Origin of the sequence: Pseudomonas sp. B6002, from assembly GCF_013385985.1 — a bacterium.
Lineage (GTDB): Bacteria > Pseudomonadota > Gammaproteobacteria > Pseudomonadales > Pseudomonadaceae > Aquipseudomonas.
Window position 1 is genome coordinate 166,227 of record NZ_JACAOY010000006.1, and the last position, 55,220, is coordinate 221,446.

The 55,220-nt window shown below is 61.2% G+C and carries 60 protein-coding genes and 1 pseudogene (2 of these 61 cut by a window edge); 42 read left to right on the forward strand and 19 right to left on the reverse strand.

Features of this window, described 5'->3' with window-relative positions; genetic code table 11:
- The 11 genes from HX792_RS30320 to HX792_RS08065 form a co-directional block, all read left to right on the forward strand.
- On the forward strand, positions 1–1,013 hold the 3' end of the coding sequence (locus tag HX792_RS30320) for a phage tail protein (protein ID WP_256349820.1). 1,033 nt of this gene lie to the left of the window's left edge; the window shows 1,013 of its 2,046 coding nt (coding positions 1,034–2,046); its start codon lies beyond the left edge, outside the window; it ends in the stop codon at positions 1,011–1,013.
- The gene (locus tag HX792_RS08020; RefSeq protein WP_176995560.1) at positions 1,010–1,372 is read left to right on the forward strand and encodes a phage tail assembly chaperone; all 363 of its coding nucleotides are present in this window, start codon (positions 1,010–1,012) and stop codon (positions 1,370–1,372) included. The genes HX792_RS30320 and HX792_RS08020 overlap by 4 nt, the downstream gene beginning before the upstream one ends.
- Before the next feature lie 100 nt (positions 1,373–1,472).
- Entirely contained in the window at positions 1,473–2,636 is a 1,164-nt protein-coding gene (locus HX792_RS08025) for a phage tail sheath family protein (protein ID WP_176995561.1), read from the forward strand.
- A gap of 18 nt (positions 2,637–2,654) precedes the next feature.
- A complete protein-coding gene (locus HX792_RS08030) occupies positions 2,655–3,158 on the forward strand; it encodes a phage major tail tube protein (protein WP_176996162.1) in 504 nt (167 codons plus the stop codon).
- A 12-nt stretch (positions 3,159–3,170) separates the two neighbouring features.
- A complete protein-coding gene (locus HX792_RS08035; RefSeq protein ID WP_176995562.1) occupies positions 3,171–3,476 on the forward strand; it encodes a phage tail assembly protein in 306 nt (101 codons plus the stop codon).
- A 139-nt stretch (positions 3,477–3,615) separates the two neighbouring features.
- A complete protein-coding gene (locus tag HX792_RS08040) occupies positions 3,616–6,072 on the forward strand; it encodes a phage tail tape measure protein (RefSeq protein ID WP_176995563.1) in 2,457 nt (818 codons plus the stop codon).
- A 12-nt stretch (positions 6,073–6,084) separates the two neighbouring features.
- The gene (locus HX792_RS08045; RefSeq protein WP_176995564.1) at positions 6,085–6,930 is read left to right on the forward strand and encodes a phage tail protein; all 846 of its coding nucleotides are present in this window, start codon (positions 6,085–6,087) and stop codon (positions 6,928–6,930) included.
- The gene (locus tag HX792_RS08050; RefSeq protein WP_176995565.1) at positions 6,905–7,111 is read left to right on the forward strand and encodes a tail protein X; all 207 of its coding nucleotides are present in this window, start codon (positions 6,905–6,907) and stop codon (positions 7,109–7,111) included. Before HX792_RS08045 ends, HX792_RS08050 begins: the two co-directional genes overlap by 26 nt.
- Before the next feature lie 80 nt (positions 7,112–7,191).
- On the forward strand, positions 7,192–8,241 hold the full coding sequence (locus tag HX792_RS08055; RefSeq protein WP_176995566.1) for a phage late control D family protein: 1,050 nt from the start codon (positions 7,192–7,194) through the stop codon (positions 8,239–8,241).
- Positions 8,242–8,313: 72 nt separating this feature from the next.
- On the forward strand, positions 8,314–8,961 hold the full coding sequence (locus HX792_RS08060) for a glycoside hydrolase family 19 protein (protein ID WP_176995567.1): 648 nt from the start codon (positions 8,314–8,316) through the stop codon (positions 8,959–8,961).
- Complete coding sequence (locus HX792_RS08065) at positions 8,958–9,467, forward strand: lysis system i-spanin subunit Rz (protein WP_176995568.1); 510 nt, start codon at positions 8,958–8,960, stop codon at positions 9,465–9,467. The genes HX792_RS08060 and HX792_RS08065 overlap by 4 nt, the downstream gene beginning before the upstream one ends.
- Positions 9,468–9,474: 7 nt before the next feature.
- Here the strand turns inward: HX792_RS08065 and HX792_RS08070 are convergent, their stop codons facing one another.
- From HX792_RS08070 to HX792_RS30570, 5 genes are all read right to left on the reverse strand, one after another.
- Positions 9,475–10,044, reverse strand: coding sequence for a hypothetical protein (locus HX792_RS08070; RefSeq protein WP_176995569.1), 570 nt, complete (start codon positions 10,042–10,044; stop codon positions 9,475–9,477).
- Between the two features lie 57 nt (positions 10,045–10,101).
- Positions 10,102–10,782 (reverse strand): SOS response-associated peptidase family protein, encoded by a 681-nt coding sequence (locus HX792_RS08075; protein ID WP_176995570.1) that lies wholly within the window; start codon positions 10,780–10,782, stop codon positions 10,102–10,104.
- A 28-nt stretch (positions 10,783–10,810) separates the two neighbouring features.
- Positions 10,811–11,173, reverse strand: a complete 363-nt coding sequence (locus HX792_RS08080) for a hypothetical protein (RefSeq protein WP_176995571.1) — start codon at positions 11,171–11,173, stop codon at positions 10,811–10,813.
- Positions 11,174–11,264: 91 nt separating this feature from the next.
- A complete protein-coding gene (locus HX792_RS08085) occupies positions 11,265–11,474 on the reverse strand; it encodes a hypothetical protein (RefSeq protein WP_176995572.1) in 210 nt (69 codons plus the stop codon).
- 337 nt (positions 11,475–11,811) lie between these two features.
- A complete protein-coding gene (locus HX792_RS30570) occupies positions 11,812–12,213 on the reverse strand; it encodes a hypothetical protein (RefSeq protein WP_176995573.1) in 402 nt (133 codons plus the stop codon).
- A 134-nt stretch (positions 12,214–12,347) separates the two neighbouring features.
- Between HX792_RS30570 and HX792_RS08095 the strand changes: the two are divergent.
- A pseudogene (locus HX792_RS08095) lies at positions 12,348–12,515 on the forward strand (LysE family translocator); the annotation flags it as partial.
- Positions 12,516–13,071: 556 nt separating this feature from the next.
- Here HX792_RS08095 and HX792_RS08100 read toward each other — a convergent pair.
- Positions 13,072–13,764, reverse strand: coding sequence for a YoaK family protein (locus HX792_RS08100; protein ID WP_176995574.1), 693 nt, complete (start codon positions 13,762–13,764; stop codon positions 13,072–13,074).
- Between the two features lie 177 nt (positions 13,765–13,941).
- On the opposite strand from HX792_RS08100, the gene HX792_RS30330 reads away from it, so the two are divergent.
- Complete coding sequence (locus tag HX792_RS30330; RefSeq protein WP_256349821.1) at positions 13,942–14,508, forward strand: hypothetical protein; 567 nt, start codon at positions 13,942–13,944, stop codon at positions 14,506–14,508.
- 176 nt (positions 14,509–14,684) lie between these two features.
- On the opposite strand, the gene HX792_RS30335 is transcribed toward HX792_RS30330, so the two are convergent.
- On the reverse strand, positions 14,685–15,659 hold the full coding sequence (locus tag HX792_RS30335) for a fimbrial protein (RefSeq protein WP_256349822.1): 975 nt from the start codon (positions 15,657–15,659) through the stop codon (positions 14,685–14,687).
- A gap of 118 nt (positions 15,660–15,777) precedes the next feature.
- On the opposite strand from HX792_RS30335, the gene HX792_RS08115 reads away from it, so the two are divergent.
- From HX792_RS08115 to HX792_RS30340, 4 genes are all read left to right on the forward strand, one after another.
- Complete coding sequence (locus HX792_RS08115; protein WP_176995575.1) at positions 15,778–16,077, forward strand: hypothetical protein; 300 nt, start codon at positions 15,778–15,780, stop codon at positions 16,075–16,077.
- A 171-nt stretch (positions 16,078–16,248) separates the two neighbouring features.
- The gene (locus HX792_RS08120; RefSeq protein ID WP_176995576.1) at positions 16,249–16,998 is read left to right on the forward strand and encodes a hypothetical protein; all 750 of its coding nucleotides are present in this window, start codon (positions 16,249–16,251) and stop codon (positions 16,996–16,998) included.
- A 157-nt stretch (positions 16,999–17,155) separates the two neighbouring features.
- Positions 17,156–17,410 (forward strand): hypothetical protein, encoded by a 255-nt coding sequence (locus HX792_RS08125; RefSeq protein ID WP_176995577.1) that lies wholly within the window; start codon positions 17,156–17,158, stop codon positions 17,408–17,410.
- A 291-nt stretch (positions 17,411–17,701) separates the two neighbouring features.
- Positions 17,702–18,229 carry a hypothetical protein gene (locus HX792_RS30340; protein WP_256349823.1) on the forward strand — a complete coding sequence of 176 codons (528 nt, stop codon included), beginning with the start codon at positions 17,702–17,704 and terminating at the stop codon, positions 18,227–18,229.
- Positions 18,230–18,285: 56 nt separating this feature from the next.
- Here HX792_RS30340 and HX792_RS08135 read toward each other — a convergent pair whose 3' ends face one another.
- The gene (locus tag HX792_RS08135) at positions 18,286–18,912 is read right to left on the reverse strand and encodes a helix-turn-helix domain-containing protein (RefSeq protein ID WP_176995578.1); all 627 of its coding nucleotides are present in this window, start codon (positions 18,910–18,912) and stop codon (positions 18,286–18,288) included.
- A gap of 5 nt (positions 18,913–18,917) precedes the next feature.
- Positions 18,918–19,076: a hypothetical protein gene (locus HX792_RS08140; protein WP_176995579.1), complete on the reverse strand. Its 159-nt coding sequence runs from the start codon at positions 19,074–19,076 to the stop codon at positions 18,918–18,920.
- A 223-nt stretch (positions 19,077–19,299) separates the two neighbouring features.
- Between HX792_RS08140 and HX792_RS08145 the strand changes: the two genes are divergently transcribed.
- The 3 genes from HX792_RS08145 to HX792_RS08155 all read left to right on the forward strand — a co-directional run bounded on the left by HX792_RS08145 (position 19,300) and on the right by HX792_RS08155 (position 23,086).
- Positions 19,300–21,417, forward strand: a complete 2,118-nt coding sequence (locus HX792_RS08145; RefSeq protein ID WP_176995580.1) for a TonB-dependent receptor domain-containing protein — start codon at positions 19,300–19,302, stop codon at positions 21,415–21,417.
- Between the two features lie 197 nt (positions 21,418–21,614).
- Positions 21,615–22,157: a sigma-70 family RNA polymerase sigma factor gene (locus tag HX792_RS08150; protein WP_176995581.1), complete on the forward strand. Its 543-nt coding sequence runs from the start codon at positions 21,615–21,617 to the stop codon at positions 22,155–22,157.
- The gene (locus HX792_RS08155) at positions 22,154–23,086 is read left to right on the forward strand and encodes a FecR family protein (RefSeq protein ID WP_176995582.1); all 933 of its coding nucleotides are present in this window, start codon (positions 22,154–22,156) and stop codon (positions 23,084–23,086) included. Before HX792_RS08150 ends, HX792_RS08155 begins: the two co-directional genes overlap by 4 nt.
- Here HX792_RS08155 and HX792_RS08160 read toward each other — a convergent pair.
- Positions 23,083–24,909: a sigma-54-dependent Fis family transcriptional regulator gene (locus HX792_RS08160; protein WP_176995583.1), complete on the reverse strand. Its 1,827-nt coding sequence runs from the start codon at positions 24,907–24,909 to the stop codon at positions 23,083–23,085. The genes HX792_RS08155 and HX792_RS08160 overlap by 4 nt on opposite strands.
- 351 nt (positions 24,910–25,260) lie before the next feature.
- Here HX792_RS08160 and HX792_RS08165 point away from each other — a divergent pair, with 351 nt between their 5' ends.
- The 6 genes from HX792_RS08165 (at position 25,261) to HX792_RS08190 (ending at position 31,290) form a co-directional block, all read left to right on the forward strand.
- Positions 25,261–26,355, forward strand: a complete 1,095-nt coding sequence (locus HX792_RS08165; protein WP_176995584.1) for an ABC transporter ATP-binding protein — start codon at positions 25,261–25,263, stop codon at positions 26,353–26,355.
- Positions 26,355–27,452 carry an ABC transporter ATP-binding protein gene (locus tag HX792_RS08170; RefSeq protein WP_176995585.1) on the forward strand — a complete coding sequence of 366 codons (1,098 nt, stop codon included), beginning with the start codon at positions 26,355–26,357 and terminating at the stop codon, positions 27,450–27,452. The genes HX792_RS08165 and HX792_RS08170 overlap by 1 nt, the downstream gene beginning before the upstream one ends.
- The gene (locus HX792_RS08175) at positions 27,449–28,315 is read left to right on the forward strand and encodes a carbohydrate ABC transporter permease (protein ID WP_176995586.1); all 867 of its coding nucleotides are present in this window, start codon (positions 27,449–27,451) and stop codon (positions 28,313–28,315) included. Before HX792_RS08170 ends, HX792_RS08175 begins: the two co-directional genes overlap by 4 nt.
- 10 nt (positions 28,316–28,325) lie before the next feature.
- Entirely contained in the window at positions 28,326–29,126 is an 801-nt protein-coding gene (locus HX792_RS08180) for a carbohydrate ABC transporter permease (RefSeq protein WP_003174634.1), read from the forward strand.
- Positions 29,127–29,136: 10 nt separating this feature from the next.
- Complete coding sequence (locus HX792_RS08185) at positions 29,137–29,409, forward strand: DUF2160 domain-containing protein (RefSeq protein WP_176995587.1); 273 nt, start codon at positions 29,137–29,139, stop codon at positions 29,407–29,409.
- A 138-nt stretch (positions 29,410–29,547) separates the two neighbouring features.
- Positions 29,548–31,290 (forward strand): ABC transporter substrate-binding protein, encoded by a 1,743-nt coding sequence (locus HX792_RS08190; protein WP_176995588.1) that lies wholly within the window; start codon positions 29,548–29,550, stop codon positions 31,288–31,290.
- Between the two features lie 124 nt (positions 31,291–31,414).
- Here HX792_RS08190 and HX792_RS08195 read toward each other — a convergent pair whose 3' ends face one another.
- Positions 31,415–32,302 carry an AraC family transcriptional regulator gene (locus tag HX792_RS08195; RefSeq protein ID WP_176995589.1) on the reverse strand — a complete coding sequence of 296 codons (888 nt, stop codon included), beginning with the start codon at positions 32,300–32,302 and terminating at the stop codon, positions 31,415–31,417.
- Between the two features lie 138 nt (positions 32,303–32,440).
- Here HX792_RS08195 and HX792_RS08200 point away from each other — a divergent pair, with 138 nt between their 5' ends.
- The 4 genes from HX792_RS08200 to HX792_RS08215 are packed head-to-tail and all read left to right on the forward strand — an operon-like array spanning position 32,441 to position 35,042.
- A complete protein-coding gene (locus tag HX792_RS08200) occupies positions 32,441–33,184 on the forward strand; it encodes an SDR family NAD(P)-dependent oxidoreductase (protein WP_176995590.1) in 744 nt (247 codons plus the stop codon).
- 16 nt (positions 33,185–33,200) lie between these two features.
- Positions 33,201–33,602 (forward strand): VOC family protein, encoded by a 402-nt coding sequence (locus tag HX792_RS08205; protein ID WP_176995591.1) that lies wholly within the window; start codon positions 33,201–33,203, stop codon positions 33,600–33,602.
- Entirely contained in the window at positions 33,599–34,558 is a 960-nt protein-coding gene (locus tag HX792_RS08210; protein ID WP_176995592.1) for a trans-acting enoyl reductase family protein, read from the forward strand. Before HX792_RS08205 ends, HX792_RS08210 begins: the two co-directional genes overlap by 4 nt.
- Positions 34,559–34,577: 19 nt before the next feature.
- Complete coding sequence (locus HX792_RS08215) at positions 34,578–35,042, forward strand: nuclear transport factor 2 family protein (protein WP_176995593.1); 465 nt, start codon at positions 34,578–34,580, stop codon at positions 35,040–35,042.
- A gap of 108 nt (positions 35,043–35,150) precedes the next feature.
- Here HX792_RS08215 and HX792_RS08220 read toward each other — a convergent pair whose 3' ends face one another.
- On the reverse strand, positions 35,151–35,579 hold the full coding sequence (locus tag HX792_RS08220) for a hypothetical protein (RefSeq protein WP_176995594.1): 429 nt from the start codon (positions 35,577–35,579) through the stop codon (positions 35,151–35,153).
- A 166-nt stretch (positions 35,580–35,745) separates the two neighbouring features.
- Here HX792_RS08220 and HX792_RS08225 point away from each other — a divergent pair, with 166 nt between their 5' ends.
- Positions 35,746–36,759: an ABC transporter substrate-binding protein gene (locus HX792_RS08225; protein ID WP_176995595.1), complete on the forward strand. Its 1,014-nt coding sequence runs from the start codon at positions 35,746–35,748 to the stop codon at positions 36,757–36,759.
- 256 nt (positions 36,760–37,015) lie between these two features.
- On the opposite strand, the gene HX792_RS08230 is transcribed toward HX792_RS08225, so the two are convergent.
- Positions 37,016–37,912, reverse strand: a complete 897-nt coding sequence (locus HX792_RS08230; RefSeq protein WP_176995596.1) for a LysR substrate-binding domain-containing protein — start codon at positions 37,910–37,912, stop codon at positions 37,016–37,018.
- Positions 37,913–38,084: 172 nt separating this feature from the next.
- Between HX792_RS08230 and HX792_RS08235 the strand changes: the two genes are divergently transcribed.
- The 11 genes from HX792_RS08235 (at position 38,085) to HX792_RS08285 (ending at position 48,862) form a co-directional block, all read left to right on the forward strand.
- On the forward strand, positions 38,085–39,032 hold the full coding sequence (locus HX792_RS08235; RefSeq protein WP_176996165.1) for a branched-chain amino acid ABC transporter permease: 948 nt from the start codon (positions 38,085–38,087) through the stop codon (positions 39,030–39,032).
- The gene (locus HX792_RS08240) at positions 39,029–40,114 is read left to right on the forward strand and encodes a branched-chain amino acid ABC transporter permease (RefSeq protein ID WP_176995597.1); all 1,086 of its coding nucleotides are present in this window, start codon (positions 39,029–39,031) and stop codon (positions 40,112–40,114) included. The genes HX792_RS08235 and HX792_RS08240 overlap by 4 nt, the downstream gene beginning before the upstream one ends.
- Positions 40,111–40,884 (forward strand): ABC transporter ATP-binding protein, encoded by a 774-nt coding sequence (locus HX792_RS08245; RefSeq protein ID WP_176995598.1) that lies wholly within the window; start codon positions 40,111–40,113, stop codon positions 40,882–40,884. Before HX792_RS08240 ends, HX792_RS08245 begins: the two co-directional genes overlap by 4 nt.
- Positions 40,877–41,593, forward strand: coding sequence for an ABC transporter ATP-binding protein (locus HX792_RS08250; RefSeq protein WP_176995599.1), 717 nt, complete (start codon positions 40,877–40,879; stop codon positions 41,591–41,593). The genes HX792_RS08245 and HX792_RS08250 overlap by 8 nt, the downstream gene beginning before the upstream one ends.
- A gap of 66 nt (positions 41,594–41,659) precedes the next feature.
- Entirely contained in the window at positions 41,660–42,799 is a 1,140-nt protein-coding gene (locus HX792_RS08255) for a branched-chain amino acid ABC transporter substrate-binding protein (protein WP_176995600.1), read from the forward strand.
- 120 nt (positions 42,800–42,919) lie between these two features.
- Positions 42,920–43,402: an L-2-amino-thiazoline-4-carboxylic acid hydrolase gene (locus HX792_RS08260; protein ID WP_176995601.1), complete on the forward strand. Its 483-nt coding sequence runs from the start codon at positions 42,920–42,922 to the stop codon at positions 43,400–43,402.
- Positions 43,395–44,630, forward strand: a complete 1,236-nt coding sequence (locus tag HX792_RS08265) for a Zn-dependent hydrolase (protein WP_176995602.1) — start codon at positions 43,395–43,397, stop codon at positions 44,628–44,630. Before HX792_RS08260 ends, HX792_RS08265 begins: the two co-directional genes overlap by 8 nt.
- Positions 44,631–44,727: 97 nt before the next feature.
- Positions 44,728–45,318, forward strand: coding sequence for an antibiotic biosynthesis monooxygenase (locus tag HX792_RS08270; protein ID WP_176995603.1), 591 nt, complete (start codon positions 44,728–44,730; stop codon positions 45,316–45,318).
- Positions 45,315–47,153, forward strand: a complete 1,839-nt coding sequence (locus HX792_RS08275) for an amidohydrolase (protein WP_176995604.1) — start codon at positions 45,315–45,317, stop codon at positions 47,151–47,153. Before HX792_RS08270 ends, HX792_RS08275 begins: the two co-directional genes overlap by 4 nt.
- Before the next feature lie 29 nt (positions 47,154–47,182).
- Positions 47,183–47,797 (forward strand): isochorismate family cysteine hydrolase YcaC, encoded by a 615-nt coding sequence (gene ycaC / locus HX792_RS08280; protein WP_176995605.1) that lies wholly within the window; start codon positions 47,183–47,185, stop codon positions 47,795–47,797.
- Between the two features lie 183 nt (positions 47,798–47,980).
- Positions 47,981–48,862, forward strand: a complete 882-nt coding sequence (locus HX792_RS08285) for a LysR family transcriptional regulator (protein ID WP_176995606.1) — start codon at positions 47,981–47,983, stop codon at positions 48,860–48,862.
- A 10-nt stretch (positions 48,863–48,872) separates the two neighbouring features.
- Here HX792_RS08285 and HX792_RS08290 read toward each other — a convergent pair whose 3' ends face one another.
- The 6 genes from HX792_RS08290 to HX792_RS08315 all read right to left on the reverse strand — a co-directional run.
- Positions 48,873–49,820: a D-isomer specific 2-hydroxyacid dehydrogenase family protein gene (locus HX792_RS08290; protein WP_176995607.1), complete on the reverse strand. Its 948-nt coding sequence runs from the start codon at positions 49,818–49,820 to the stop codon at positions 48,873–48,875.
- Positions 49,817–50,986, reverse strand: a complete 1,170-nt coding sequence (locus HX792_RS08295) for an acyl-CoA dehydrogenase family protein (protein WP_176995608.1) — start codon at positions 50,984–50,986, stop codon at positions 49,817–49,819. Before HX792_RS08295 ends, HX792_RS08290 begins: the two co-directional genes overlap by 4 nt.
- 123 nt (positions 50,987–51,109) lie before the next feature.
- Entirely contained in the window at positions 51,110–51,793 is a 684-nt protein-coding gene (locus HX792_RS08300; protein ID WP_176995609.1) for a peroxiredoxin-like family protein, read from the reverse strand.
- The gene (locus tag HX792_RS08305) at positions 51,790–53,139 is read right to left on the reverse strand and encodes an LLM class flavin-dependent oxidoreductase (protein ID WP_176995610.1); all 1,350 of its coding nucleotides are present in this window, start codon (positions 53,137–53,139) and stop codon (positions 51,790–51,792) included. The genes HX792_RS08300 and HX792_RS08305 overlap by 4 nt, the downstream gene beginning before the upstream one ends.
- Positions 53,140–53,154: 15 nt before the next feature.
- On the reverse strand, positions 53,155–54,129 hold the full coding sequence (locus tag HX792_RS08310; protein ID WP_176995611.1) for an ABC transporter substrate-binding protein: 975 nt from the start codon (positions 54,127–54,129) through the stop codon (positions 53,155–53,157).
- A 284-nt stretch (positions 54,130–54,413) separates the two neighbouring features.
- A protein-coding gene (locus HX792_RS08315; RefSeq protein WP_176995612.1) for a rhodanese-related sulfurtransferase crosses the window boundary here: on the reverse strand, positions 54,414–55,220 show its 3' portion. It continues 777 nt past the right edge of the window; the window shows 807 of its 1,584 coding nt (coding positions 778–1,584); its start codon lies beyond the right edge, outside the window; its stop codon occupies positions 54,414–54,416.

Genomic DNA, 55,220 nt, shown 5'->3' on the forward strand with positions numbered 1-55,220 from the left:
ACTTGGCGGTGATGTGGTGCATCAAGGCCTGGAACGCACCGATCAATCAGGGGAATATTGATGTTGCCGCGCTTGAGGCTGAGGTGCGCGCGCTGAGGAAAATGACGCTCTCGGGTTACAAGGGGCTCTCTGTTTCGGCCGCGGGTACAAACGCGCTGATTGCAATCAGGGCGCGTAGCTTGACCATAGGTGAAGGTGTATCAGCGCGAGTGGTCGAGTTTTTGGATCTGAGCGTCAACCTCGCAACCGTGGGGCTTGGAGGGTTGGACGCTGGAGTCCTTGCAGCGTCGAGCTGGTACAGCACTTGGGTGGCGACAAATGGTGATGTGACAGCGGGAATTGCGGCGCTTATCCCTGTAGTTACAGGCAGCACCACTGCGGGTTCTGCGGTAATTTCAGGCATTGCCAGTACAGCTAAAATGTATCCCGGTGTGCAGTTTTCCGGGGCGAGCTTCCCGCCTGGTGTGTTTATCAAGTCGGTCGACTCACCAACCCAAATCACTGCAAGCGCCCCGGCAACCACCACGGGCGCCGCTGCGCCGCTGCGCTTTGTATATGCGCCGGTATTGCCTGCTGGTTACATTGCTAAGCGTGTGAACGCATTCCCTACCGACGCCACAGCGAACAAGTACCCCCTGTGTTTCGATCAGACTGATGGCAGGGTCACCATGAGCCCAAGGGTAGGGACAAACGTAGCCGGTAACCTTGTCATGGCCCAGGGAGTCCAGGGGACGATTAGCGGCACTGGTGTAAGTGTTTCAATCGACCCCTTTGTTCCTCCAACGGCGTCGGCTATTGAAATTTTCATCAGTACGCAGTCGTCCCCAGGTGGCACGGTGCAGGTAGGGCGAGCCGGAACCCTTCTTGTGGGTATCGTCTTGAGTATCACTAACGAAGCCAACCAATTCGATAGCGCTGTTATCACCCTGGACAGTGTTGGCAGGAGCTTGAACTTCGCTAGCAGCATTAACGCCGGCGTACTTGGTTGCAGGGGCTACGAGGACAGCTTATGAGCTATGCAATTTGTGTTGATCGGCCGGCATTTCGTGCAGTGGGTAGCCCTGATGATGTCGGGCCTGGCGAATACTGGAGCCAATCCCCGCCCGAGATTGTTCCGTCGCTGCCAGGGAGTGAGGCGCTCGCAGTGCGAGAGCGCGCATGGCGTGACGGGGAGCTGGCCAGCCTCATGTGGTTGCGCGAGCGTCATCGGGATCAGTTGGAAATCTCGGTAGAAACATCCCTGACCGGTGAGCAGTTCACGGAGCTTTTGCTCTACATGCAGGCGCTGCGCGACTGGCCGCAGTCGCCTGAATTCCCGGATAGCGAGCATCGCCCGGTCGCGCTGGGCTGGATTGCCGATCAAACCCAATAGACGCCCCGCACTGTCGGGGCCTTTTCTTTTCCGTTACGCGTAACACGAACAACCCACGGCCTCGCTTATGCGGGGCTTTTTCGTTTCTGGAGATTGCCCTATGAGTTTCTTTCACGGTGTGACCGTCACCAACGTGGACACCGGCGCGCGCATTATCTCGCTGCCGTCGTCCTCGATTATCGGTCTGTGCGACACCTTCACCCCGGGGCCGAAGGCAACGGCCAAGCCTAACCAGGTGCTGCTGATCACACGCGAAAGCGAAGCGGTGGCGGCCTGGGGCGAAGACGCGGCGATCACCAAATCCATCAAGGCGATCTACATGCGCGCCAAGGCGGTGATCGTGGCGTGCGGCGTCGAGAAGCTGGCCACGCCGGCTTTGCAGACCTCGGCCATCATCGGCGGCGAACTGGCCGACGGCCAGCGTACCGGCCTACAGGCGCTGCTCGATGGTAAGAGCCGCTTCAATGCCCAGCCCCGTTTGCTGATTGCCCCAGGGCATAGCGCAACGCAGGCGGTCGCCACCTCGATGGATGCACTCGCCGGCAAGCTGCGCGGCCTGGCCATCGTCGACGGCCCAAACACTACCGACGAGGCGGTCATTGCCTACGCCAAGAGCTTTGGCAGCAAGCGTGTGTTTCTGGTTGATCCGGGCGTGCAGACCTGGGACACGGCTCTGAGCGAGACCGTCGACGCGCCGGCCTCGGCCTGGGTGGCTGGCCTGTTCGCCTGGACCGATAACGAATACGGCTTCTGGGCCTCGCCGTCGAACAAGGAGTTTGTCGGCATCACCGGCACCACGCGGCCTATCGAGTTTTTGGACGGCGATGCGACGTGCCGGGCCAACGTACTCAACAACGCGAACATCACCACGATCATTCGCGACGATGGCTACCGCCTGTGGGGCAACCGGACCTGTTCCAGCGATCCCAAGTGGGCGTTTGTTACGCGTGTGCGCACTCAAGATATCGTCATGGACGCGATCCTATACGGGCACAAGTGGGCGGTCGACCGCTCGATCACCAAGACCTACGTCAGCGACGTCACCGAGGGCCTGGAGAACTTCATGCGCGACCTGAAGAAACAGGGCGCGGTGATCAACTTCGAAGTGTTCCCCGACGATGAGCTGAACACGGCCAGTCAGTTGGAGCAGGGCAAGGTCACTTGGCGCATTCGTTTCACCGACGTGCCACCGGCTGAAAACCCTACGTTCCTCGTTGAAGTCACCAATCAGTGGCTCACCGAAGTTATTGATTCCAAGGCCTAAGGAGGCTTCGCGATGTCCATGATTCCCCAAACGTTGTTCATGATGAACATGTTTATCGACGGCATGAGCTTTGCCGGCGACGTGCCGACCTTGAGCTTGCCCAAGATGAAAATCAAAACCGGCGAGTACCAGGGCGGCGGTATGGATGCCCCCATTGATATGGATCAGGGCATGGAAAAGCTGGAGGCGTCTTTCAGCACCAAGGGCGTCCGTGCGGCAGCGATGAAGTTCTTTGGCCTGGCCGATCAGACCGCGTTCAACGGTGTGTTCCGGGGCTCGTTCAAGGGTCAGAAGGGCGCTACCACGGCGGTGGTCGCCACCATTCGCGGCATGCTCTCTGAGCTGGACCCGGGCGAGTGGAAGCCGGGCGGCGACGCTGAATTCAAGTACTCCGTCAGCGTCAGCTACTACAAGCTGGAAGTCGGTGGCGTGCGCATGTTTGAAATCGATCCTGTTAACGCGGTTCGCGTCATCAATGGCGTTGACCAACTCGCTGGCGTTCGCCGCGACCTCGGCCTGTAAGGAAAGCAACCCATGGCTCAAAACATCGAAAAAACCCCTGAATGGCTGACCGTTAGCGCGGACTCGGCAATTATCAAACTGTCCAAAATCGTCAAGGTCAATCAGGTCGACACTGATCAGTTGACCATGCGTTCCCCGACTATTCGCGAGGTTCGCAACGCGACCAAGGCCGCGCCTGGTGACGAGGAGCAAATCGAACTGGTCCTGTTCGCCAGCCTGACGGATGCAGGCCCAAATGATCTGGTGGAACTGAGCGTGCGTGACTACAAACGCCTTCAGGTTGGTTATTTTCGCCTGGTGCGCGAGGACCGGGTTTAACGAGGAAATACAGAGAAAGTTGGCTCAGCGGCTGGCCCGGGAAATGTCTTTCTCGGCCAGCGAAATCGAGAGCATGTCTTTCTCAACGATGATCTGGTGGCTCAAGGAGTGAGCCGCCTGGACCTTTTCGGAGTGACCCATGGCGAACAATCTAGCGCTGGGCGTAGTCATCGGTGGCGCGATCAGTTCAACCGTCGGTGCTGCCTTCAAGGACGTCGAAGGGCGAATCAAAAAACTCAGTGATCAGGGGTCGAAAGCCCGGGTACTGCAAAGCACCATTGGCGACACCATCCGCTTACGGGATGAGTGGAAAAAAGCCCATGACAGCGGATCCGCTTCAGCAGATGGCCTGCTAAAAAAATTGGAGTCCAACCTCAAGACCCTGAAAGAGCAGGGCGTCGAGGTCGGCAAATTGCGTAATGAGTACCAAAAGCTTGGCCAGGTGGCCCGTGGGGCTGAGCTGAAGGCGCTTGGCCACACCCAAATCAAGCAGGGCAAAGACGGGCTAAAGGGCTCGTTTGGGCATGCAACAAAGCTGACAGCGGCAGTCGCCATTCCCACCAAGATATCCGGCGACTACCAGGCGCAAGTGCGTCAGATGTCGCTATGGGCGCACACGGCCGGCACTGAAGACGAAGGCAAGATGGCGCAGATGGTTTCGACCATCGCGGACGACAAGGGCATGAGTCGCCAGTTGCTCGCCAAGGCGGTCGGTGGCCTGATCGAAAAGGGTGTTGAGTGGAAGGAGGCCAGCGAATACGCCGGTCAAATTGCCGACTTGATCGACGGCCAGGGCATGGAAGCCGAAACCATCGCAACCTTGATCAACTCGTTCAAGGAGGCCGGGGTCAAGAAAGAGGACATGGCCGGCATGCTGGGCCAGGTGGCGGCGGCGGGCGATATCGGCGCCTTTGGCCCCAAGGACATGGCGCGGTATCTGCCGTCCATGCTCGGCAACATCAAGCGCCTGGGTATGGAAGGCCCGGAGGCGGTGCGCTTTCTGGGGGCCAGTTTGCAGTCGCAGTACTCCCAAACGCAGGACTCTGCGGCCGCCGCAACAAACATGAACAACCTGTTGAACGCGGTGATCAGCAACACCAGCCAGGAGCGCTTTGCCAAGGAAGGCTATGACCTGGCCGGCTCTATTCTGGCTGCGACGAAAAGCGGCAAGGCGGCCAACCCGGTCGATGCCTTCATCATGCTCAGCCAGGAAATGATCAAGCGTCAGGATCCTGCGAAGGCCAAGAAGATCGATGCCCTCAAGGCCAAGATCAAGGCGGCGGCGGATGGCAGCGCCGAGGAACAGCAGGCCATGGTGGCCCTGACTGAGGCGGCTGGCCTGGCCAACATCGTCAGCGATCAGAGCGCCAGTGCGGGTTTGCTCGCGCAAATCAAATACGGCGACAAGATCAAGGCCGATATGGTCACGATCAAGGACACCGACGGCAAGACCAAGATCGAGGCCGACGCGGCCAAGGCCCGGGAGACCTCCAATCGCAAATGGTCGGCAGCCACTGCAGGCATGGAAGCGTCGATGATCAGCCTGGGTGATGGCCTGCGGCCGTTGACCGACAAGGTGGCGGATGGCTTGGGCAAGGTCGGTTATGCATTGGCTGACCTGGCCAACAAGTATCAGCCCGTAACGGCGGTGATTGCCGGTGTCGCGGCCGGCGCTGTCACGCTGGGCGCGGCCTTGAGTGCGCTGAAGATTGGCCGAGGGCTGTTGAACATCGGCCGTGGATCGCTGATGGGCAACCCGAACATCCCTCAGAAGGTAATCGTGACCAACCTTCCTGCAGGCGGTTTGGGTGGGCTGGATGGCGGTGTGGACGGCGGCGGTAAGGGCGGCAAAGAGGGTAAAGGCGGGAAGGGTGGCAAGGTCGGCATGGCGGTGAAGGGGATCGCCGCGTTGGCGGTCGTTGAGGCTGGTTTCAAGATCAAGGACACCTACGATAACGCCACGACGCGGGATGAAAAGGCCGAAGGCTACGGCGAAGCGGCAGGCGGTTTGGCGGGTACGCTCGCCGGCGCTGCGGCCGGTGCGGCGATTGGCTCGGCGGTGCCGATCATCGGCACGGTCGTTGGCGGGTTGCTGGGCGCTTACCTGGGCAGCATGGGCGGCGATGCCCTGGGCGGATACCTGGGCAAGTCATTCTTCGGTGGTGATGAGGGGCTGAAGAAAATGCCGGACGCCGGGCCGCTGATGATGGCCAATGCCGGCAAGGACATCCCGCCTGTTATGGGCGGGATCGCGGCGTCCTTTGGGGCCAATGGCGCTGGCACTGGCCCGCTGTTGATGCCAGGGGCGGTAAAAACGCCGGGCCCGGTAGGTGGCGACGTGGTGCGCTCACTGGCCTCACAACCGACATCGAGCGCGCCCGGGGCGGTTTCGCTGATGGCCGTGCCGACTAAGCCGCCGGCGCCGAAGATCGAGCAGAAGGTTGATATCAGCGCGCCTATTCAGGTGACGGTGCAGGGCGATGTGAAGGATCCGGCACAGCTTGCCCGTGAGCTTCAGCCATACATCGCACAGCAGCAGCGCGAAATCACTCAGCAGCTGGAGAGCCGCAAGCTCTACGACGACTCGCACCTTTGACCTGGGGGATTTATGGGCTACATGGAACAGTTGCAATCAAGCGTGAAGTACCTGGCTGTGGCGGGCGAAACCGGCCGCCGTAGCCTCGACGGGGTGATTGGGCCAGTGGACGGCGCAATCAGCGAGCTGAGCGGCGCCGCGTCTGAACTTGAGGGCGTGCCCTTTGTGGGCCCGGCCGTGGGTGAAAAGCTACAGCGTGTTATGCGTGGCGTTACGGCCGCCCAGGCGAAGGTAGGTCAGGTGGTGTCGGTGTACAGCGCGGCGACCCGGGCGGCGTCTCAGATTGACGAGCGCCTGGGCGCACTGAAGGAGCAGGCCGGCCGGGCGGCAACAGTGATCAACAGCCTTGCCGGCAAGGCCAGCCCCTCCCTGGCGGGCATTGTTCCGACCGGGGCCTTTGCGGTTGATGCCACGCCTGCGCCTGAAGCGGTAAAGCCCTTTCCGCATCTGATGATCATGCAGCCGCGCGATCCGAAGCAGCCGCCGTACTTCTTCAACCTCGACACGGCGGCCTTTGATGAGCTGCGGCGTTCGTCAGCCTTTCGCTGGGCCTCCCAGGAGCGCCTCACGCGTCGGCCGGCGCAGCAGGCCATCGGTATGGGGGAAGAGAAGCTGACGCTTAAAGGCGCCATTTTTCCGAGCTTCAAGGGCGGTCTCAAGCAGCTTGAGACCCTGCGCAGCCTAGGGGCTAAGTTGCAGCCCCTGACGCTGACCACCGGCTATGGCGATGTGCTGGGTACGTGGTGCATGACCAGTATTGACGAAGAACAAAGCGCGCTGCTGGCTGGCGGCATCCCGCGTAAGCAAGGTTTCACCCTGGAGTTTGTGCGCTATGGCGACGACATGCAGAACGTCTGATGGGGATCTGCTGGATACCATCTGCAACAACTACTACGGGCACCTTGTCGGCACCGTAGAGGCCGTGCTCGATGCCAATCAGGGCCTGGCCGATGAGGCCCAGCCGTACCGGGCCGGCGTGCTGATTGTCCTGCCGGACATGCCAGCACCGACTGAAGAAGTTGTGATGCTTTGGGATTAGCCAGGCCTGGATGTCCCTTTTCCCGTTACGCGTAACGGCCGCCAACATTCCCCCGCGTTGGCGGGGTAACAGGGTGAACCATGACCCCTCGCTTTCGTGTCGTTGCAGACGGTAAAGACATTACCGCGCTGATCAATGACCGCCTGTTGCTGCTGAAAACCACTGACAAACCCGGCATGGAGTCGGACGACTTTGAGCTGCGCATTGACGACCGTGACAGCGCCGTGGCGCTGCCAAAGCGCGGTGCCGGCATTGAGATATTCATGGGCTACGCCGAGACGTCCATGGTGCGCCTGGGGCGTTACATGGTGGATGAGGTCGAGATATCCGGCCCGCCTGACACCATCGTCGTGCGCGGCAAGGCCGGTGACATGCGCGGTACCGGCAAGACCGTGCGTAGCGGCAGCTGGGAAAACGTGCCGCTGTCCAAGATCGTGGCCGACGTGGCCGCCCGCAACGGCTGGACACCAGTGTGCAACGTCTCAACGAACGTGCCCCGGGCTGATCAGCTCAGCGAGTCCGACTTCAACTTCATCACGCGCATTGCCAAGCAGCACGACTGCACGGCCAAGGTGGCGGATGGGAAGCTGATTGTCATGACTCGCGACGGCGGCACCAGCGCGAGCGGCAAAGCCTTCGGCGCCGTCACCATCACGCGCCGGGACGTTAGCCGGTGGCAATTCCGCCTGGGCGACCGTAACGCGCACAAGGCGGTGGCCACCAAGCACCAAGACAAGAAAACCGGCGAGCTGAAGCTCATCAGCCTGGATAACGCCGATGTGCCCGATGGGCTGCCATCGGTCCACACCGACCGGCATATCTATCCCAACAAGACCGCAGCAGAGCAGGCGGCTAAGGCCCGGCTGACGGCGTTCAACCGGTCGGCGGCGGGCGTTCGTCTGGAAATGCCTGGGCGCACTGATCTGTTTGCCGAGCGATCCGTTAACGCCAAGGGCTTCAAGGCCGGCATTGATGGTGAGTACCTGGTCGACTCGGTAGAACAGGTGTTCACCCAGGCGGGCTGGTCTACCACCGTCGAGTGCAACGGCGGCAAGAAGGGCAAGGCCAAAGCCAAAGCCAAAGCCAAGAAGCCGAAGAAATCCAAGGAGGTCAAGGTTCTGGAGCTTTGACGTCCTCTCAAAAACAAACGCTTAACCATTCTGACCGCCGCCGTTTGGCGGCTTTTTTTGCCTGGAGAAAACATGCCTATCACTCAACAGCAACTGCTGAAGATCCTCCCGAACGCCGGCCTCCAAGCCGGCGTTTTTGTTACTGCACTGAATGTCGCCATGAGCAAGTACGGCATCGTCACTCCCAAGCGCATTGCGGCCTTCATTGCACAAGTCGGGCATGAGTCCGGCCATTTGACGCGCTTGGTCGAGAGCCTTAACTACCGGGCCGACCGGATTGTCGCCTTGGGCAACGCCGCGAGCCCCGGCTCTCGCTGGCGGTCCCTGGTGCCGCGTGCCTCTGAACTGGCGGGTAGCTCAGTGCGCATGGGGAATTCCGTCTATGGCGGCCGTATGGGGAACGGCCCCGAGGCTTCGGGGGATGGCTACCTGTACCGGGGCCGGGGCCTGATCCAAATCACCGGTAAGGACAACCACCGCGCCTGCGGTGATGCCCTTGGCGTCGACTTGATCAACCACCCAGAGCTGCTGGAACAACCGCAATACGCTGCGCTGTCGGCGGCCTGGTACTGGTCTGCAAACGGACTGAATACGCTGGCCGATGCTGGCGAAATCCAGAACATTGGCAGTCTTATCAACACCGGCAGCAAGGGACGAGTGCCGAACGGCGCAGCCGATCGCCTGGCGCTGTATCAGACGGCCCTGAAGGTGCTGGCATGAGCCCGGGCCAGGCACTGGCAGCCATCTTGCTGGCGATGGTGATCACCACCTCCGGCACCTGGCAGGTTCAGGACTGGCGATATAGCGAAAAGCTGGCCAGCCAGGCGTTGCTGCACCAGGAAGACATGACAGCCATTGGTAATGCCGCTGCTGCCCAAGCGCGCACCGAGCAGGACAAACGTCTGGCCATAGAGCAGAAGCTTGCCGCTCAGGACCAACAACACACCAAGGAATTATCCGATGCCCAACGTGATCAGGCTCGCCTGCGCGATCGCCTTGCCACTGCTGATGTGCGCCTGTCAGTCCTCCTTGCCGAGGATCCAGCCAGTGGTTGCGACGTGCCTTCCGCCGCCGGCGCCGTCGGCGTGGTTCATGCAGCCCGTCGAGCCCAACTTGACCCAGCGCATGCTCAACGAATTCTCGCCATCACCGGAGAAGGCGATCAAGGACTGATCGCGTTGCGGGCATGCCAGGCTTACGTGCGGGAGGTCATTGAAAGCAAATGATGAAGAATTATGAGAACGCTAAAAACGCCGCGTAGGCTGTGCGCATTCCCCATACAAAAAGGCCATAGGAAGTTAGGCCAAGAAGGATGGATAGTATGTTGAAGCCTAGCCCTGTACGCTGTTTCCAAGTTTCAGACTCGGCATAAAACCACTGGCTTAGGTAGGTAGAGCCAGATGCTACGACTATGGCAAATACTCCTGCGACAAAGATCGCCAGAGCGTCAGCGAAAGGAGGAATTCGAGAGTGTTGCTCTTCAGTTAGTTTTCCAATGAAGGCAAGCAGGGCAACTGACGCACCACCATTCATCAGAAGCCCAGTCTTGACTGCGTTTTGCCCTGACTGAATTACCGCGCGGAACATCTCAAGGTCAGAGGCATGACTACTTTTCTCCCTTTCAACCATGAGTTGGAGCTGGGCCTTGAGATGTTCAATTTGATCCGGGCCCAGGGTACCGGGTTCAGTGGCGATAACCTGTTCAAGGTATGAAATCAGGTTGTCGCACTGAAGTGTTTCACTGTTCGTTCTAACCTCTTTAACAGAATTCAAAAGCTGTGTAGCAAATGCTTTTACGCTCATTGGGGGCCTATGTATTGGGAGGCGGAATCTAGCGGTTGCATCAGGTGCGCATGCGGTTCAGCGCGCATGTTGAATGAGTCGAGCGCTTTGGTTTCGCACGTTACCAACATCCTCACTCACTTTGAACCATTCGAAAGCCTCGGCCGCTTCGCCTTGATGCACCACCACCTCCTCGGCGCGCTCCTTGGACGTGGCCGGATCCAACCATTCACGGGCCAACTCCGGCGTCAGGATTACCGGGCGCCTGTCATGAATGTCCACCATACCGCCGGCACTGTCGGCGGTGATGATCACGAATCCGTCATGCTCGCCTGGGCCTTCATCCGCATCTGGTAACTGTCCGATCGACGCGCAGAAGATCGGCGCACCGTCGCGCCTGCGTATCAGATAAGGTTGTTTCTTTTGCCCGCCCTCATCAACCCACTCGAACCAGTTGTCTATCGGCGTGATCGCTCGGTGCGGCCAGATCGCCCGGAAGAACGGGCCGTGGGCGACCTTCTCGACGCGTGCGTTGATCGGTGCTGCTCTGTCCTTGGCCCAATGTGGTCGCCAACCCCAGCGCACCAGATCGGCGTGCAGCAGATCGCCGTTTAGGTGGAGCAGTGCGACTTGGGTTGTCGGTGCCACGTTATAGCGCTCAAGGGGCTTATCACCCACGGAGTTTGCCAAGGCATTTGGCATGCTCAGCGCCGCAACGAAATCATGGATGCCCCGATACTGTGAAAGTCTTCCGCACATAATCCTTCCCTCTAAGCGTCATTTGAGCCTAGCTGGCACTGGGGGGTTGAGCTTTACGAATCTCGCTCAGGAGCCGCTGGTTTTCTCTGAACAGGTGGTCGCGCTGCTCGGCGACTAGTTGAAGGCTGTAGTTCTTGGCGCCCAAATCCGAAGTAGCCAGGTTTAGCCTGGTCACTTCGGACAGCGCTTTCTTGAGTTCAGCCTCCGCAGACGCTTTGCCGGTGGACAGTTCGTCGCTGAGCTGCACCAGGCCGGCGACGTTGGCGCGTGCTTTCTTGAGCATGGCCAGTGCCTGGGTTAGCTCATCCTCGAGAAGGGCGCATTGGTGCTTGTACATTTCTAAGGGCGTCGGGCATCCGAGCCATTCGCAGGTGTCTTGATCGATGGGCATGGTATAGAAACTCGAATGCTGTATGTGTATACAGTAATCGAGGTTTGGGCGTGACGCGATTTGAGGCGACGAGCAGCACGCTTTCTGATGATTAGTCAGGTGCCATAAGTACCGCTAGGGCGAGCTTGATGAACTCTTCATTGTCATCGATGGCGGTAAGGGCGCCACGGACGTTTTCAGCTACATCAGCGGAGCCGCGCTGCTCAACCCAGTTGGAAATCTCCATGATGGATGCTTCCAGGGCCAATTGGTTTTCGTAGAGCTTGGAGAGTAGAGAGGGGAGCAGGTCTGAGTTGGGCATCGGCGTTCCTCTGGTTGAGTGAACAGCGTAGCAGTCGGCGATTGGGAGCCAACTCCAAGGTCATGAGTGTCCGCTCTCGAGCCTGAGCCGCCCTTCGCGAAAGGCGGCAATCGGCCAAAAGCGGTCACTCCGCATGCCTACGAAGCCAGGGGCGATTCAGGCGTCGCCGAAAACATAAAAACTGTACGCCCGAAAGTCATATCCCCCCATGGAACTTCCCCAAAAAATGATGTCAATTTGATTGCTCGTTACAGCAACAAGATCATCTTGGATCAGTCAGCGTCAGGCTATTTCCTGACACCCCATGGAGAGAGTGATGAGAGCCATCATTGCGATGTTATTGATGTTGAGTACCTACGCTCATGCTGGTTGCGGCAACATCAGTGACAGCGATCAACGCGCTTATTGCGAGGCCAAAACCAATGGCCAAAGCTGCGGCAATATCCGGGACAACGACCTTAGGGCCAGTTGCTCGGCGGAAATGAACGGGCAAAGCTGCGGCAACATCAGTGACAACGATCAACGCGCTTACTGCAATGCCAAAGTCAACGGTCAAAGCTGCGGCAATATCCGGGACAACAACCTTCGGGCCAGTTGCTCGGCGGAAATGAATGGCCAAAGCTGCGGCAACATCAGTGACAACGATCAGCGCGCTTACTGCAATGCCAAAGTCAACGGTCAAAGCTGCGGCAACATTCAAGACAGCAACTTGCGTAACGAGTGTGATGCCATAAAGCATTGATCTCCGAATCACGCGGGACCAGCCGCTCTTCATCGACGCCGGACCCGCACACTTGAACTCGTCAGTTGTTAAAGCGCTTGCCGATTTCTTATCCTCGTGGCCACCTCTGCCCAATCGATACCGAAGTTCAGATGTACCTCGCCACTCTCTCCCTTTTCGTCCCCGCCTCCTTCACCCGGAATGTGGCACCCGGCCCGAATAACCTGTTGTCCGTGAGCAACTCCACGCGCTACGGCTACCGTACCTTGTGCCTCGCCGGTACTGGTCGCCTGCTGACTTGCGCCGGGTTGATCGCCCTCGAAAAACACTAGATTTACGAACACTGCTGAACGATTTAGCCAATCTGTTGCGTCGACCGGAGACTTCTCCGAACAGGACCAAATATCTTACGCAGAGCTAGAATGGGGTGAGTACGGGTGCCAATCAACAGGATGAGCGGTCCTGCGTTTGAGCTCTAAACCCACTGTCCGTATTGGGACGAACGCGGCCATATGATTTGTCTCACGAGTCGCGGGCTATTGGTGGATTGTGTTCGGTCGGCAGGACGCCGGGGGAGGGGCAAAAACAGTTCCCAAACCAAAACCGCACCCCTTGCAGAATGCGGCCTGTAGCTTGGTTGGTAGCTGCAAGTAAAGGAACGCCAGCGACCTTCAAGGCACCAGCCCGCTTGATTTTGCATAGCGGTCTTGAAAACCGGCGGACGTTAATAGCGTCTCCAGGGTTCGAATCCCTGGTTTCCCGAAGATTCAAACGAAAGCCCCGCGAATGCGGGGCTTTTGTGTTTTTGGGGGGTGGCCTCCATGTCAGAAGGTCGGTTTCACGATCAACTCCCTCTCGTTCATACGCCTGAAAGCACTACCCCGGCATATAAGCCCTCTGCCAGCGCGGAGGAATCATGAGCGAAGCACACGCCAGGCCAATCGCCAACGCACCATCGACGGTGAACGCAAACAAGCCCAGTTCACGCTCAAGCAACGCACCCGCCACTGCCCCCATCAGCATGCCGGCCCACGGTATAAGCTGAACCCTCCACCCGTGCTTGCGTTCACCCAGCAACCAACGCCCAAGGCCGCGTCCAAAGCGTGATAGCGCGCCGGTGACGTAGGTCAGCCCGATTGGAAGTCCATTTATCTCCTCGACCACGGCATTGATCATGCCCATGGACAGCACCGCGCACACAAGCGCGAGAAATGGCGTCGGCATGACCGTGGCCAGGCAGAGCAGGGCGCCTACGCAAAACAGCAATGGCCAGGAACGCCGGCCAACGATGCGGGCGACGATTGCGCCCAGTGCGTTGCCGAGGATGAAGGTCAGGATCAAAGCCGTGATGCCGAGCGCAGTGGAGTCATCATGCGCCCCGATTGAAACGGCGAGTCGAGTGGTATTTCCGCTCATGAAAGAAACAAAATCACCCGTGGCCGTGAAGCCAATAGCGTCTGTCATGCCGGCGAGAAAGGACAGCGCCGCAACGAAGTAAAGGCCTACTTTTGCACGTATCTTAGCGATGCGTTTGGCGCGCACCGTGTAGAGGTTCAGTTCAGGAAGCAATTTTCACTCCTTGCATCGGCCGGGCTCACGGTAAATGTCCTACGAGGCTTGTGACTTTTCTGATGAGCTTTTACTCGTCATCTCCTTGTTTTTTTACTATTATCCGTCATCTGTGCGCTCAAGGAAGAGAGGCTGAGCGCCTTGAGGCTGGTAGAAAAAATTACACTCGATCATTGAGTGAGCGACTACTTTTACCTAGAACCTAACGACTCAGCCAACCGTAATTACTTTTTGGTGGAACCGATGGATAAAATGTGTGGCATCGCAGTAGTGGTCGGACTTGCCCTCTCGGGTTGCGCTACGAAAACTCCAGAACAACCTAAAGTGGCTCCACCACCTGCCGTCGTCCAGGCAGCGCCGCCTGAAGCCGCACCGTCGACACCCCACGATTACACTGTGCGCTATGAAGCCGCACCTGCGCCCCTGAGTGTTAGCTCCCAGCAGGCCCCAGCCTCTTCGCAGGCCGCTCAGGACGAAGCAGACACCAACCTGAACCAGAGTCGCGCTGAGCAATGCCGTAAAGAGCTGGACGTCTTAAAGATTTACAGCAAGGCGTCTTACGATAAGTACGAGGCGCAGTACCAGGCCATTGCTGCCAAGACGGCTAAATACATGGAAATCAAAGACTCCATCGGTGCTGATTTGAACTACATGGTTATGCCTGCTTATCAATTTCAAATTCGTGAGTTCTGCTTCCGGGTTAAGACCCGCCTGTCGGAGCTGGTGCTCCGTCAAGCCAAATAATGACTCCACGTTAGCGAGCATCTTTTGCCCGCATGACGCGATGTTCAGCAAGTGGGCTCGACTCCCTGGGCGCGCTCTTAACATCAAAAAAATCCCGCAAGTCAAAGGCCTGCGGGATTTTTTTATGCGTGATCATCCTCGGGTGAGCAGCGTGGGGCCTCTTACGTTCCCACCGTTTACAGGTAACTCATTATAAAAGTGACTGAAGTGTTCGCCGTTCCGGCGCTCAGCTCGCTTCCCGCCAGACGGTAATAAGCCGCTGATAGAGGAATGTTGAAGCTTGTACCCGTGGTATTGAAGCCATTGAACGGGTAGGTGGTGCCCAGTGCAATTGGTTGACCGGCGTCGTCCATCAGTTTCAAGCCGATGCCTTTTGCCGTTGAGCTGGCGTTCAACGCCACGACGCCCTGCTGCTGATCAATGACTTGAGTATTGGCTTTGAGGGAGTAGGTGACTTTTTGAATGCCTGACTGGCATTGGCTAAGGCCGATGTTGAATTTCACCGTGTGAGGTGCGTCACCGGCATTGCTGAACTCATGCAGGTAATAATCGTCCCCCATTTGAACGGATACATCAGGGGTCTGGCAGGAAGCCGCGTTCAGGATAATGGGGTTGACCAGGTTGATTTTAACCAGGTCAAGATCTCCATAGCGGTGCGCCCCCAGGTTTCCTGCGGGAACCTCATTTTGCGACGAGAGCTCACTCGATTTAATAATCTCTATCGTGTAGCTTCTCGCGACATCCAAATAAGAGCCATTAAGCAACCTATCAACGTTTAAGTAACCATTCACTGAGTTTTTTACTTTGAGTGACAGCCCTGTTTTACCCAGGGGAAAGACATTGCCTGTCGTAACGCTGCCAAACTTGGGAGCCAGGGCGAAAATAAAGGGAGACGACCTAGGGCAATTAAAACCCTGCGACGGAGCGGTGATTGATTCCTCGTAAACCACGGTGCCTACGGGAGCATCGCGGGGCACGGTCAAGGCAACCGGGGCGCTGGCGTAGTTAGCGGTGAACGCCTGCCCTTGCGTGAAATAACAATCCGCAGCGTATGCACTCGTTGAATTGGCAAAGATGAGGGTGGCTGCGACAGTCAGCACAGAGCGCAGCCAGCGTTGTTTTTTAAAAAAGCACATGTGGTTTATTGCCATGATGGGTATCAGGGTGGACGCCTATCGTATTGATCGCGTACACCTGAAAAAATCAGGCAATTCTTAGATTGGGTGCTGCGTTGATTGCCTTCTGGCATTGGGTGGGGGCTGCAGGAAGTTGGGTCGGACAAAAGCGTCCAATCCGAAGGCGGACCTGTTTCCACCGTCTGCCGAATGGGGCGGTGGCACCAATGGCGAACTCAAGCGATTAATGCTCAGGCATGCATTCCAATGGGTCGATACCGTCTGGTTTCACGTCGCGGGGCAGAACATCCGTTTACAGCGGGCCATGGAGACAATCGGCGGGCAGTTTTCGCACACCTCAATCAAGCAACTGGCGAATGGCACGCAGGAGAACTGCTTCTACAAAATTGAGCGGGCCCGCTTTGAGGGGCGGTGTTCGGTGGTCGACGCATGATTCCCAGCGCCAAGGCCTCGCACTCGTTGCGAAGGCTGGGCAATGGCTGCGATGCATGTGAGATTCTTCAGCAATCGGCTCCCTCATCGCACTTTTTTACATTCTTCGGCTCTATCTCTGTCCCGGCCACGCTCATTCCGTGTGTGGCGAGAAGAATCAGATCGGGTGCCGATGGATCGAACATTAACGCTTTTTACACGTCGACGTATGCACTGGCCATTGCTATTGGCGAGCCTGCTCATGCTGTGTGGCAGCGGCTGTACCCAGCAACAAAGCCGCGATATCGCCAAGCAGTTCAGCAATGGCAAGCCCGATGAATTCTTCCAGACCAGCGTCGACCGTATGGCCACCCTGGGCATGCGTGACAACCTGCAAAGCCTCTACCTGCTGATGAACAAGCTCTACCTGCGCAACCCCAGCCAATGGCGGCAGTCGGGTTACCCGGATGCGGTGAGCGCCGCGCGGGAAATACGCATGGCCATCGAGAACCGCCGTCCATTGCCTGCGCTGGGCGAGCGCCGCGACCTTGCAGCCCTGAGCTATTCCCTGAGCCCCGAGTTTCACGGCGACCGGGTCGGCGCGTTCATCTACGCGATCGGCAGCATGCTGGTGACCGCCCACGGCGGGCGCACCGAGTTCTACATGACCGATTCGATCAACCCGCAATTTGTCAGCAATGCCGCGCGCAATATCGAGAAAGCCACCTGGTTGCTCAGCCAGCGCCAGGATGCCAACGGCGCGCTGTTGCTGTTCTCCAACGAGATCTCGGAGGAGGGCAGCAACCTCAGTTTTGCGGTGGAATTCGGCAAGATCGTTGCGCGCCTCGACCTGCTGACCCAAATGCTCGATGAGCGCTACCGACGCATCGGCCTTAACTACGCGCAAAGCCTGTTGCTGATGAATTTCCTGCCAGTGCAGTAGTGGCGGGTGATACATCGGGTCTGGGCGTTTAATGATGTGACATCCAGTGCGCCGTTTCCCTTTCATTTGTAGGAGGCGGCCTATCTTGTATCCACTGGCTTGAAACACCCATCGGTGGGCCATAGCCTCGGACTTTCCTTAAAAATGAGTGCCTACCTTGGGTAAGCAAAAAACCGTTTGGCCCACTGATCGCGAAATTCGCCTGCGATTTATCCTGTTTGCGGTGATCGAGGCCGCGAGCGCCCAGGGTGCTCCTGCAGAGGTCTTGCTATCGGCCACTAAGCTGCTGCGTGATCCGCAAACAGAAGTGCAGCTTCGCGAAGCCTTGGCCGATATTCTGGCGTGTGATGAGATGTACGGCTTCAGGTTTCCACAAGGTTCAGAGGCCGATGAGTTGATGCAGACGCTCTGATCCAAGGTTTGATTGTTTTTTTATGCGGCAGTTAGATCGTTTATTTCCTTCCGGTCTGATGCAATACCTGTTTCGAATATCTAAAACGTCGTTTAGGCGCACTCAGCGGCGATTGCGTTCGTTATTGCGTCGATAGAAATGTTATCGCGTCGTGCACGGCTGTTTCGGTCAACTAAGCTTGCCCCCGAACAGCCTTTGCCGCTGCTCTGCCGTCGTCTTGCGCCGCTGTCTGGCGGCTCTAGAATCGGCGCCAGAACTTAGCCATTTCCTGTCGATTACGGAGTTTCGAACATGATGAATGCAATGCAGATGCCGATGAACACCGCCATGCCCATGATGCCGATGATGGGCATGCCGATGATGATGGCCACCATGAAGTGCGAGATGGCCGCTGACGCCATGATGTGCACCATGAAGCCAGCAGCCGGTATGGACATGGCTCAGTTCAAGACCAACGCCGAAATGATGGCGATGATGATGAACTGCGGCATGCCGATGATGATGCAGTGCGCCAATATGTCGATGATGGGCATGTCGGCCGACGCCATGAAAATGATGACCGGCATGAACATGCCGATGATGCCGATGATGCCGATGATGCCGATGATGTCCATGGGCATGTCGATGCCGATGATGACGTGCATGATGGAGTGCACCATGATGGCCGACAGCATGATGTGCAAAATGATGCCGATGCCCGGCATGAGCATGGACATGATGAAAAACTGCTGCATGCTCATGAACAAAATGATGAACGACTGCGCCATGCCCATGATGATGAGCTGCAACGGCATGCCGATGATGTGCTGCACCTGCTGACAGGTCCCGCACAATAAAAAACGCCCCGATCATTCGGGGCGTTTTTGCATTCAGGGTCAGTCCAATCGCTCTGGATAGGTAATCACCAGGAACGCCACGGCTTCACTGTCGGCCGGGTTGCGGTAGCGGTGGGGCTGGTCGGCGTAGAACAGGATCGAATCGCCGGTTGATAACAGATAACGCTCGTCGTTGACGCTGACTTCCAGCACGCCCTGAGCCACCACCAGGTTTTCCTGGATGCCTGGGCCATGCCCTTCGGATACTTCTTCGCCCAGCGCGCGCAAGCGGATCTCGTAAAACTCAGACTGGCGCGCCGTATCGTAGGGGAACAGCGCACGGCTGATAAACGCGCCATCGGCACTCACCAGGCGCTTGCTCTGTTGGGCTGGCAAGACCTCAACACCTTCAAAGGCGCGGTCTTCCAGGAACGCTGCCACCGACACCTTCAAACCCTTGGCAATCTTGCATAGCACTTTGATCGACGGCACGCTGCGGCCCGACTCGATCTGCGCCAGCATCGCCCGGCTGACCCCGCAGGCCCGCGCCAACCCATCCAGTGACAAATGGCGCTTGCTCCGCAGGCGTTGCAGGTTGTGCGCCACGCACAGGCTGATCACATCGTCGTCGGTATTCGGTTTGGGCAGGGGTTCGGGTGGTTCGGGCAGCACGTGCAGGAAATTCATCGGCCTTACGCCCGGCGAGTATCGCTGGAGGGCGCTGCCTGGGCGGTGAACACCGCAAGCCCGGCACGTGCGGCGTACATCGCCCACATCAACTCGGCTGCAGCACGCGCCTGGCGGCGTTTACGGTGGAGCGTGAAGTCGATGACGGTGGCCGATGTTTGCATGGGGGCGTTCTCAGGGGGCGTGGGTGACTCGATGGCTTCACAGTAATGCGTGCGTGTTATTTCTTTAAATACTGAGTTTGCATGTGTTAATTCGATTTTGGACTTAGAAAATAAATCAGGTCCGACGCTGTTGTGGGAAGGCTCTGGTCCGTTAATTAAGCGTGACCTGGCGGGCGTGCCTGCCATCCCACCTCTTTGCCCCCGATTCCCAAGGACCTGCCTGATGCTGTTGCGCCACCCTTTGCCCCTGTTGACCGCCCTGACATTCAGCTCGCTGGTACACGCCGAAGACCTGCAATTGGCCCCGGTCGAAGTCACCAGCAGCGAAGCCAGCGCTGGCGAGGTGGCCCAGGCACAACTCAGGAGCGTGCCCGGCGGTACCAATTACATCGACATGAGCAGCGTGCAGCAGGGCCGGGTGAGCACCAATGAAGATGTATTCAAGTACCAGGCAGGGGTGTACGCCAAGGCGGCGAACAATGAAGGCGTGAAGCTGTCGATTCGCGGCTCGGGCCTCAACCGCAGCCCGGGTGCTCATGCGTCGGGCTTGTATGAAATGCTCGATGGCCTGCCGCTGACCGGCCCGGGCGGCACCCCTTACGAACTCAAGGACCCGCTGTGGCAAAGCCGCGTCGAAGTGCTGCGCGGCGCCAACGGGTTCGATCAGGGCGCGCTGGCCCTCGGCGGCTCGGTCAACTACGTCACCCACACCGGCTACGATGCGCCCAAGCTGCAAGTGCGCTATGAGGCGGGCAGCCGTGGGTATGCCCAACGTGAGATCAGTTCGGGCCAGGTGCTGGGCGATGCCGATTACTACATCAGCCTTACCGACTCGCAGTCCGACGGCTACCAGCACCAGAGCGCCGGCACGGGTAAAGGTATCGCGGCCAACTTCGGCTATCGCTTCAACCCGGACCTGGAAACACGCTTCTATTTCCGTTACCGCGAGACCACCAACGACAGCCCCGGCAAACTGATGCGCTACCAGATCAGCCATGACCCCACGGCCGCCAACAGCCTCAACGCTGCGCGTGACTCCAAGCGCCTGCAGCCGGGCTCCACCTGGATTGCCAACAAGACCACCTTGCAGCTGGACGACAGCTCCCGCGTCGAAGTCGGGCTGGCGTACCACGACTACCCGATGGACCTGCGCGAAGGCACCAATCGCCTGAAAGTCGCCTACACCGACATCAGCAGCACCCTCAACTACATCCGCCAGGACACGCTGTTCGGCCGCGACAGCAAAACTACCGTCGGCCTGCGCACCACCCAGGCGATGCCGAATAACGGCGCGTCGGAGTACGTGCGCACACCGGCCGGTAATACCGCAATTTATGCCCCCGGCACCAAGACCCGCGACTACAGCTACCTGGGCTCCGACACCGTGCTGCACATCGGCAACGACCTCGAGCTGGTCCCGGACCTGTGGCTCACCACTGGCCTGGCGGCGATCTACACTCGTCGCGAAACCGAAGTTACCTACCCGGATACCCATACGCCGACACGCCAGCAGAACTGGGACTACGCGCCACGCATCGGCCTGCGTTACGACTTCAATCCGCAACTGCAGATGTACGGCAACCTCAGCCGCTCGGTAGAGCCGCCGCATGCGTGGTCCATGATCTGGGGTTCCAATAAATACTTTGGCCCCAGCAGCGGCCCGGCCACCGGTTTGCAACGTGAAGGCGTGAACCTGCGTAATCAGACCGCAACCACCCTTGAGGTCGGCGCCCGTGGCGAGCACCGTTTCGGCCAGTGGGACCTGGCGCTGTACCGCTCCGAAGTGCGCCATGAGCTGCTCACCGTCGAAACCCAGGCCCAAACCCAGACCAGCAGCGCCATCGTCGCCGAATCCAACGCCAGCCCCACCGTGCACCAAGGCGTGGAACTGGGCCTGCTCAGCCCGCTTTGGGACGGCGGCCGTAATGGCCAACTGGCCCTGCGCCAAGCCTATACCTACAGCGATTTCCACTACCGCGACGACGACCGCTTCGGCGACAACACCTTGCCGGGCATTCCCAAGCACTACTACCAGGCGCAGTTGCGCTACAGCCACCCGACCGGTTTCTACACCAGCCTCAATACCGAGCATGCCTCGCGGGTGGCGGTGGACTACGCCAATTCCTACTACGCGGCGGCCTACACCACCCTCGGCGCGACCTTCGGCTACGACGCGCCGAAACAGGACTGGCAAGCCTGGGTCGACTTGCGCAACCTCACCAACCGGCGCTACGCCAACACCGTCACGCCGGGTTATGACGACAAAGGGCAGGACGCTGCCCGGTCGACCCCAGCCGATGGTCGGGGCATCTACACCGGTGTCTCCTGGAGCTGGCGCTAACACCCCATCCCCTGTAGGAGCCGGCTTGCCGGCGATTGCGGTGTATCAGTCCCTCATGGGGTGACTGGCACACCGCCATCGCCAGCAAGCCGGCTCCTACAGGTATTTAGGTTGTTACAAAGGCTCTTGCTCCCTCTCTGTTTTACTGGCATTGTTCGCGCAATTGGTAATATTTCCTATTTGAGAAATTTTTGCGCATGCATGACATTCCGGCCGCGCTGGGTACGCCCACGCGTCAGCAAACCCTCGCGGCAATGTACGTCGATCACCACGGTTGGCTGCATGGCTGGCTGCGCAAAAAACTCGGTTGCTCCCAGCACGCGGCCGACCTGGCCCACGATGCTTTCATCCGTGTATTGATGCTGGCCGAGCCCCACACCATCAAGGAACCTCGCGCCTTTCTCGCCACCACGGCAGGGCGCCTGCTGATCGACGGCGCGCGGCGTCGGCGTATCGAGAAAGCCTACATGGAAGCCCTGGTGATCCAGTGCGAAGACGCCGGCATGCCCGACCCGGCCGCGATTCACCTGGCGCTGCAAGCCCTGGAACGCATCGCCGAACTGCTCGCCGGCCTGCCCGCCAAGGCCCGTGAGGCCTTCCTGCTCAGTCGTCTCGACGGGCTGACCTACAGCGAGATCGCCACACGCCTGGAGGTGTCCTCCAGCACCGTCAAAAACTACATCTCCAGTGCCCTGGTGCACTGTTATCACAGCCTGCACGCGGCGGACCCGTTGTCGTGAGCTCCGAACAGATCATCCAGCAAGCCGCGAATTGGCTGACGCGCCTGCACGACGAAGACGTCAGTGACGCCGACCGCCACGCCTTCCACACCTGGTGCCAGGCCGACCCTCGCCACGCCGTCGCCATCGAGCGCATGCGCTCGCTGTGGGGCAGCTTCGATACTGTGCCCGCCAAGCCCGCGCGGCGGGCGTTGAACCGCGCATTCGCCCCCCGGCGTTCCCGTGGTGCCCAAGTGGCGGGCGTACTCGGTGTCGTGCTGTGCGCCTGGCTGGGTGTGCAACAGGCGCCTATCTGGATGGCCGACCAACGCACCGGCGTCGGCGAACGTCGCCAGATCGCCCTGGAAGATGGCAGCCAGTTGCAGCTCAACAGCAATTCGGCCGTGGACGTCAAATTCGACGGCCACCAACGCTTGATCGAACTGCTGCAAGGCGAACTGTGGGTGGAGGTGGCCAAGGATGCGCAGCGGCCGTTCGTGGTGCGCACCGACCAGGGCACGGCGACGGCACTGGGTACGCGCTATCTGGTCAAGCGCGCGGCGGATGGCACCACGGTCGTGACGGTGATCGAGTCCACCGTGGCGGTCAAAGGTGACACGGGCGAGGGCGTCAAGGTGACGGCCGGCCAACGCTCGGTGCTCGATCACGGCCAGCCGCAGCCGCCACGCGCCATCGGCAGCAGCGACGCGGATGCATGGACCCGTGGCCTGCTCAAGGTCAACGACCAGCCCTTGAGCGAGGTGCTGCAAACCCTGGCCAGCTACCGTCATGGCCTGGTGCGTTTCGACCCGCAAGCCCTGCAGAACCTGCGGGTGTCTGGCGTGTTCAAGCTCGATGACACGGCCGCTGCGCTGGCGACACTGGCCGACAATTTGCCGATCCAAGTGGAGTACTTCACCGACCTGCTGGTGGTGGTCAAGCCGCGCTAGGGTTGGCGCAGGCGCTTGTACAGGGTGTTGCGGCTCACCCCCAGTTCCCGCGCCAGGTGGGAAATGTTCCCGCCGGCCGCTTTCAAGCGCTGTGACAGGTCACGGCTGTCATCCAGCGCTTCCTGGGTGGGCAGCGGCGCCGCCTGGTTCAAGTCGACAAAAAAGTCATCCGGCAGATGCTCGGCGCGTATCGGCTGGTCCTCGGCCATGGCCAGCGCCACCTGCAACACGCTGCTGACCTGACGCAGGTTCCCGGGCCACGGGTGCTGTTCGAATAACGCCAGCACTTCGGCACTCAACCCGGCCCACTGGGTCGCCTCGCGGTGCTGCTGCCACAGTTGCTGGAACAGTGCCTGCTTGTCGGTGCGTTCGCGCAGGGGCGGCAGTTCCAGGGTCAGGCCGCCAATGCGGTAGTACAAGTCTTCGCGAAAGCGCCCGGCCTGCACCCATTCGCGTAGCGTGCGGTTGGTGGCGGAGATGATCCGCAAGTCCACCGGGAACAACTCGCTGCTGCCCACCGGTTGCACGCAACGTTCCTGCAACACCCGCAGCAAGCGCGCCTGGGTCGGCAGCGGCATATCGCCAATCTCATCGAGAAACAGCGTGCCTTTGTCGGCTTTGCGGATCAGGCCAATGCTGCCTTTCTGATTGGCGCCGGTGAAGGCGCCTTTTTCATAGCCGAACAGCTCCGACTCCACCAGCTCTGCGGGTATCGCCGCACAATTCACCGCGATAAACGCCTGCCGGCTGCGCGAACTGGCCTGGTGCAGGGCTTTGACAAACACCTCTTTGCCCACGCCGGTCTCACCGTGGATCAGCAGCGGAATATCCTTCTCCAGCAAGCGCTCTGCCTGGCGCACGGCTTTCTCCACCCGCACATCGCCAAAGTGCAAGGTCTGGAGGCCAATCGCGGCGGGCTTTGCCGGCACCGGTTCACTGGCCTTGGGTGCGCTGAACACCCGCGCCTGCACCGGCATCTGCTTGGGTCGCTTCAATAAGCACTGGAACCGATTGCGTCCCGCCGCCTGCAGCGAAAACGGCAGGCCTTCCGGTTGGTTGAGCAGCTCCAGCAGCGACACCTTGAACAAACTGTCGACCATCACCCGCGACAAGCTGATGCCCAACAGGTTATCGGCGCGGCGGTTGGCCGACAGCACCTGGCCGCTCTCATCAAAAATCAGCAGGCCAGCCCATTGGCTGTCGAGGTTGTTCAGGCCGGTGTTGAAGGTCAGCTGGAAATGCTCGCCGCGAAACAGGTTGAGGATCAGCCGGTTCTCCACGGTCTGGCTCATCATCTTGACCATGCCCAGGGTGTGGGAGGGCGGTAGGTAGCTGTCGCTGGACACATCCAGCACCGCGATGATTTCACGCTGGGCATCGAAGATCGGCGCCGCCGAGCCGGTCATGAAGCGGTTGGCTTTCAGGAAGTGTTCGTCGTGCTCGATATGCACCGCCTGGGCACACGCCAGCGCAGTGCCGATGGCATTGGTGCCGCTGGAACGCTCCTGCCAGCTGGCGCCGGCGCTGAAACCCCGGGCCAACGTGGGCTCGATAAAACGCTGGGTGCCCCACGAGGTCAGCACCTGGCCCTGATTGTCAGCCAGCATGATCAGGCAGTTGGAGTTGCTCAGGATGTTTTCGTAGTAGGGCAGGACCTCCTGATGGGTGGTCTGCACCAAAGAATGCTGGCTTTCCAGCAATTGACTGATGCCCTCGGCGGGCAGCTGGTCGAAGCTGGGCGTGCTCTGATGGTCCAGGCCAAAGGCGCGGCAACGGCGCCAGGATTCCTGGATGAGCGTGTCGTGAGCCAAGGGTTCGGCCATGTTGACCTTCTTTTTATTGTTATGGGGTCTTGCACAATCCAGCGGTTGAAACCGGATCAAACTGTGGGAGCTGGCTTGCCTGCGATAGCGGTGTATCAGTAACAAATGAGCACGCTGACCCATCGCTATCGCAGGCAAGCCAGCTCCCACATTTATTCTGTGTTAGGCATGAGAGTGTTGTTCAGAACTGTTCATTGTCAACCCCAGCACTGTTCAGTTGTTCACCCGAAGTGTTCACTCCCGAACATCCGCTTTACCCCATTTCTTTACACATCAACCACTTGCCGTTTTGGCACGAAACTCGCTCTGACGACTGGCCAGATTCATTCCAATAATAAAAAAGGTCGTGTCATGTCATTGACCCTGGAACATGTCTCCCGCGTCGTTGAAGGGCAAACCTGGATCGACGACGCCAACCTGCGTTTCGAAGCCGGTTCCTTCAACGTATTGCTCGGCCGCACCCTGTCCGGCAAGACCAGCCTGATGCGCCTGATGGCCGGCCTGGACAAGCCCGACAGCGGCCGCATCCTGATGAATGGCGTGGACGTCACGCAAAAGCCCGTACGCCTGCGCAACGTGTCGATGGTGTATCAGCAGTTCATCAACTACCCGACCATGACCGTGTTCGAAAACATCGCCTCGCCGTTGCGCCAGGCCGGTGTGTCTAACGAGGTGATCCAGAGCAAGGTGCTGGAAACCGCAAGAATGCTGCGCATCGAGAAATTCCTGCAGCGCCATCCGCTGGAGTTGTCCGGTGGCCAGCAGCAACGCACCGCCATGGCCCGCGCCCTGGTCAAGGATGCCGAGCTGATCCTGTTCGATGAGCCGTTGGTGAACCTGGACTACAAACTGCGCGAAGAGCTGCGTCAGGAAATGCGCGAACTGTTCAAGGCGCGCCACACCATCGCCATCTACGCCACCACCGAACCGAATGAAGCCCTGGCCCTGGGTGGCACCACCACCATCCTCCACGAAGGCCGGGTGATCCAGAGCGGCAAGGCTGCCGAGGTCTACCACCAGCCGCAAACCGTGTTGGCGGCCGAGCTGTTTTCCGAGCCGCCGATCAACCTGATGCCGGGGCGGATCAGCGGCAATGAGGTGAGCTTCGCCAATTTTGTGCATTTCCCGCTGAACGTCGATTTACGCCCTATCGGCGAAGGCGAATTCCGCTTTGGCGTGCGCCCCAGCCATATCAGCCTGGTGCCGAGCAACGATGACGACCTGGAGCTGGCGGTGACCGTGGAAGTCGCCGAAATCAGCGGCTCGGAAACCTTCCTGCACGTGCGCAGCGAACACTTCCTGCTGGTGCTGCACCTGCCGGGGGTGCACGAGTACGACGTCGACGCGCCGATCCGCGTGTATATCCCCACCCATAAACTGTTTGTGTTCGATGGCCAGGGCCGATTGGTCCAGGCCCCCGGGCGCCGTGTCGCGAGGGTTGCCTGATGGCCGAGATCCATTTGCGAAACCTCGCCCATAGCTACAGCCCTGCACCGAACGGGCCGGAAGACTACGCCATTCGGGAAATGAACCACGTGTGGGAGCAGGGTGGGGCCTACGCCTTGCTCGGGCCCTCGGGCTGCGGTAAATCCACCTTGCTCAACATCATCTCCGGCCTGCTCAGCCCGTCTGAAGGCCAAGTGCTGTTCGACACCGCCGTGGTTAACGACCTCACCCCGGAAAAACGCAACATCGCCCAGGTGTTCCAGTTCCCGGTGGTGTACGACACCATGACCGTGTTCGACAACCTGGCGTTCCCGCTGCGCAACCAGGGCCTGGCCGAAGCGAAAATCCACAGCAAGGTGCAGGAAATTGCCGAAGTCCTCGACCTGCAGAACCTGCTGACCAAAAAAGCCCGCAACCTCACCGCCGACGAAAAACAGAAAGTCTCCATGGGCCGCGGCCTGGTGCGCGACGACGTGTCGGCGATCCTGTTCGATGAACCGCTGACAGTGATCGACCCGCACCTCAAGTGGAAGCTGCGGCGCAAGCTCAAGCAGATCCACGAGCAGTTCAACATCACCATGGTCTACGTCACCCACGACCAGTTGGAGGCGTCGACCTTCGCCGACAAGATTGCGGTGATGTACGGCGGGCAGATCGTGCAATTCGGCACGCCACGTGAGCTGTTCGAACGGCCCAGCCACACCTTTGTCGGCTATTTCATCGGCAGCCCGGGGATGAATCTGATCGACGTGCAGGCCGAGGCGGGCGGGGTGCGTTTCGCCGGCACCCACTTGCCGCTGTCGGAAGCGTTGCAGCAACGCATTGCCAGCACGGAGTACCAGAAACTGCAGGTGGGCATCCGCCCGGAATTTATCCACGTATGGGACGAGTACAACGCCGACGCCCTGCAAGCCGACGTCACACACGTCGAAGACCTTGGCACCTACAAAATCATGACCCTCAACCTCGATGGCGCGCCGCTGAAAGTGCGCCTGGCCGAAGACAAGCCGGTCCCCGAAGGGCAAGCCTCCATCAGTTTCCCTGCGCAATGGCTGATGCTCTACGCCGATGACTACCTGCTGGAGGTGCAGCCATGAACAAGGTGCAGAACAACAAGGCCTGGTGGCTGGTGTTGCCGGTGTTCCTGCTGGTGGCGTTCAGTGCGGTGATCCCGATGATGACCGTGGTCAACTACTCGGTGCAGGACATCTTCGACCAGTCCAGCCGCTACTTTGTCGGTGCCGACTGGTACAAGCAGGTGCTGCTCGACCCGCGTCTGCACGACTCGCTGCTGCGCCAGTTCATCTACTCGGCCTGCGTGCTGTTGATCGAAATCCCCCTGGGCATTGCCATCGCCCTGACCATGCCGACCAAGGGGCGCTGGTCGTCGCTGGTGCTGATCATCCTTGCCATTCCGTTGCTGATCCCGTGGAACGTGGTGGGCACCATCTGGCAGATCTTCGGCCGCGCCGATATCGGCTTGCTGGGTTACAGCCTCAACGCCTTGGGCATCAGCTACAACTACGCGGCCAACACCATGGACGCCTGGGTCACCGTGCTGATCATGGACGTGTGGCACTGGACCTCGCTGGTCGCACTGCTGTGTTATTCGGGCCTGCGCGCCATCCCGGATGTGTACTACCAGGCCGCGCGGATTGATCGGGCATCGCCCTGGGCGGTATTCCGACATATCCAACTGCCGAAGATGAAAAGCGTGCTGCTGATCGCGGTGATGCTGCGCTTCATGGACAGCTTCATGATTTACACCGAACCCTTCGTCCTCACAGGCGGCGGGCCGGGTAACGCCACTACCTTCCTGAGTCAGACCCTGACCCAGATGGCCGTAGGCCAATTCGACTTGGGCCCGGCGGCGGCGTTTTCCCTGGTGTATTTCCTGATCATCCTGTTGGTGTCCTGGCTGTTCTATACCGCCATGACCCATTCCGACGCCAACCGCTGAGGCCGCAGCCATGAGCAAGCGCAAGGTTATTCCGCTGCTGATCTACATCCTGTTCCTGCTGGTGCCGATCTACTGGCTGTTGAACATGTCCTTCAAGAGCAACACCGAAATCCTTGGCGGGCTGACCCTGTTTCCGCAGGACTTCACCCTGGCCAACTACAAGGTGATCTTCACCGACCCCAGCTGGTACACCGGTTACCTCAACTCGCTGTACTACGTGAGCCTGAACACGGTGATCTCCCTGAGCGTGGCGCTGCCGGCGGCCTATGCGTTCTCGCGCTACCGCTTTCTCGGCGACAAGCACCTGTTTTTCTGGCTGCTGACCAACCGCATGGCGCCGCCGGCCGTGTTTTTGCTGCCGTTCTTCCAGCTGTATTCGTCGATTGGCCTGTTCGATACCCACATCGCCGTGGCCCTCGCGCACTGCCTGTTCAACGTGCCATTGGCGGTGTGGATCCTGGAAGGGTTCATGTCCGGCGTGCCGAAGGAAATCGACGAAACCGCCTACATTGACGGTTACTCGTTTCCCAAGTTTTTCGTGAAGATCTTTATCCCGCTGATTGGCTCCGGCATCGGTGTGACCGCGTTTTTCTGCTTCATGTTTTCCTGGGTCGAACTGCTGCTGGCGCGCACCCTGACCTCGGTCAACGCCAAGCCGATCGCGGCGGTGATGACGCGTACGGTTTCGGCGTCGGGTATCGATTGGGGCGTGCTGGCAGCGGCGGGGGTGTTGACCATCCTGCCCGGCATGCTGGTGATCTGGTTTGTTCGCAACCACGTGGCCAAGGGCTTTGCCCTGGGCCGGGTCTGAGGAGTCGATGATGGAATGGATGGCCTGGACCACCCCCACCGCGTTGTTCTTCGCGGCCATTGCCCTGTTGCTGGTGGGCATGACCACGTGGGAGCTGCGCTCGCCGAGCATCCCCCGGCGCGGCTTTTTACCGATCAGCACCACCCGTGGTGATCGTTTGTTTATCGGTCTTCTCGGCAGCGCCTACCTGCACCTGCTGGTGATCGGCGTAACCGGCTGGAGCATCTGGGTGGCGTCCGCGCTGTCCCTGGTGTGGCTGTTGTGTGTGATGCGTTGGGGCTGATGCGGGTGGCGATCACCCACCTGTAGGAGCCGGCTTGCCGGCGATGGCGTCCGCAAGATCGCTATCGCCGGCAAGCCAGCTCCTACACGGTGGAGGTCGGCGTCTGAAGTCCCGTTTGAAATTAACCAGGAGGTCCCTATGTTCGATAACAACAATAAGCTGCGACATAGCATTTCATTGGCCGCCGTACTGGCCCTCAGTGGTTTGAGCGCCACGGCCTGGGCCGATGCGTATGAAGATGCCGCGAAAAAATGGATCGGCAGTGAGTTCAAACCGTCCACCCTGACCGCCGAGCAGCAGCTCGAAGAGTTGAAGTGGTTTATCAAGGCGGCGGAGCCGTTCCGTGGGATGAAGATCAACGTGGTGTCGGAAACCCTCACCACCCACGAGTACGAATCCAAGGTGCTGGCCAAGGCCTTTACCGAAATCACCGGCATCAAGCTGACCCACGACCTGCTGCAGGAAGGCGATGTGGTGGAAAAGCTGCAGACCCAGATGCAGTCCGACAAGAACATCTATGACGGTTGGGTCAACGATTCCGACTTGATCGGTACGCACTTTCGCTACGGCAAGACCGAATCCATCACCGACCTGATGGCCAATGAGGGCAAGGCCTTCACCTCGCCGACCCTGGACATCAAGGACTTCATCGGCATCTCCTTCACCACCGCGCCGGACGGCAAGATCTACCAGTTGCCCGACCAGCAATTCGCCAACCTCTACTGGTTCCGCGCCGACTGGTTCGAGCGCGCCGACTTGAAAGCCAAGTTCAAGGAAAAGTACGGCTATGAACTGGGCGTGCCGGTGAACTGGTCGGCCTATGAAGACATCGCCAAATTCTTCAGCGAAGACGTCAAGGAAATCGACGGCAAGCGTATCTATGGGCACATGGACTACGGCAAGAAAGACCCGTCCCTGGGCTGGCGCTTCACCGATGCCTGGTTCTCCATGGCCGGTGGCGGCGACAAAGGCTTGCCTAACGGCCTGCCGGTGGACGAGTGGGGCATTCGCGTAGAGGACTGCCACCCGGTCGGCTCCAGTGTTACCCGTGGCGGCGACACCAACGGCCCGGCGGCTGTGTTTGCCACGCAGAAATACGTGGACTGGATGAAAGCCTACGCGCCACCGGAAGCGGCGGGCATGACCTTCTCCGAATCCGGCCCGGTGCCGTCCCAGGGCAACATCGCACAGCAGATCTTCTGGTACACCGCGTTTACCGCCGACATGACCAAACCCGGCCTGCCGGTGGTGAACGCCGACGGCACGCCGAAATGGCGCATGGCGCCGTCGCCGGTCGGACCTTACTGGGAAAAAGGCATGAAGAAGGGCTATCAGGACGTAGGCTCCTGGACCTTCCTCAAGTCGACGCCCGAGAAGCAGAAACTCGCGGCCTGGCTCTACGCTCAGTTCGTGACATCCAAAACCGTCTCATTGAAGAAAACCATCGTCGGCCTGACGCCGATTCGTGAGTCGGATATCAACTCCCAGGCCATGACCGACCTGGCGCCGAAACTCGGTGGCCTGGTGGAGTTCTACCGCAGCCCGGCCCGTGTCGAATGGACACCGACCGGTACCAACGTGCCGGACTACCCGCGCCTGGCGCAACTGTGGTGGAGCAACATTGCGGCAGCGGCAAGCGGCGAGAAAACCCCGCAGCAAGCACTGGACAACCTGGCCAAGGAGCAGGACGCAATCATGACGCGCCTGGAACGCTCCAAAGTGCAACCGGTGTGCGGCCCGAAAATGAACGAAGAGCGTGACGCGCAATACTGGTTCGACCAGCCGGGCGCACCGAAGCCGAAGTTGGCCAACGAGAAGCCCAAAGGCGAGACCGTGGCCTACGGCGACCTGCTCAAGCAGTGGGAGGCTGCGCGTAAGTAATCCTTACGCCAATTGTCCACGCTGGCACCCACCCCTGTAGGAGCCGGCTTGCCGGCGATTGCGGCAGATCAGTCAACCCATTGGCTGGCTGATACACCGCATCGCCGGCAAGCCGGCTCCTACACTAATGCCCTCGGCTATCAGCCAGAATCCGCGCGGTATCCCGCGCCGGCGGCAACCCGAACACCCGCGCATAATCGCGGCTGAACTGGGTCGCGCTTTCATACCCCACCTCAAACGCCGCATGGGTCACGCTGCTCGCGCTGGCCACCATCAACGTACGCGCCTGTAACAACCGCACGCGTTTCTGATACTGCAAAGGGCTCAAATTGGTCACCGCCTTGAAGTGCCGATGAAATGCCGAAACACTCATCGCAGCCTTCTGGGCCAAGGCCTCCACGCGGATCGGTTCGGCATAGTCGCGACGAATCCACTGGATCGCCTGGCTGACCCGGGCCATCGCCGTGTCTGGCGCAGCAATTTCGCGCAGCATCCAGCCATGAGGGCCTTGCAGTACGTGGTAGAGGATCTCCCGTTCATACGCAGGGGCCAGCGCGGCAATTGCTACCGGGTCACCCATCAGGCGCAGCATGCGCACCCAAGCATCCATCAAGGCGGGTGTGACGGCCGCCACGGAGAAACCGGCTTCCTGTTCGCAACGCCCGTTGGGGGCCGGCAGGTCATTGAGCAGGGTGGTCAGCACGGTCGGATCAAGCGTCAGGCTCACCGCCAGGTAGGGTTCGCCCGTGATCGCCGGATTCACCACGCCGACTGCGGGCAACTCGATGGACATCACAAAATACGTCGCCGGGTCGTAATGCAGCGTGCGGTCGCCCACGGTCATGCACTTACTGCCCTGCAGGATCAGGTTGATCATCGGGTCATACACCGCCGCCAGCATATGCTCGGGAATCGCCCCCTGGACCATCGCCACGCGGGGGATGCCGGTCTCGGTGCGGCGGTTTTCGGCCTTGGCAGCCAAGGCGCGCAGTTCGATCAATTGAGTGTTCATGGCGACCATGCTGTGCCTGCCGTTGAGCCTTGCGCAAGCAAAAAGCAGAAACAGGCAAGATTGGAGTAGGAACGGCTGCGTCGAAGAGTAGGGCGATGACTACTGTGGTCACTCAACTTTTCAGCAGTGGAGCAGGCCATGGGCGTTATCGTGATTACCGGAGGCAGCCGTGGGATCGGTGCCAGTACCGCCGAACTATGTGCACGTCAGGGGCATGGTGTGATCCTCACCTATAAGCGCAACCCGGATGCGGCACAGGCGGTGGTCCAGCGTATCGAGGCCAGCGGCGGGAAAGCCGTGGCGCTGGAATTGGACGTTGCGGCTGCCAGCACATTCCCTGTCTTCCGAGAGGCGGTGACGCATGCCCTGCAGGCCACATGGGGCGCAAGCACCTTGAGTGGGCTGGTGAACAACGCCGGCTACGGCCTGTTCAACCCCCTTGAGTCGGTGACCGAGGCGCAGTTCGACGGCCTGTTCAACGTGCACCTCAAGGGGCCGTTTTTCCTGACCCAAACCCTGCTGTCGCTGCTGGAAGAACACGCCAGCATCGTCAACCTTACCAGCGCCACCACTCGCGTCGCGACGGCGGGTGTCGCGCCCTACGCCACATTCAAGGGAGGGCTGGATGTGCTAACCCGCTATATGGCCAAGGAATTCGGCGAACGGCGTATCCGCGCCAATGCGGTGTCTCCAGGCGCCATTCGCACCGAACTGGGCGGCGGCTTGAATGACGAATTCGAAGCTCTGTTGGCCGGGCAAACCGCCCTCGGCCGCGTAGGCGAACCGGAAGATGTGGCACGGGTTATCGCCCTGTTGCTGTCGGAAGAAGGCCGTTGGATCAATGCCCAGACCGTCGAAGTTGCGGGCGGCTACATCATCTGAATCAGGAGGCTCCACCATGCTCGATCATCTGTTTATCTCGGTGAGCGATATCCAACGTTCGATCCGCTTCTACGAAGCCACCCTGACGCCGCTCGGCACCACCGCGCGGCATGACTACGACGGCAAGGATGGCCCGCCCGGCCACCCGGACCTGAAGGGCTTTGGCGCCAACGGGCGCATGTTTTTCTGGCTGCGCGAAGGCGCCGTGGAAGGGCGCGCGGTGCATTTGGGCTTCGTCGCCAATAACCGCGCCGAGGTGGATAACGCCTACGCCGCCGCCCTGGCAAACGGCGCCACCGACAACGGCGCACCGGGCGCTCGCCTGCACTACGACCCCAACTACTACGCGGCCAACGTGCTGGACCCGGACGGCTACAGCCTCGAATTCGTCTACAAGAACTGGCAGCACACCTCATGAAAACCTTGATGATCTACGGCGCCACCGGCTACACCGGGCGCATGGCGGCGCACCACGCGAAAACACTGGGTCTCAACCTGGTATTGGCCGGCCGCAACGCCGAGCGCCTGGTCTCCTTGGCGGTTGAGTTGGACGTGCCTTACCGCGTATTCACGGCAGATACCGCTCAGTTGGAAGGCATCGACGTGCTGCTCAACTTTGCCGGGCCATTCGCCCAGACCGCCGCAGCGCTGATGCGCGCTTGTATTGCCAATGGCACTGACTACCTGGACATCACCGCCGAAATCAACGTGTACCGCCTTGCCGAGCAACTCGGCGCCGAAGCGGACGTGATGTTGCTGCCCGGCGTGGGCTGGGACGTGGTCCCCACTGACTGCCTGGCCATGCACGTTGCCGGCCGCGTGCAGCAGCCGCACTCGCTGAAAATCGCCTTGCAGGTGCCCGGTGCCATGTCCCGGGGTTCGGCCATGAGTGTCAGCGAGATCATCGGCGCCGGCGTGATGGCGCGACTCGACGGTCAGTTGGTCGCCACGCCGGACGCGCAACCCCAGCACCTGGATTTTGGCGACGGACCAGTGCTGTGTGCCCCGTTGTCCTTTGGCGACCTGGTCACTGCATGGCATTCCAGCGCCATCCCGAATATCGCTATGTTCGTTCACATCACTGGCGAAGCGTTCCCGGAGGGCGACCTGTCACTGCTGCCCGACGGCCCCACCCAAGGCCAGCGCGACGCCCATCGTGCCCGTGCCGTGGCCGAAGTCATCGGCATTGATGGGACGGTGGCGCGTTCAGTCATCGAGACCGTCAACGGCTACAGCTACACCCCTTTGGCTGCCGTGGAAGCGGCGCTCCGAGTACTGGGCGGTGAACGTCGCGCGGGTTTTGAAACCCCTGCCAGGCTGTTTGGCGTGGGCTTTGCGCAGACCATTGCCGGCACGCGGATCACCGATTACTAATCCCACAGGAATTACCCCCATGACCACCCTCGACCTACACACCGCTGCCGATAAGTTCGCAGTGATCGACACCCTGCATCGCTTCGCAGCAGGCATTGATCTGCACGATCCGGCTTTGCTCGCTTCGGCGTTCACCGTCAACGCCGTATCGGATTTTGGCCCGGCCGCTGCCAAGGCAGGTTTTGAATACCCGGTGCTGGAAGGGCGCGACACCATCGTCACCGCACTGTCCGGCGCCCTCAGTCAACTCGATACCACTCATTCTGTGAGTAACGCGCGGGTAACCCTTGAGGGCGACAGTGCGCGGCTGGATGCGTTGGTGGAAGCGCAGCACGTGCCCAAAAACGATCCTTCACGGCATTACCTGATGAAAAACCGTTATGACGTGGCGTTGGTGCGGGAAGAGGGCGTATGGATGATCCAGCGCGTGACTGTGGATAACGTCTGGCGCTCAGGTGAACCTGCGGTGTTGGCGGGAGTTTAAGAACACCAAACGTACTGTAGGAGCCGGCTTGCCGGCGATGCAGGCGCCTCGGTGTATCAGGGCAAACCGAGCCGATACCATCGCCGGCAAGCCGGCTCTTACAGGTTATCAGGCGGCTTGCGGCTGAATCTGCAACTCGCCGTCCACGTCCTTGACCAACCCACTGGCCAAAAACAACGGCGCCAGGCGCTTGTGCAGTTGCGGCTCGACAAATTCCTTCACCGTGTCCAGCACCAGCACGCCGCTCAGCGGCAGCTCGGCCTTGGTGTAGGACAGCCACGCCTTCTTCAACGCCATCAACACATCACTGCCCGCCGTGGAGGCGAAGCGGCGGTGGGTGGGTTTGCCGTCGAACGTAAAGCTGTGCTGGAACGCGTAGCCGGTTTCATCGCCGCCGCTGGCGGTGCAGCGCACGCAGGTGCACGGGCCGTCGCCGAAGGCGCTGCGCAGGTAGGCGTTGAAGTCCACCACGGGCTTGAGTGACAGGCGCTTATCGACTTCGAACAGGTCCCCGGTCATTTTTTCGTCAGTGTTCAACGTCCATTTCCTCGCAGGTTCGACGGTTTTTCAAAGCGCGGCACAATAGCAGCCATGGGCAGGTTTGTGGGCTATTTTGCATAACAATAGATCCCGATATTCTTTTCCTGTCTTAAAAATCGTGGCTACCCTCGCTCACCTTCTCAAAAGCGCGGCAGACTCCCCCATGACCTTCAAGCGTTCCTCCCTGACCCTCCTGGCGGCCTCGTTGGCCGCCGCAACGGCCTTGCTCAGCCCCGGTGCCCAGGCCGAAGGCAAGATCAGCATCGCCCAGCAATTCGGCATCGGCTACCTGATCCTTGACGTGGTGCGTGACCAAAACCTGATCGAAAAGCACGGTAAGGAACAGGGCCTGGACATCAAGGTGGATTGGAACAGCATTTCCGGCGCCACCGCGATGAATGAATCGCTGCTGGCCGGCGCGCTGGACGTGGTCTCCGCTGGCGTGCCGCCAATGCTCACGCTGTGGGACCGCACCAAGGGCAAGCAGAACGTCAAGGCCATCGCCTCGCTGGGCTCGATGCCCAACTACCTGCTCACCAACAACCCGAACGTGAAAACCCTCAAGGACTTCAGCGAGAAAGACCGTATCGCCGTGCCCGCCGCTGGCGTGGGCTTCCAGTCTCGCACCTTGCAGATCGAGACCGCCAAGCAATTCGGCAATGACCAGTACAAGAAATTCGACGACATCTCCATCAGCCTGGCCCACCCCGATGCCACGGCGGCGTTGATTGCCGGTGGTTCGGAGATCAATGCGCATTTCTCCAGCCCACCGTTCCAGTACCAGGAACTGCTGAACCCCAATGTGCACAAGGTGCTCAGTTCCTACGACATCCTGGGTGGGCAGGCGACGTTCAACGTGCTGTACACCACGCAGAAATTCCACGACGAAAACCCCAAGACCTACAAGGCGTTCTATGACGCACTGGCCGAGGCTGAAAAAATCATCAAGGCCGATAAGCCAGCGGCCGCCAAGGCCTACATCCGCGTAGAACAGTCGAAACTGCCGTTGGATCTGGTGGAAAAGATCGTCCAGGATCCGGAAATCGACTTCACCATCGTGCCGCAGCGCACCTTCATCTACGCCGAGAAATTGCAGGAGCTGGGTGTGCTGAAAAACAAGGCCGCCAGCTGGAAGGACTACTTCTTCGAAGAAGCCCACGGCGGCAACGGCAGCTGATCCGCAACCCGTTTCTGATACCGAACACGATCAACTGTAGGAGCCGGCTTGCCGGCGATAGCGGTGGATCAGCCAGAACATTGATAGCAGACACACCGTCATCGCAGGCAAGCCAGCTCCCACATTTGGATCTCTGTTGTGATCATCTGTAGGAGCCGGCTTGCCGGCGATAGCTGCGTGTCAGTCGATACATTCGGTAGCTGATACACCGATATCGCCGGCAAGCCGGCTCCTACAGAGGTGTTGTGTATCCCGTCTACTGCGCAATCAGACTGCGCTTGATCCAGTCATACAAGTCATTCCCCTCGCTCGACAACTCACTGTTGGCGCGCCGGCACAGGTAGTACTGGCGGCCGTCATTGACCTGCAGATCAAACAACTTCACCAGCTCACCACTCGCCACATGGGGCGCCACCAGCGGCTCGCGCAGCAGCGCGCAACCGAGGCCGGTGAGGGTGGCGGTGAGTGCCAGTTGGCCGTCTTCCAGCAGCAAGCCATTGAGCGCTGTGGTGTCGACTTCGGCGGCCTCGAACCATTGGCCCCAGGTGCCGCGTTCTTCGTCGTGCAGCAACGGCAGTTCACTCAGCGCCTGGGGAGTGTCGATGGGCCCGTGCTGCGCCAGGAACGCGCGGCTGCAATAGGGCGTCACCGCGCCAGAGATCAACGGCTCGCTGTGGTAGCCCGGCCAATGCCCGGTGCCAAAGCGGATCGACAGGTCCGCTGCGTCGCTGGGGTAGCTGCGGTGGTTGGCGTAGGTCACGTTGATGTCCAGCGCCGGGTGATCCTTCAGGAAATTCGCAAGGCGCGGGATAAACAGGTTGATGCCAAACAGCGGGATCAGGCTGATGGTGACCTGGCGCGTCGCGCTTTTTTCGCGCACGTGTTCGGTGGCGCTGCGCAGTACCGCAAAGGCTGAGCGAATCGCACGGTAGTACTCGCGACCTTCGTCGGTGAGCACCAGGTTGCGGCCCTGGCGCAAGGTCAGCGGCTGCTGCAAAAAGTCCTCGAGCAAATGCAACTGATGGCTGATGGCCGAGGCGGAGACGTCCAGCTCGCGGGCAGCGGCATTGACCCCGCCATGGCGCGCAAAGGCTTCGAACGTACGCACGGCACGCAGGGGAGGGTCATTGGCTAACTGTTCTGATTTATTCATGTATTGAATTAAATACCAACTTTATCGCCGAATAAAGAGCCATAAGTGCCGTATTTGCGGCATAAATGGCCTGTTCTATGTTGGGTATAACGATATGACTTTCTGATATTTGATAAAAACAGAATAGATGCTTAGTGTGCCGCCCTTGTACGCACTGAGGTCGATGGTCCTGATGGATGGGTTTATCCAACAACTGCTCAACGGTTTGATGACGGGCAGTCTCTACGCGCTGGTGGCCCTGGGTTACACCATGGTCTACGGCATTTTGCGCATCATCAACTTCGCCCATGGCGACGTGTTGATGATCGGCGCGCTGGTGGGCTTGTCGGTGATCCGCCTGTTGCAGGCGACCTGGCCCGCCTTGCCGCCGGTGCTGGTGTTGCTCTGCGCCACTGTTGTCGCCATGGCCTTCTGCGCGGTGCTGGCGGTAGTGATCGAGCGTGTTGCCTATCGCCGCCTGCGCCATGCCCCGCGCCTGGCACCGTTGATCAGTGGCATCGGTGTGTCGCTGCTGCTGCAAACCGTTGCCATGCTGGTGTGGACGCGCAACCCGCAGATGTTCCCGCAATTGCTGCCCCTGGCGCCGATTGAAGTGCTGGCCGGCGCCTCCCCGCACCCGGCGATCACCAACGTGACGGCCCTTACCACCATCGCCATCGCCGTTTCGGTGATGGTCGCGCTGCTGGTGTTGGTGGAGCGCACGCGCTTCGGCCGGGCCATGCGCGCCGTGGCAGAAAACCCGCAAGTGGCGAGCCTGATGGGTATCAACCCCAACCGCATCATTGTCATCACCTTTGCCATTGGCGGCGCGCTTGCCGCGTTGGCGGGGATCATGATGGCCAGCAACTACGGCAGCGCGCATTTCTACATGGGCTTTTTGCCCGGCATCAAGGCCTTCACCGCAGCCGTGCTGGGCGGTATCGGCAACCTCAAGGGCGCCATGCTCGGCGGCCTGTTGCTGGGGCTGATCGAAGCCCTGGGTACCGGCTATTTGGGTTCGGCTACCAACGGCGTGTTTGGCAGCAATTACCAGGATGTGTTTGCCTTTATCGTGTTGATCGCGGTGCTGGTGTTCCGGCCTTCGGGCTTGCTGGGCGAACGTTTGGCGACCCGCGCATGATCAACGCTCTCTCCCCCAACAAACGCGCGAGCCTGGGCTTGCTATTGCTCGCCGTGGCCCTGGTGCTGGCACCGTGGATCGTCGGCCACACCGGTGGCAACACCTGGGTGCGCACCCTGGACTTTGCCCTGCTGTACATCATGCTCGCCCTCGGCTTGAACATCGTGGTCGGCTATGCGGGGTTGCTGGACATGGGCTTTATCGCGTTCTACGCGGTGGGCGCTTATCTCGCGGCGTTGCTCTCGTCGCCGCATTTGCTGCAACAGTTCCCCGCGCTGGCGGCGCTGTTGCCGGCGGGCCTGCACACCTCGATCTGGCTGATCCTGCCACTCGGCGCCTTGCTGGCGGCCGGCTGTGGTGTCGTGCTCGGCGCGCCGACCCTGCGCCTGCGCGGCGACTACCTGGCCATCGTGACCTTGGGCTTTGGCGAGATCATCCGCATCCTGCTGCGCAACCTCGATCGCCCGGTGAACATCACCAACGGCCCCAAAGGCATCTCCCAGGTCGACCCGGTGAACCTGCTCGGCGTGAACCTGGGCCGCACCCAGGACCTTTTCGGTCTGCGCCTGCCGTCCGTGTACCTCTATTACTACCTGTTCGCCGCGCTGGTGGTGCTGATCCTGTTCGCCTGCATCCGCCTGGAGCATTCGCGCATCGGCCGTGCCTGGGTGGCCATCCGCGAAGACGAAGACGCGGCGCAAGCCATGGGCATCAACACCGTGCGCCTCAAGCTGCTGGCGTTTGCCATTGGCGCGGCGTTTGGCGGGGTGAGCGGGGTGCTGTTCGCGTCGTTCCAGGGGTTTGTCTCGCCGGAGTCCTTCACCCTCAACGAGTCCATTGCCGTGCTGGCGATGGTGGTGTTAGGCGGCATGGGCCACATCCCCGGGGTGATCCTGGGCTGCGTGTTGCTGGCGGCCTTGCCCGAAGCCCTGCGCGCCAGTATGGGCCCGCTGCAGCAGTCGCTGTTCGGCCAGGTGCTGGTGGATCCGGAAATCATCCGCCAACTGTTCTACGGCCTGGCGCTGATCCTGGCGATGCTCTACCGACCGGCCGGGCTGTGGCCCAAAGGAGTGGCACGATGAACGCACCGTTGTTGCAGATTGACAAGGTCAACAAACACTTCGGCGGCGTTGCGGCGCTGACCGACGTGAGCCTGAGTATCCAGCCCGGCGAAATCTACGGGTTGATCGGCCCCAATGGCGCGGGCAAGACCACCTTCTTCAATGTGATGACCGGCCTCTACACCCCGGATTCCGGGCGTTTCCAGCTCGATGGCCGGGACTACACGCCCACCGGTGTGCACCGGGTGGCCGAAGCCGGCATTGCCCGAACCTTCCAGAATATCCGCCTGTTCAACGCCATGAGCGCCCTGGAAAACGTCATGGTCGGGCGCCATGTGCGCACCCGCAACGGCCTGTGGGCGGCGCTGAGTCAGCATCGTCGGGCGCGTGAGGAAGAAGCGCAAACCCGAGCCCACGCCCATCGCCTGCTGGCGTATGTGGGCCTGGCCGGGTTTGCCCATTACCGCGCCGACAGCCTCAGCTACGGCCATCAGCGCCGCCTGGAAATCGCCCGCGCCCTGGCCACCGAACCGCGCCTGCTGGCGCTGGATGAACCGGCAGCCGGCATGAACGCCAGCGAAAAAGTGCAACTACGTGGCCTGCTGGAAAAGATCCGCGACGACGGCCACACGCTGCTGCTGATCGAGCACGACGTGAAGCTGGTGATGGGCGTGTGCGACCGCATCAGCGTGCTCGATTACGGCCAAGTCATCGCTGTGGGCCCACCCGCCGATGTGCGCCAGCACCCGGCTGTGATCCAGGCCTACCTGGGAGCCAGTGCCCATGTCTGAAGCCCTGTTGAGTGTCGACGGTTTGCAAGTGCGCTACGGCGCCATCGAAGCCGTCAAATCCCTGGACCTGCAGATCCACGAAGGCGAGCGCGTCACGCTGATCGGTGCCAATGGCGCTGGCAAGACCTCCAGCCTCAAGGCCCTCACCGGGTTGCTGCCTGCGACCAGAGGCGAGATCCGCTTTGCGGGGCGTTCGATCCGCGGCGCAGCGCCCGACCAACTGCTGCGCCAGGGCATCGCCATGGTCCCCGAAGGGCGCGGGATCTTTGCGCGCATGAGCGTGCTGGAAAACCTGCAAGCCGGTGCCTTCCTGCGCCGTGACAACACGCAGGTGCAGCGTGAAATGCGCCAGTTGTTCGACCACTTCCCGCGCCTGCAGGAACGCCTGCACCAGTCGGCCGGCCTGCTGTCGGGCGGCGAGCAGCAGATGCTCGCGCTGGCTCGTGCACTGTTGTCTCGCCCGCGCTTGCTGATCCTCGATGAGCCGTCCATGGGCCTGGCACCGATCATGGTGGAGAAGATTTTCCAGGTGATCGATGACGTGTGCCGCCAGGGCATGACCCTGTTGCTGGTGGAGCAGAACGCACGGCTGGCGCTGCAGGTCACCGACCGCGCCTACGTGATGGACACCGGCCGTATCAGCCTCACGGGGCCGTCCCAGGATTTGCTTGAACACCCCGAGGTGCGCAGTGCGTACCTCGGCGAATAGATCACCCATGACGCTACCGGACGCCCGGCGTGTTCCGACCCGCCTGAAAACCAGCAGGAACCCCAGATGAACACATTGAAGAAAACCGCACTGATCGGCCTGGCCCTCAGCAGCCTCGCCAGCGCCGTGGCCCAGGCCGACCAGACCGTGCTGATCGGCTTGGCTGGCCCACTCACCGGCCCGTCCGCACGGATCGGCAAGGACCTGGAAAACGGCGCGCAACTGGCCATCGACCAAGCCAACGCCAAGCACCCGAAAATCAACGGTGAAGCCGTGACGTTCAAGCTGGTCTCCGAAGACGACCAGTCCGACCCGCGCACCGCCGTGACCGTGGCCCAGCGCCTGGTGGATGAAGGCGTGGTCGGCGTGGTCGGCCACTGGAACACCGGCACCAGCATCCCGGCTGCGCGGGTGTACCACGACGCCGGCATTGCCCAGGTCGCCCCGGTTGCCACCGGCCACGCCTATACCCAGCAGGGTTTCGACACCAGCTTTCGGATCATGGGCCATGACGACGATGGCGGCCGCGTGGCCGGCGACTATGCTTTGAATACCCTGAAAGCCAAGCGCATCGCCGTGATCGACGACCGCACCGCGTTCGGCCAGGGCCTGGCCGACCAGTTCGTCAAGGCCATCGAGGCGGGCGGCGCAACGGTGGTGGGCCGCGAATACGTGGACGACAAGACCATCGACTTCAGCGCCGTGCTCACCAACATCCGCAGCCAGAACCCGGACCTGATCTTCTTCGGCGGCGTCGACTCCCAGGCCGCACCGCTGGCCCGACGCATCAAGCAACTGGGCATCAAGGCACCGTTGATGGGCGCGGGCGGGTTTGTCAGCCAGACCTTCCTGCAACTGGCGCAGAACGAAGGCGAGGGCGTGATCGCCCTGGAACCGGGCCTGGCGGTCGCGCAGATGCCGGGCGGCAAGGCGTTCGAGCAGGCTTACAAGGCGCGCTACAAGGCCAACATCGAGCTGCATGCGCCGTTCGCCTACGACGGCGTCGGCGTGCTGGTGGCGGCGATTGAAAAGGCCGACTCGGTGGATCCGCAGAAGTACCTGCCGGTGTTGCACGCCATTAGCTACCCGGGCGTAACCGGCACTATCGCGTTCGATGCCGAGGGCAACTTGAAGAAGCCGTCGTTCACCGTTTACCAGGTCAAAGCCAACCAATGGCAGCCCGTAAGCGTGGCCGGCGGTCAATAAACAGGTCGACTGTAGGAGCCGGCTTGCCGGCGATGGCGGTCTATCAGCCAAGGATGTACAGGCTGGCACACCGCGATCGCCGGCAAGCCAGCTCCCACATTGGTTTGGAGGAGAGATGAAATGAGCAAGCTGGAAGGTGAACTGGGCATTCTTGCCCGTCGGCGGATCGAGGCCGAAATCATCAAGCCGATCTACGAGATTCTCAAGCGCGAGCAGGGCCAGGCATTTGCCGCGGCCGTGATCGGCGAGGCCGTGGGCAACGCGGCGATCCAGGCCGGCAAACATTTTGCCGCGCTGGAAGAGCAGGGCGCCGACCTCAAGAGCTTTGTCGAACTGCAAGTGCTGTGGGAGAAGGATGACGCCCTCAAGGTCGAGATCATCGCCAGCGATGCCGAGCACTACGATTACGACGTCAAGCGTTGCCGCTACGCCGAGATGTACCACGAAATGGGCCTGGGCGAGATCGGCCACCTGCTGTCGTGCAACCGCGACGAGCTGTTTATCGTCGGCTACAACCCCGACATCGAACTGACCCGCACCCAGACCATCATGGACGGTGCCCATCACTGTGACTTCCGCTACCGGGCCAAGCCTCATGAATGATCACGCACGGGTAAACGGCGAGCGCCTGTGGGACTCGCTGATGGACATGGCAACGATCGGCGCCACCGAAAAGGGCGGCGTCTCGCGCCTGGCCCTCACCGATGAGGACCGCCGTGGCCGCGACCTGTTTGTGCAATGGTGCACGGCGGCCGGGTGCAGCATTCGCGTGGACGCGATGGGCAATATCTTCGCGCGCCGCGCCGGTCGCCACGACCAGCTGGCCCCGGTGCTGACCGGCTCCCATGGCGACTCTCAACCCTTCGGTGGCAAGTACGACGGCATCTACGGCGTGCTCGCCGGGCTGGAAGTGCTGCGCACCTTGAACGACCTGGGCATTGAAACCGACCGGCCCATCGAAGTGGTCAACTGGACCAACGAAGAAGGCTCACGCTTCGCTCCGGCGATGATTTCATCGGGCGTCTACGCCGGTGTCTTTGACTTGGAATACGGTTTGTCCCGCGAGGATAAAGCGGGGGTGACCATTGGCGAGGCGCTGAAAGAAATCGGCTATGCCGGCGCACATCCGGTGGGCGGCCAGGCGATACACGCCGCGTTCGAACTGCACATCGAACAAGGCCCGATCCTTGAAGCCCAGGGCATCACCATCGGCGTCGTCACCGGCGCCCAGGGCCAACGCTGGTATGAAGTGGAACTGAGCGGGCGCAGCGCCCACGCCGGTACCACGCCCATGGACCATCGCCTGGATGCCTTGCTCGGTTTTGCCCGTGTCGTCGAGGCAGTGAACGGCCTGGGGCTGGAACAAGGTGCCGAAGGGCGCGCCACGGTGGGTATGGCGAACATCTTCCCCAACTCACGCAACGTGGTGCCGGGCCGGGTGTTTTTCAGCGTGGAATTCCGTCACCCGGACGAAGCAGTCCTGGCGCGCCAGGATCAGCAACTGCGCGACGCCGTGGCCCGTATCGCCGAGGGCATCGGCTTGCAGCACAGCGTGAAGCAGATCTTCCAGTACGCGCCAATTGCCTTCGACAGCGACTGTGTAGAAGTGGTACGTGCCTCGGCTGAAAAGCTCGGCCACAGCCACCGGCCAATGATCTCCGGTGCCGGGCACGACGCCTGCTACCTCAACCAGGTCGCGCCCACTGCGATGATCTTTGTGCCGTGTGTGGACGGGTTGAGCCATAACGAAGCCGAGGCCATCTCTCCCGAGTGGTCGACAGCCGGCGCCGATGTGCTGTTGCAGGCCATCCTGGCCAAATCCCGGCGCTGACAAGCGGCGATCAAACAGCACGTACATCCAATTTTCATCACCCCCGCCCACGGCACACTCCCCTCATCGCTGATCTTTCAAGGCAGAGGGGAGCACCATGGACCCAGCACCAGAGACAGGGCCCGACGAAGTCGTCACCCTGGTCGTCAAACACCTGATCAAGAAAGGCCTTGAGGCCGACTATGAAGCCTGGCTGCGGCGCATTGTGCGCATCGCCGGTGAGCGCCCCGGCCACCTCGGCGTGGACGTGGTGCGCAGTCAACAGAACGGCCTGGCGCTGTTCACCTGCGTATTGCGCTACCGCTCCACCGACGCGCTGGAGCGCTGGCTCGACTCCCCCGAACGCAACGACCTGATCGCCGAAGCTGCGCCCATGCTGGCCGACGGCGACAAGACCGAAGTCGGCGGCGTCAACGAGTTCTGGTTCTCGCCCCTGGCCGACAGCGCCGCCAAGCCGCCACGCTGGAAGCAGGCGGTGGTCACCCTGTTCGTGATCCTGCCGCTGACCCTGCTGGTGCCGCTGGTGTGGGGCCCGGTCCTGCGCCTGCATCCCTTTCTCTCCAACTACGTGGTTGCCACCTTCCTGGTGACCCTGACCATCGTGTTGCTGGTGGTCTACCTGTTGATGCCGGCGGCTACCCGGCTGTTCGCTCCCTGGCTTGAAGCCTCTGTAAAGGAAATCCTATGAACGCCGATCTGATTCTGTTCAATGGCCAGTTCCACACCGTGGACCGTGAAAACCCGCGCGCCACCGCCGTCGCTATCAGTGGTGGGCGTTTCGTCGTCGTGGGCACCGATGGCGAGGCCATGGCCCTGCGCGGCAGCGGCACCCAGGTCATCGACCTCAAGGGTCGCACCGTCATCCCCGGGCTCAACGACTCTCACCTGCACCTGATTCGTGGCGGGCTGAACTACAACCTCGAACTGCGCTGGGAAGGCGTGCCGTCCCTGGCCGATGCATTGCGCATGCTCAAGGACCAGGCCGACCGCACGCCAACCCCGCAATGGGTGCGCGTGGTGGGCGGCTGGAACGAATTCCAGTTCGCCGAAAAACGCATGCCCACCCTCGACGAGCTGAACCAGGCCGCGCCCGACACCCCGGTGTTCGTACTGCACCTGTACGACCGCGCCTTGCTCAACCGCGCGGCCCTGCGCGTGGCCGGCTACACCAAGGACACGCCCAACCCACCGGGCGGCGAGATCGTGCGCGACAGCAACGGCAACCCCACCGGCATGCTGGTGGCGCGGCCCAACGCGATGATCCTGTATGCGACCCTGGCCAAAGGCCCGAAATTGCCGCTGGAATACCAGGTCAACTCGACCCGCCAGTTCATGCGTGAACTCAACCGCCTGGGCCTCACCAGTGCGATCGACGCCGGTGGCGGTTTCCAGAACTACCCCGACGACTACGCGGTGATCGAACAGTTGGCCAAGGACGAACAGTTGACGGTGCGCATCGCCTACAACCTGTTCACCCAGAAGCCCAAGGAAGAGCTCAGCGACTTCAAGAACTGGACCGGCAGCGTCACCCTGCACCAGGGCGATGACTACCTGCGTCACAACGGCGCCGGCGAGATGCTGGTGTTCTCGGCCGCTGACTTCGAAGACTTCCTCGAACCCCGCCCGGACCTGCCGCTGACCATGGAGCAGGAACTGGAGCCGGTGGTGCGTCACTTGGTGGAGCAGCGTTGGCCGTTCCGCCTGCACGCCACCTATGACGAGTCCATCTCGCGCATGCTCGACGTGTTCGAGAAGGTCAACCGCGACATCCCGTTCAATGGCCTGCCGTGGTTCTTCGACCACGCCGAAACCATCACCCCGAAAAACATTGAGCGCGTGCGTGCCCTCGGCGGCGGGATTGCGATCCAGGACCGCATGGCGTTCCAGGGTGAATACTTCGTCGAGCGCTACGGCGCCAAGGCCGCCGAAGCCACGCCACCGATCCAGCGCATGCTCGCCGAAGGCGTGCCGGTGGGGGCGGGCACCGATGCCACGCGGGTGTCGAGCTACAACCCGTGGACCTCGCTGTACTGGATGGTCAGCGGCCGTACGGTAGGCGGCTTGGCGCTGCACGCCGAGGGCTTGCCGCGCCTCACCGCGCTGGAACTGTTTACCCACGGCAGCGCCTGGTTCTCGTCCGAGCAAGCCAAGAAAGGCCAGATCAAGGTCGGCCAATTGGCGGACGTTGCTGCGCTGTCGGCGGACTTCTTCAGCGTCGAGGAAGAGGCCATCAAGTGGATCGAGTCGGTGCTCACCGTGGTCGGCGGCAAGGTGGTCTACGGCGCCGGCGACTTCGAAGAGTACGCACCGCCACACGTGCCGGTGCTGCCGGACTGGTCGCCGGTGGTCAAGGTGCCCGGGCACTGGCGCCCGGGTGCGGCGTTGCAGGCTCAGGTGCACCAATGCAGCGGCCCGTGTGGCGTGCATGTGCACAGCCATGAAAAAGCGCGTCTTTCCAGCGTGCCGGTCAGCGACTTCCAGGGTTTCTGGGGTGCGTTCGGCTGCTCGTGTTTTGCCTTCTGATTACCCAACCCCCGTTAGGAGATAACCCCATGGCTTACAACCGTTTGAACAAAGATGACGCCGTCGTACTGCTGGTCGACCACCAGACTGGCCTGATCTCCCTGGTGCAGGACTTCTCGCCCAACGAGTTCAAGAACAACGTGCTGGCCCTGGCGGACCTGGCCAAGTTCTTCAACTTGCCGACCATCCTCACCACCAGCTTTGAAAGCGGCCCCAACGGCCCGCTGGTGCCGGAACTCAAGGAAATGTTCCCGGACGCGCCATACATTCCGCGCCCTGGCCAGATCAATGCGTGGGACAACGAAGACTTCGTCAAGGCCGTCAAGGCGACCGGGCGCAAGCAGATCATCATCGCGGGCGTGGTAACGGATGTCTGTGTGGCGTTCCCGACCCTGTGCGCACTGGCTGAAGGCTTTGAGGTGTTCGTGGTCACCGACGCGTCCGGCACCTTCAACGAAACCGTGCAACAAGCCGCCTGGGCACGCATGAGTGCGGCCGGCGCGCAACTGGTGAACTGGTTCTCGGTGGCCTGCGAGCTGCAGATCGACTGGCGCAACGACATGGAAGGCCTGGCCAACCTGCTGTCCCAGCGCATCCCGAACTACCGCAACCTGATGAACAGCTACACAGCGTTTACTAAGTAATTATCGCTAGAGAACAACGCTGAACCCCCGTGGGAGCCGGGCTTGCCCGCGATGGCGGAGTGTCAGTCGACAGTAACGTCTGCTGATACACCGCCATCGCAGGCAAGCCAGCTCCCACATTTTGTTTTGTGGTGTTGCTACTGGCGCGCTATAAAACCGCTAAATGTCCACCGAGAAGCGACAATGAACCCCTTCGAAGACATGCGCCTGTTCTGCCAGGTCATGGAGTCCGGCAGTTTCACCGCCGCCGCCGAGCAACTGGGCCTGTCCAAGCAATTTGTCAGCCGCCGCCTGATCCAGCTGGAAGATCGCCTGGGCGTGCGCCTGCTCAACCGTTCCACCCGCCGCCTGGACGTTACACCACTCGGCCAGAGTTACTACGAATCCGCCTTGCGCCTGCTCGGAGAAGTCGAGCAAGTCGAGCAGGGCATCGCCGGCCAGAACAGCGAGCCGCGCGGCACCCTGCGCCTGAGTGCGCCGTTGTCGTTTGCCATGGCCCATTTGGGCTGCCTGTTGCCGCTGTTCCTGCAGCGCCATCCCCAGGTGTCGGTGGAAGTCGACCTCAGTGACCGTCCTGTCGACCTGATCGGCGAAGGCTATGACCTGGTGCTGCGTATCGGCACCCTGGAAGACTCCACCCTGATCGCCCGCCGCATCGCCAGCATCCCGCGGGTGTACTGCGCCAGCCCCGCGTACCTGGCCCTGCGCGGCACGCCGCAAAAACCCGAAGACCTCAATGAGCACGACTGCCTGCCATACGGCCATGGCCGTCAGGTTCAGTGGCGCTTCAAGGGCAAGGTGCAGGCGTTGAACGTGAGTGGGCGCATGCGCGTGAACAACGGCGATTTGCTGCGCGACACCGCTATCGCCGGCCTGGGGGTGACGTACTTGCCCACCTTTATCGTCGGCGACGCGTTGAAGGACGGCCGCCTGGTCACGGTCCTGGACGACTTCGCCCCCGAAGCCCTGACCCTGTCGGCGGTGTACCCCCAGCACCGGCAGAGTTCACGGCCGGTGCAGGCGTTGGTGGAGTTTTTGCGCGAACAGCTGGCGCAGGGCTGCTGACGGGCAAGCGTCAGCGGTTGGCGAGGTTCGCCAATTCGAGACCCGCGACATACCGCTCCAGATTCGCCAAAAACGCGTCGGCAATCTCATGGCGGCTGTGAGTCGAAATCGCTGATGTATGGGGCGACAACCGTACCCTCGGGTGCGTGTACAGCGGATGCCCGTCCGGCAAGGGTTCCGGTTCGGTCACGTCCAGCGACGCCAGGCCGACCTGCCCATTGTCCAGCGCCTCCACCAACGCCTCCTGATCCACCAAACCGCCGCGTGCGATGTTGATCAGGTGCAGCCCTGGCTTCGCGCTGCCCAGCACATCGCGGTCGACGATTTGCCGCGTCGCCTCGGTCAGCGGCGCCGCCAGCACCAGGTGATCGGCGCGGGCGAACAGGTCGTGGATGTCCTTGGCCGCCTGCACACCGTCGACGCCAAACGGCGCTGTGCTCTGACGCAACGCCACGACGTTTATGCCCAAGGCCAGTGCCTTGTGCGCCAGGCGTTCGCCAATTGCACCAAAGCCGAGGATGCCCAGTGTGGTGCCTTTGAGCGGACGCAGCGGGGTGAAACTCCACTGCGCATCGTTCACCCAGATGTCCGGCAAATGCTTGGACGCCGCAAAGATCGCCGCCAGGGCGAACTCGGCAAGGTTGTCGGCGGCGCTGCCACGTGAGGTGGTGACCGGCGGGCCGTTGAACAGCCACTGCGGGTAGAAGTCGATGCCCGACGACACCAGGTGCACCCATTGCGCGCCATACGGCCAGCCCGGTGGCGGGGTGTCCGGGGCGGTGTAGCCGCGCACGTTGATCGGGCGCAGCAACAGGATAGTGGCCTGGGGCGGCAGGTCGCTGGGCACGCCCACCGGCACGCCGATCACCTGGGCCTGCGGGTGGTGCGCGGCGAGGCGCTGGCGGATCACGTCGTTGTAATCCTCGTCCAACTGGCTGGCAATAATCACCTGGGTCATGGGCGTTCCTTCTCACGTTGGGCGAACACCGCTTTGCCGACGCCTTGCAACACGGCGTCGTTCTGCGGGGTGTGTACGCGACTGCACAGCACGTCGCGGTAATGCCGTTGCAGCGGGCTATGGCGCGACAGGCCGGGGTTGCCCGAGGCCTCGATGGCCAGTTCCACGGCACGGATGGCGTTATTGGTCACCAGGTACTTCAACTGCGCCGCGTTGGCGGCCGGGGTGTGGCCTTCTGCCGCGGCGTCGAGCAGGCTGCGGTTGGCAAACAGCAGGGTGTCGATATGGCCGACGGTCTCCTGGAACCGCGGCAGGGTCGACAGGGCTGCACCGAGGTTGGACGGCTTGCGTGCTTCCAGCCAGTTCACCAGCCAGTCCCGCGCGGCCTGGGCCACGGCGTCATACACCGATGACAGCAGCACCGACATCCACAGGAAACCCTCGCCATCCAGCTCCGGCGATGGTGCGCTCCAGGGGCTGACGCCGACGGCGTGGTCCAGCGGCACCAGCACGTTGTCGAGTACCACTTCATGGCTGCAGGTGGCGCGCATGCCCAAATGGTCCCAGGTGTCGATGATGCTCACGCCGGGGCTGTCCTTGGGCACCAGCCAGGCGCCCACCAGCGGGTCCGGGTCATCGCTGCGCGCCCACACGCTGAACCAGCTCAGGCCGTGGCTGCCGGTGGAGTAGATCTTGCGCCCGCTGATGCGCCAGCCTTCGGCCGTGCGTACCGCCGTGGTCGCCGGCAGGCCGCCACGGGCCGGGGTGCCGAGGTCGGGCTCGACGCGCAGGGCGTTGATCAACGCGCCGTTGCGTACTGCGTCCTCGGCCACTTGCTGGCGCAGGTGTGCAGGCCAGGTCTTGCTGTCTTGCAGGCGGGTGTGTTGCAGGTACTGCATCACCAGGATCAGCGCCGTGGAGGGTTCGCCCTTGGCAATCGCGCTGATCGCCTTGCGCGCCTGGGGCAGGCTGGCACCGCCACCGCCGAGGGCCTTGGGCACGGTGAGGGCGACCAGGCCGTGTTCGTGCAGCAACTTGAAGTTGGCGTGGGGGAAGGCGCCGCTCTCGTCATACAGGTGCGCGGTGCTCGCCAGTTCGGCGCTGAGGCGTTCGAGCAGAGCTTCGAAATTGGCGACTTCCACGGAGCGTAGGGATGGCTGAGTCATAAGCATGTACTCGATCAAAAAGTGTAGGAGCCGGCTTGCCGGCGATGGCGGCAGAAGGCTTTGCGCATGGCTTGGGGGCCAATCGCCGGCAAGCCGGGCTCCTACAGGGGGGGGCGGTGTGGGTCAGATGGCGAGGCGCACGGGTTGCTGGCCCAGCAGGTGTTCCACCGCTTGCAACACCGGCTCGGCTTCCGTGCGCACCAACCAATCCGGGCTGACTTCCACGAACGCCACGGTGCCGTCCCGGGCGATCACCACCACGGTCGGTTGCGGCAATTCCCATGTCCCGGTGCCGGTGGTGTCGCCGATGTGATTGCCCTTGGCCAACGCCGCGTTTCGCGAGGCGTCGTCAAAGCTGTAGAGAATGCCCAGCCGCCGCCCGAGGTTGTTGTCCGGGTCGCTGGCCACTAGCAGTCGCAGGGTGTGCCGGGTCTTGATCTCCACCAGGCGCTCCGGCACCTGCGGGCTGACCGCGACTAACGGCACGCCCCATTCCCGCAGGCGTGGGTAGAGCTGGCGCTCGTAATAGGGCAGGGCGAGGTTGCACGCGGGGCAGCCTGCAAAGCGGAAAAAGATCAGCACCGCCGGGCCGTCGGCCAGCAGCAGCTCACGGTTCAGTTCGCCACCTTCCACGTTCAGTAGAGTAAAAGGGTCCAGCTCGTCACCGACCTGCACGTAGTTGTCAGGCTGCGCTTCGTCCACCAGGCGCTGGCGCTGGTCGATGTTGACCTGCAAGGCGGCCGGCGCCCAGGTGGCCAGGCGTTCGGCATGCAGGTCGGCCAACTGACGGTTGAGGGACTCGCTCATGCCAGTGCCTCCTGTTCTGTCTCCACTTCGTTTGCAACGCTGTAGCGGTTGGCCGGCACGTCCAGGCCCAGGTTGTCGCGCAGGGTCTGGCCGCTGTACTCGGTGCGGAACAGGCCACGCTGTTGCAACACCGGCACCACCAGTTCGGTGAAGTACTGCAAGCCATCGGGCAGTACCGAGTTGATGATGAAGCCGTCGCTGGCGCCGGTCTCGAACCAGGTCTGGATCGCATCGGCCACTTGCTCCGGGGTGCCGACAAAATCACGTTTGGGCCGCGAGAACCGCAAGGCCACTTCGCGCAGGGTCAGGCCTTCGTCCCTGGCCAGTTGCTTGACGCGGTCGGAGCCGCCTTTCTGGCTGTTGGCGCCCAGGTCGCCGAGTTCCGGGAAGGGGGCGTCGAGCGGGTACTGGCTGAAGTCGTGGTCATTGAACGGGCGGCCCAGGGCGACGATCGCATCCTCTACGGTCACCAGGTCCACGGCTTGCTGGTAGCGGCTTTCCACCTCGGCTTCATCGCGCCCGACAATCGGGCGAATACCCGGCAGGATCGACAGGCTGTCGGCGTCACGCCCGAAGCCCTGGGCGCGGCGCTTGAGGTCCTGGGTGTAGGCCAGGCCTTCTTCGATGCTCTCCACGTGCACAAAGATCGCATCGGAGTGTTCGGCGGCAAAGTTGCGCCCGTCTTCGGAGGTGCCCGCCTGGAAGATCACCGGCTGGCCCTGGCGAGAGCGCGCGATATTCAGCGGGCCCTTGACCGAGAAAAACTCGCCCTTGTGTTTGAGTGCGTGCAGCTTGGCGGGGGCGAAAAACTCGCCGCTGTGTTTGTTGTAGGAGAAGGCGTCATCTTCCCAGGAATCCCACAGGCCCTTGACCACGTTCAGATGTTCCTTGGCGATGCGGTAGCGCACCGCGTGCGGCGGGTGCTCGGCCTTGCCGAAGTTGTCGGCGGTGCCGCTGAGCCAGGAGGTGACCACGTTCCACCCGGCCCGGCCGCCGCTGATGTGGTCCAGGGACGCAAACTGGCGCGCCACCTGGTAGGGCTCGGTGTAGCTGACGGTCACGGTGGCGACCAGGCCGATATTGCTGGTCAGCGCGGCCAGGGCCGACAGGATGGTCAGCGGCTCGAAACGGTTGAGGTAGTGCGGGCTGGACTTGGCGTGGATGTGCAGGCTGTCGGCGATGAACACGAAGTCGAACTTGGCGCTTTCGGCCAGCTCGGTCTGCTGCTTGTAGAAACCAAAGTTAGTACTGGCATTCGGTTGCGCCTGCGGGTGGCGCCATTCGCCCCAGCCGTGACCGACGCCGTGGACCATGGCACCGAGTTTGAGTTGACGTGGCTTGCTCATGTTCTGCTCCTTGTTTCAGCGCGAGGCTTGGGAAAGTGGGACACGCTTGGCGTTAAAGCTCTTGTCGAAACCCTGCGACACGTCGATGTGCTTGGGCAGCAGGCCTTCCTGTTGGTAGGTGTCGGCCGTGGCTTGCAGGCCGCTGATCACGCTGTCGTCAATCGCCACCGGGCTCAGGTGGGTGTCCTTGGCCACCTCCAGGTGTACGGCCAGGGGCAGGCCGGTGATCTTGGCTTGAGCGGCGGCGTATTCGTCGGGGTGCACGTTGGCCCAGGCATAGGCCCGGTCGACCCGCGCCACAAAGTCATCCAGTTGCACGCGCTTGTCGGCGATCGCCTGGCCGGTGGCGGCGAAGTACAGGTGGTTGCTCAACAGCTTGTTGCCGCTGATCAGCACACGGGCGTGGCTTTGGGAGGTGACGACGGTGGTGTAGGGGTCCCAGGTGGCCCAGGCGTCGACGGTGCCGTTGTCCAGCACCAGGCGTGATTCGCTGGGCAGCAGGAAGATGAATTGCACGTCCTTTGTGCTCAGGCCGGCGCTGGCCAGGGCCTTGATCGCCAGGTAATGGCCGATGGAGCCGCGCCCGGTGACGATTTTCTTGCCCTTGAGGTCGGCCACGGTCTTGATCGGCGAGTTCTCTGGCACCAGCAGGGCCGTGGTGTTGCGCCCTTCGGCGTGGATGATACTGACCACCTTGAGCGAGGCACCCGCGCCGAGTGCGAACACATAAGGCGCGTCGCCCAAGGCGCCCACATCCACCGCGCCGGCATTCAGGGCTTCACCCAAGGGCGAGGCGGAAGGGAATTCCGACCATTGGATTTCATAAGGCACATTCTTCGTTTCGCCGGAGACTTCCAGCAGCGCCTTGATGGTGGATTTCTGGTTGGCCACCCGCAGCGGTTGCAGGTCGGCGGCGTGTGCGGTGCTGATCAGGCCGAGGGCCAGGGCGGTGCCCAGGAGCAGGCGTTTGAAGGGGGTGGTAAAGACCATGGGATGCAGGCTCCAGGTAGCTCGAAAAAGGGTTTGGCTACCTCCGCCTGGAGAAGGGGTCGGTGAGGACTTAACGTTATTCCCATAAAAACTCCCTGTGAAGTTCTTTTTGGTTATAAGTTAATCATTAAAATACCTGATCATTATTTATCTGATTATTCCTATATTGCATGTTAATACGACCTGTAGTGAGCGGGTTCGCCCCGCGCCGCGGTCTCCCAGGCGCCTGATACACACCTGACACACCGCCGCGCGGGGCAAGCCCGCTCACTACAAGTTGAGGGTCAGATCACGTAGAAACCGTGGGTGCCGTCGCGGGCCAGTTGCGCGACCAGGCCGAACTCCCAATCCAGGTACGCCTGCATGGCTTCCTTGGGGTTGTCGGTGCCTTCGTACGGGCGGCGGTAACGGTCGATGCGCGGTGAGGCCAGGCGGGTTTCGCCTTCTTCCAGCGGCAGCTTTTCAGCGATCCACTGGGTGGTGCCGCCTTGCAGCAGGAACACCGGCTTGCCGGTAAGGGCTTCGACGTCTGCCACGGCCAGGCGCGCCAGTTGGCTGCTGCCGCAGGTCAACACATAACGTTCGGCGGGCGGCACCTTTGCCAGGGCGTGCGGCAACTGCGCACGCAAGGCCCAGTAGGCCCCGGGGATATGGCGCTTGACGTAATTGACGCTCGGGGTGAAATCCAGCACGGCGGTGTCGCCATGGGCCAGCCAGTCCACCAGGGTGTGGGGGCTGATCAATTCCGCCTGGGCCGGCGCAGGCACTGGCGCGACCCACGCACCGGTCTCGCTGAAATGCTCAGGCTGCAGGTCATCCAGCACATGCACTTCCCAGCCCAACTGAGCCAACCACGAGGCCGACATATTGGCGCGCACGCCATCGTCATCCGCCAGCACCAGGCGTGCGCCGCGTACGCTGGCCACATGGTCGGTTTCCTGCACCAGCTGGCCGCCCGGTGTCGAGCGTGAACCCGGCAGGTGGCCGGCTTCGAATTCTTCCGGGGTGCGCACATCGAACAGGTAGGTGGTGCGGGTTGTTTCCTGCTGCCAGCGTTGCAGGTCGGCCAGGGTGGCGCGGCCAACACGGGC

Bases quoted from the DNA above. Each gene is read 5' to 3' on its own strand.
- HX792_RS08085 (WP_176995572.1), bottom strand. From the start codon at position 11,474: ATGCCCAACTCAGACCTGCTCCCCTCTCTACTCTCCAAGCTCTACGAA.
- HX792_RS08275 (WP_176995604.1), top strand. From the start codon at position 45,315: ATGAACGCCGATCTGATTCTGTTCAATGGCCAGTTCCACACCGTGGAC.
- HX792_RS08195 (WP_176995589.1), bottom strand. From the start codon at position 32,302: ATGAACACTCAATTGATCGAACTGCGCGCCTTGGCTGCCAAGGCCGAA.
- HX792_RS08075 (WP_176995570.1), bottom strand. From the start codon at position 10,782: ATGTGCGGAAGACTTTCACAGTATCGGGGCATCCATGATTTCGTTGCG.
- HX792_RS08215 (WP_176995593.1), top strand. From the start codon at position 34,578: ATGACCACCCTCGACCTACACACCGCTGCCGATAAGTTCGCAGTGATC.
- HX792_RS08300 (WP_176995609.1), bottom strand. From the start codon at position 51,793: ATGAGCGAGTCCCTCAACCGTCAGTTGGCCGACCTGCATGCCGAACGC.
- HX792_RS08135 (WP_176995578.1), bottom strand. From the start codon at position 18,912: ATGAATTTCCTGCACGTGCTGCCCGAACCACCCGAACCCCTGCCCAAA.
- HX792_RS08205 (WP_176995591.1), top strand. From the start codon at position 33,201: ATGCTCGATCATCTGTTTATCTCGGTGAGCGATATCCAACGTTCGATC.
- HX792_RS08225 (WP_176995595.1), top strand. From the start codon at position 35,746: ATGACCTTCAAGCGTTCCTCCCTGACCCTCCTGGCGGCCTCGTTGGCC.
- HX792_RS08265 (WP_176995602.1), top strand. From the start codon at position 43,395: ATGAATGATCACGCACGGGTAAACGGCGAGCGCCTGTGGGACTCGCTG.
- HX792_RS08255 (WP_176995600.1), top strand. From the start codon at position 41,660: ATGAACACATTGAAGAAAACCGCACTGATCGGCCTGGCCCTCAGCAGC.
- HX792_RS08185 (WP_176995587.1), top strand. From the start codon at position 29,137: ATGGAATGGATGGCCTGGACCACCCCCACCGCGTTGTTCTTCGCGGCC.
- HX792_RS08295 (WP_176995608.1), bottom strand. From the start codon at position 50,986: ATGACTCAGCCATCCCTACGCTCCGTGGAAGTCGCCAATTTCGAAGCT.
- HX792_RS08060 (WP_176995567.1), top strand. From the start codon at position 8,314: ATGCCTATCACTCAACAGCAACTGCTGAAGATCCTCCCGAACGCCGGC.
- HX792_RS08270 (WP_176995603.1), top strand. From the start codon at position 44,728: ATGGACCCAGCACCAGAGACAGGGCCCGACGAAGTCGTCACCCTGGTC.
- HX792_RS08235 (WP_176996165.1), top strand. From the start codon at position 38,085: ATGGATGGGTTTATCCAACAACTGCTCAACGGTTTGATGACGGGCAGT.
- HX792_RS08055 (WP_176995566.1), top strand. From the start codon at position 7,192: ATGACCCCTCGCTTTCGTGTCGTTGCAGACGGTAAAGACATTACCGCG.
- HX792_RS08080 (WP_176995571.1), bottom strand. From the start codon at position 11,173: ATGCCCATCGATCAAGACACCTGCGAATGGCTCGGATGCCCGACGCCC.
- HX792_RS08020 (WP_176995560.1), top strand. From the start codon at position 1,010: ATGAGCTATGCAATTTGTGTTGATCGGCCGGCATTTCGTGCAGTGGGT.
- HX792_RS08240 (WP_176995597.1), top strand. From the start codon at position 39,029: ATGATCAACGCTCTCTCCCCCAACAAACGCGCGAGCCTGGGCTTGCTA.
- HX792_RS08070 (WP_176995569.1), bottom strand. From the start codon at position 10,044: ATGAGCGTAAAAGCATTTGCTACACAGCTTTTGAATTCTGTTAAAGAG.
- HX792_RS08305 (WP_176995610.1), bottom strand. From the start codon at position 53,139: ATGAGCAAGCCACGTCAACTCAAACTCGGTGCCATGGTCCACGGCGTC.
- ycaC (WP_176995605.1), top strand. From the start codon at position 47,183: ATGGCTTACAACCGTTTGAACAAAGATGACGCCGTCGTACTGCTGGTC.
- HX792_RS30340 (WP_256349823.1), top strand. From the start codon at position 17,702: ATGATGAATGCAATGCAGATGCCGATGAACACCGCCATGCCCATGATG.
- HX792_RS08175 (WP_176995586.1), top strand. From the start codon at position 27,449: ATGAACAAGGTGCAGAACAACAAGGCCTGGTGGCTGGTGTTGCCGGTG.
- HX792_RS08030 (WP_176996162.1), top strand. From the start codon at position 2,655: ATGATTCCCCAAACGTTGTTCATGATGAACATGTTTATCGACGGCATG.
- HX792_RS08050 (WP_176995565.1), top strand. From the start codon at position 6,905: ATGGCGACGACATGCAGAACGTCTGATGGGGATCTGCTGGATACCATC.
- HX792_RS30335 (WP_256349822.1), bottom strand. From the start codon at position 15,659: ATGGCAATAAACCACATGTGCTTTTTTAAAAAACAACGCTGGCTGCGC.
- HX792_RS08200 (WP_176995590.1), top strand. From the start codon at position 32,441: ATGGGCGTTATCGTGATTACCGGAGGCAGCCGTGGGATCGGTGCCAGT.
- HX792_RS08045 (WP_176995564.1), top strand. From the start codon at position 6,085: ATGGGCTACATGGAACAGTTGCAATCAAGCGTGAAGTACCTGGCTGTG.
- HX792_RS08230 (WP_176995596.1), bottom strand. From the start codon at position 37,912: ATGAATAAATCAGAACAGTTAGCCAATGACCCTCCCCTGCGTGCCGTG.
- HX792_RS08065 (WP_176995568.1), top strand. From the start codon at position 8,958: ATGAGCCCGGGCCAGGCACTGGCAGCCATCTTGCTGGCGATGGTGATC.
- HX792_RS08150 (WP_176995581.1), top strand. From the start codon at position 21,615: ATGCATGACATTCCGGCCGCGCTGGGTACGCCCACGCGTCAGCAAACC.
- HX792_RS08040 (WP_176995563.1), top strand. From the start codon at position 3,616: ATGGCGAACAATCTAGCGCTGGGCGTAGTCATCGGTGGCGCGATCAGT.
- HX792_RS08260 (WP_176995601.1), top strand. From the start codon at position 42,920: ATGAGCAAGCTGGAAGGTGAACTGGGCATTCTTGCCCGTCGGCGGATC.
- HX792_RS08190 (WP_176995588.1), top strand. From the start codon at position 29,548: ATGTTCGATAACAACAATAAGCTGCGACATAGCATTTCATTGGCCGCC.
- HX792_RS08170 (WP_176995585.1), top strand. From the start codon at position 26,355: ATGGCCGAGATCCATTTGCGAAACCTCGCCCATAGCTACAGCCCTGCA.
- HX792_RS08250 (WP_176995599.1), top strand. From the start codon at position 40,877: ATGTCTGAAGCCCTGTTGAGTGTCGACGGTTTGCAAGTGCGCTACGGC.
- HX792_RS08025 (WP_176995561.1), top strand. From the start codon at position 1,473: ATGAGTTTCTTTCACGGTGTGACCGTCACCAACGTGGACACCGGCGCG.
- HX792_RS08160 (WP_176995583.1), bottom strand. From the start codon at position 24,909: ATGGCCGAACCCTTGGCTCACGACACGCTCATCCAGGAATCCTGGCGC.
- HX792_RS08165 (WP_176995584.1), top strand. From the start codon at position 25,261: ATGTCATTGACCCTGGAACATGTCTCCCGCGTCGTTGAAGGGCAAACC.
- HX792_RS08145 (WP_176995580.1), top strand. From the start codon at position 19,300: ATGCTGTTGCGCCACCCTTTGCCCCTGTTGACCGCCCTGACATTCAGC.
- HX792_RS30570 (WP_176995573.1), bottom strand. From the start codon at position 12,213: ATGCTTTATGGCATCACACTCGTTACGCAAGTTGCTGTCTTGAATGTT.
- HX792_RS08245 (WP_176995598.1), top strand. From the start codon at position 40,111: ATGAACGCACCGTTGTTGCAGATTGACAAGGTCAACAAACACTTCGGC.
- HX792_RS08140 (WP_176995579.1), bottom strand. From the start codon at position 19,076: ATGCAAACATCGGCCACCGTCATCGACTTCACGCTCCACCGTAAACGC.
- HX792_RS08310 (WP_176995611.1), bottom strand. From the start codon at position 54,129: ATGGTCTTTACCACCCCCTTCAAACGCCTGCTCCTGGGCACCGCCCTG.
- HX792_RS08210 (WP_176995592.1), top strand. From the start codon at position 33,599: ATGAAAACCTTGATGATCTACGGCGCCACCGGCTACACCGGGCGCATG.
- HX792_RS08120 (WP_176995576.1), top strand. From the start codon at position 16,249: ATGGATCGAACATTAACGCTTTTTACACGTCGACGTATGCACTGGCCA.
- HX792_RS08290 (WP_176995607.1), bottom strand. From the start codon at position 49,820: ATGACCCAGGTGATTATTGCCAGCCAGTTGGACGAGGATTACAACGAC.
- HX792_RS08180 (WP_003174634.1), top strand. From the start codon at position 28,326: ATGAGCAAGCGCAAGGTTATTCCGCTGCTGATCTACATCCTGTTCCTG.
- HX792_RS08285 (WP_176995606.1), top strand. From the start codon at position 47,981: ATGAACCCCTTCGAAGACATGCGCCTGTTCTGCCAGGTCATGGAGTCC.
- HX792_RS08035 (WP_176995562.1), top strand. From the start codon at position 3,171: ATGGCTCAAAACATCGAAAAAACCCCTGAATGGCTGACCGTTAGCGCG.